Here is a 55,551-nt window from a genome sequence, read left to right on the forward strand (position 1 = left end):
GTCTTCGTAGTTCTCGAGTTCGTCGTGGACGAACGCTGGCGTCAAGAGATCCGGCTCGAGTGTAACGATGAGTTCCCGCGTTTTCGAATCAGCGATGAGTGCAGAGATGACGACGTTGGCGTCAATGACCAGCTTCATTCGTCGAATCTACGTCGATTCTTCTTCGACGCGCTCGCGTCCACGTTCGTTGATCGTATCGGCGATTTCCTGAACGTCGCGCTCGGTGAGTTCGCTCTCGCTGGTGAGTTCGTCCATCAGTTCGAGCGTCTCGATTTTCTCCTGGATGGCCTGTCGTGTGACCTCACTCCAGTTGATCTCCGGGTGCCGTTCCATTCGCTCTTTGAGGTCATCATCCACGTTGACGGTGATACTGGGCATACAGGAATCTATGTGAACACAGAATATTGTGTATTTCGGTGTATCCTGTGTTACGTGTGCTCATCGAAGATGTTGCACTCGCGGCGAGACGGTCGCCGAAACCTGGCGCCGAACGTCGTCTTGCCGATACGCTGTCACTCGCCTCCGTCGGACGCCGTGGGGTGTCCGTGACGAGGGTGTCCGATGCTCGAGCATAGCGACGGCCGGCCTGGAAACTGAACGCTCTACCGATAGTACCACCAAAAGCTCCGTCCACATGATGACTGGTACTGTTTCGTCGTCTACCGGCCGCATGATCGATCTGGACTACCGATCCTCGTGACAAGATGGTTCATACGGTTTACTGTAAATCGTTACCGCCGAAACCGCGACCGGTCTGGGGTGTCAGCGGTAAAACGTTACAGCAATCCGTATCACTCGAGCGATCTTCCGCTGCTCCGCTGGTACGCCGGCGGCGATCATCGCGAGACTGAACAGGCAAAAATCTCGACAGACTTGGTTTTCTGGCTTACTTTCTTACAAACCTACTAGTTAGATACGTGGTGTATATTCACCTATGACACTTCTATCGAGATTGGTATCAAAATGGAAGCAAATTATCCAAAGACTCCCGAAGAAATGTACGACGACCTCGCTGCTATTGAGGAAGGGGGCAGCATCTACACCCTTCAACGAACAGAACCGTTCACGATCGAGTATGTCGAACGGATTTTTCGAACAAGCAAAAGCGACGCTGATCAACGGAAGGACAAGACAATCGTCTATCTCTCAACAAAACGCGGAAAGGACTACCGGATGATGATTGATTGCGATAGTGATCGCTGTGCTATGGAACATGTACGTGATGGATCATGGGAGACGTTTTCGCGTGCACTCTCTGGATTTCGATACCGGTCACCAAACCATCCTGAGAACGGTCAAAACTGGAAATACGACGGAGCGTAGTTTCAGCACTAATCAGTATCGACGACCTCGGTGTCGATATCTGCGGTCATTGCTCGAGTCAGGACCGCGCGCTCGAGGACGCGACGGGCCGAGCGAACGAGCGTGCGGACGCCTTCGCAAGCGAACGCAACGGCGTTCGATCGGTTGCAGTCGTAGAACGTCGCGGCTTTCTCGATGGCGTCGTATCGCCACTCGTCGCCCTCGTCGGGTTGGATTCGAATCGATCCAGGCGTCTGGTTTTGGACCATGCTCGCGGACACGAGCCACAGAACCCTTTCCCTTCCTATTGTTGCTCCCACAGTGCTTCGATTCGTTCCTCGATGCGATCGAGGACGAGACGGCTCACGTCTCGATGGTCACCTGGCCACTGCTCGTTTTTCGCGTCATTGCGACTCGCAGCCGGCGACGGATGGAAGTGATCTCTCGAATTGTGCGCGTTTGGATGGCGATCCCATCGACACTTCCACTCCCTATCTTGTCGTTTTTCCTGATAGTGGATGTTGAAATCGTCGTTTCGGTACCACCGGATCTCGAGACGAGCGGACACCTCGCCCGGGTAGTATTCGTCGGACAGGTCGACACGAAGGTGTAGCTTCCCAGTCGTGACGATTTCTGCCGATTGAAACATACGGCTGCCGAGAAATTGGGATCGAAGTCGCTCTAACACCGATCGGTCGATCGGCGCAGGGCTCCGACCGTCGTTCACCGGTCCCATGTCAGCTGTGGGACGGAGCCGTTGAACTGGCGGCCTTTCTCCGAGCGCGTTCGTGATGACGACGCTCCTCAATAGCGGTGGCCCAATCACTGAGTTCGACATACACATCGTCGATCCGCGCCGCGTCGAACTCGAGGACGTCGACCTTGGCCGGTGAATTGACGCCGTATTCGTCTCGATACACCTCAATTCGGTCGGTCAGCTCTGAGACGCGAGCCTGTAACTCGTCGACGGTATTCTCCCGCGCCAACTCGTTGACTCGTCGCCACTCGAAGTAGTCATCGTTGCGCTCGTACCTGACTGGTCGCCCCTCATGCCGAATAACGATGCCGAGGTCCGCGTAGAACGACAAGTGGGTCCGTGCCGACTCCGCTGAGCAGTCTGCTTGTTCGGCGATCTCAGCGGCCGTCATCGGCTCTCGAGCGTGCAACACCGTCCCGTATACGCGCTGCTTCGTGTCCTCATCCTCGAACGGTCTGTCGAATGGGGGTGGGCCCTCGCGGCGTGTGTTGTCTGTCATACTTCCATCGACGGGAGTAGCCCATATATTCCTTCCCCCACTCAAAATATATTCTCTAACTCCTTGCTTATCACGCAAATCTGTGTCTGGCCGTTCCAAGGAACTCACAGGCTAAGAGAGGATTTTACGAAGCCATTGTAGATTGATCATCTCACTTCTCGAGATTCCGGACGACGACAGCGACCCGCGTCTAACAGCTGGATGAACTCCGCACATGATTCGGGGGCCAATCACCACGCAAAATCAGAAAATGAGGGATACAAGCCCTGTACCGTACAGACGCATTGGCTCAGAATCGTGCAGTTACTGGATGGGGCCTGACGGATTCGTAACTACGCCGACGGCTCGCTGTGCTCGCCGTCGTCTAGTTCGAATCGTCAGCGATCCATTCCGCGAGCCTCGCGAATTGCTCGGCTCGCTCCATGGGCCCTGACGGATTCGAACCATCGACCACTCGGTATCCCACACAACCGCACTGGCGTGCGACCACGATATGAGCCGAGCGCTCTTACCAGACTGAGCTAAGGGCCCTCGTCTCGAGAGAACCACGGGCTGAAGTTAACCCTTACTCTCTGTCTCGAGTCCAGAGACGTCAGTACACCTACGCGATCCCCGTCGGTCCTCGTGCGTCAAACAGTATATGGGGCAGGCGACCGAACCAGGGGGTAATGGCGGATCGTCGTCGACTCGAGCGATTCCTGCGGTCGAAGCTTCAGGAGGCAGGCGAGGAGTACGAACAGCTACGCGAGTCGACCGACGAACAGTTATCGGAGGCCCGGGAGGCGTATCAGGTGGCGAAACACGCCCGGAGCCTTCCGTCCGACGAGGAAGGACGGGCGAAGATCGTCTGTCGACGCTACGCCGAGCGGCGTGGGGCGAAACTCGACGAGCAGTACCGGCCTGCCTGTTACGAGGAGGGACATCCGGACTGCGAGGGCTGTGTAGAAGACGTTCGGTCGGGGCGAATCGAGACCTGGTAGTCGGTTACCGGGTACTCGAGTGGCCGCTCTCGCCGTTTTCGGGCCACAGCGCCCAGACGAGGATCGCGAGGATCATCGCGACGCCGAGTGTCACCGACTCGAGGACGGTGAGTTCGACGTTGACCCAGGCGAGTACCGTCCGGAGTTCGACGAGGATCGGGACGGTGAATGCGATGACGACGAGCAACGCCGCCTTGGAGATACGCATTACCGGATCACCCCCACGAGCGCCGACGTCGCGCCGTCGACCGTCTCGGTGGCGACGGTCTCGAGAGCGATCCCGACCGTCGTCACCGACTCGAGGGTGAGCGGGAACGGGATGACTTCGGGGCCAAAGAGGCCGCCGCGTTCGATGATACTCAGCAGCGGGAAGGTGTACGCGAAGATCACGAGGACGACGGCGATGGCCGTCCAGAGTTTCAGGTTGTCGAGGACGAGCGGGGCGTCCTCGGGCCCGGAGAGTGTCTCGGCGTACCCGTTGGCGGGGAGGGAGTCGCTTTTGCCGTTGAGTGCCGTGCCGATCACGTTCGCGAAGAACAGGACGAGCGAGAGCGTCAGCAACACGCCGCCGAGGGCAATCTGGGCGTCGAGTTCGGCGACGCTGCCGACGGCGGCCTCGAACTCGAAGCCCTCGTACTGTGGTTCGGCCGTTCGACGCGGGATACCGAGCAGGCCGCCGCGGTGCATTGCGTTGGACATGAACGTCATACCGATAAACCAGAGGACGACCTGTCCAAGCGCCACCGAGCGGTTCCACAGTGCCCTGCCGGTCACCTGTGGGAGGAACCAGTAGGTGACGGCCATGAACGTCAGTGCGACGGCGGTGCCGACGGTGAGGTGGAAGTGGCCGACGACCCAGAACGTGTTGTGGACGAGGTAGTTGATGTTCATGCCGGCGTTGATCATGCCCGAGAAGCCGGCGGCGGCGAACATGAGGCCGGCCAGCGCCATGCCGGTGAAGACGGGATCACGCCACGGGAGGGCTTTCAGCCAGCCGAAATAGCCCTCGCCGCCGCGCTGGCGGGCACCGTGTTCCATACTGGCGACGACGGTGAAGGCGGTTAGCAGGCTGGGTAGCAGGAGGAACATCGTGTTCGTCATCGCGATGAACTTGAACCCTTCAGCGATGCCGGGGTCGAGGTACTGGTGGTGGATTCCGGTCGGCACCGAGAGCACCAGAAACAGCACGAAGACGACGCGGGCGAGCGGGTCGCTGAACAGTTTCCCGCCCGAGATTTTGGGGAGCATGACGTACCACATCATGTACGCCGGCATCAGCCAGAAGTAGACGACCGGGTGGCCGAAGAACCAGAACAGCGTTCTGGTCAGCAGCGGATTGACGGTGTCGATCCAGCCGAGCGACCACGGTAACAGGAACGCGAGGATCGCCACGGCGACGCCCAGCGTCGCGATGTACCACATGAGCATCGTCGTCAACACCATGAACGTCGGCAGCGGGATCCGCTCGTCGGGGTTCTCGGTCTTCCAGGCCCACCACGAACGGAACCAGTCGGCGCCGGCCAGCCAGGTGCCGACGACGAACAGCACCAGTCCGAGGTAGAACATCGGATGCGCCTGTAGCGGGGCGTAAAACGTAAACAGAACCGATGCGCTAATGTCGGTCGCGTCGGTGAAGCCAGCCAGGATCGCGACGCCGGTCAGCGTTATTCCGACCGCCATCAGCGAGTACCAGCCCCAGCTAAATCGGATGTCTTCGAGGCCACGGTCGAGGCTGGTCGTTATCGCCCAGGTGAAGATCCCGACGAGGAAGAAGATCGTAAACGAGATCACGAGGAAGACGCCGTGGGCAGTGAGGACGGTGTAGTAGTCCACCGAGTCGATAAACCGGAGGAAGTCGGTCCGGTGAAGCGTCTGGATGATCCCGAACACACCACCCAGTGCCAGCGCGAGGAACGAACTGTAGAACGCGGCCCGGACGATCTTCGCTTCCGCGGGGAACTCGTCGATGTACGCGTTACTCATCGTCGTCACCTCTATCGTCGTCTTCGGCGTCTGGATCGACCACGCTCAGGGTCCCGGTCTCCTCGAACTCGTCGACGGTGATCGTCCAGTCGTGGTCGCCCTCGCCGAGGTCCGCGGCGTCGACGCCGATCGTCGTCTCCGACGTTTCGCCGCCGGCGACGACGAGTTCTTCCTCGAGCGTCTCGTCGCCGACCTCGAGGACGACCGTCGTCTCGAGATCGTCGAGCTGGCGGTTCCGAATTTCGACCGTGAACTCGGCCTCGTCGTCGGGTTCGACCTCGGTCGGTGTGTCCACCGAGTGGTCGACCAGGTCGAACTCCTCGGCGGGGACGACGTGGAGTTCGCCCTCCATGTCGTGGTGGCCAGGGCCACAGTACTCGTTGCAGACGACACCGTACTCGCCGACTTCGTCGAACTCGACGGTCATCTCGGCGATCTCGCCGGGGATGGCCATCGTGTTGACGTTGGTGCCGACGATGCTGAAGCTGTGGATGACGTCCCTGGCGGTGACGTAGAACGTCACCTGGCTATTTTCCGGGACTTCGATCGGGTCGGGCTGGTATCGAAACGTCTGGGCGACGACGTAGGCTTCGTACTCGTTTTCACCGACCTGTTCGACGCGCGGGTCGCCGAAGCGTTCGTCGTCGCTGAGTTCGGTTGGTTCGACCGTCGGCTGCTGGTCGCCGACCATCGCGATCCCGAGGCCGACCGAGCCGTAGGTGATCGTCGCGATGAACGTGACGATCAACAACATCGCCGCGACGAGCCACAGTTTCTCGTAGGTGTGAATGTTCATGCAAGTGTCACCACGGCCGTGCCGACGACCGTCGGATCGTTTCCGAGGAATTCGACGAAGTACATGAAAAACCAGAGCCCGATCAGGATGAGAAAGTAGAGCCCGATTAACGCGAGCGTCCCCACTGGATCGAACTCATCGTGTCCAATTTCGCGGATTCCCTCCGCGCGCGGTTCGGATACCGGCTCTTCGGTCGGTTGACTCATACCGTGGAGTTTGTAGGACCAGCGCTTAACCACTAAACCAATTCCCACTCTGTAGGAACGGGGGCAGTATTAACACGTTCCGACAGCTACCCTCGCGTATGGTACTCGAAGAAGCTTCTCCGCGTATATCGCTCCCGGTCGGGTTGCTCGCGCTCGTTCCGGTCGCGTGGTACGGACTCGGGAGTTCGCTGGTGGCGGCGGCCGTCTCCGCGGTCAACGTCGTGTTCATTCTCGGCTGTCTGTACGTCGCGTTCGGCCCCGTCGACGGCCACCACGAGCCGGAGCGGCGGTCGTCGGGGACGTCGTAGCGTCGATGGTCGCATGCCCTCGTGGCGGGTCACGGCTGATCGGCTGGCGAGAACGCTCGACAGATGAGGGAGGCGTACAGTCGACGGACGTCCGATCGGGAGCTGTACACCACCGACCGGGACGCCCTCGAGGATACTCACTCGACAGATGACAGACCCCAACGCCGGATCCAGCGACAGGTCGAGTGTGCCCCTCGCTCCCGACGGGGCCGAAGCCGACGACGCCGCGTCGCGTGATCCGGACGACGAGTGTACTCTCTGTTCGCTCCCGACGCCGTCGACTCCGATCACCGAACCCGACGTTTCCGGAACGTTCTGCTGTCGTGGCTGTCTCGAGGTCCACCGGACACTCGACGGTGTGGGGGACGACGGCGTCGAACGGAAGGTTCGCCAGCGACTCGAGGGGGCGTCCGACCCGGATGCGGAGTCGGACCCGGAGCAGTTCGACGGCGAGGAGGCGTTTCTGGCCGTCGAGGGGATGCACTGTTCGACCTGCGAGGCGTTTCTCGAGGCGACGGCGTCCTCGACGGCGGGTGTCCAGGCCGTCGAAGCGAGCTACGCGACCGAGACGGTTCGCGTCGCGTACGATCCCGATCGACTCGAGGCCGAGGACCTCCCCGAGATCGTCTCCGGCTACGGCTACACCGCCCGCGAACGCGGGACGGAGGCGGACGACTCGAGTCGCGATCAGGCGCTCGTGAAGTTCCTGATCGGTGGCGGCCTGTTCGGAATGATGGTGATGGTGTGGTATGCGGTCTTTCTGTATCCGACCTACTTCGGCTACGATCCGGTCGTCGACTTCGGCGGCTACGACGGCTACTATCTCGCGGTGAACATCTGGCTGATGACGTCGTTCGTCCTCTTCTATACGGGCTATCCCATCCTGCGGGGTGCGTTCGTCAGCCTGCGCGCCGGGATGCCGAACATGGATCTGCTCGTCGCCACCGCGGCCGTCGGCGCGTACGCCTACAGCACGCTCGCGATGTCGCTCGGGCGGACGGACCTCTACTTCGACGTGAGCGTCGCGATCATCCTCGTCGTCACGGCGGGAACGTACTACGAGGAGCGGATCAAGCGGCGGGCGGCAGGGCTGCTCTCCGATCTCACCGAACAGCGCGTCGACGAGGCCCGGCGGGTCGACGGCGAGACGGTCCCGATCGAGGCGGTCGAACCCGGCGATCGGCTCCTCGTACGGCCGGGCGAACGAATCCCGCTCGACGGCGAACTCCTCGAGGGCGAGGCCGCGGTCGACGAGTCGCTGGTCACCGGGGAGTCGCTGCCCGCCGAGAAGGGGCCCGGTGACCTCGTCCGCGGCGGCACGGTCGTCACCGACGCCCCCGTCGTCCTCGAGGTCGGCGCGGACGCCGAGAGCACCCTCGATCGGCTCGTCTCGATCATGTGGTCGATCCAGAGCTCGCGCCCGGGCGTCCAGCGGCTGGCCGACAAACTCGCGACGATCTTCGTCCCGCTCGTCCTCGTCCTCGCGACGGTCGCGACCGCGACGTTGCTCGCGACGGGCTCGAGCGTCTCGAGTGCCCTCCTGGTCGGGCTGACCGTGGTCATCGTCTCCTGTCCCTGCGCGCTCGGCCTCGCGACGCCGCTTTCGATCGCCGCCGGCGTCCAGGCCGCAGCGAAACGGGGGATCGTCGTCGTCGCAGAGACGCTTTTCGAGGACGCCCCTGACGTCGACGTCGTCGTCCTCGACAAGACCGGGACGCTGACGACGGGATCGATGAGCGTCGAGGAGGTCGTCGTCGAGACGCCGGACGGGTCGACCGGCGACGACTCGGCCGGGGAGGTGCTCGCTCGAGCGGGCGCGGTCGAGTCGCTCTCGGAGCACCCGATCGGGGCCGCGATCGCGACCGAAGCGGCGGCGGTGGCCGACGAAGCCGACGGAACCGACTCCACCGTCGAGGGGAAATTCGCCGGCGAACTTGCGGTCGACGTCGAGGGTTTCGAACGCGACCGTCGCGGCGTCAGCGGCGTGGTCGCCGGCGAACGCGTCGCCGTCGGTCATCCGGAGTGGTGTCACGAGCGCGGACTGACGGTTCCCGAAGAACTCGAGTCGCGGATCGTCGACGCCGACACTCGGGGAGACGTTCCGGTCGCCGTCGGCTGGGACGGCCGGGTCAGGGGCGTCATCGTCGTCGGCGACGCGCCGCGTGAGCGCTGGCTCGAGGCTGTCGACACGCTGGCCGACGGACGAGACGTCGTCGTGCTCACTGGCGACGAGGGGGCGTCGGCCGACCGCTTTCGGGCCGTCGATGGGATCGACCAGGTCTTCGCGGGCGTTCCACCCGAAGCCAAAGCCGAGACGGTGAGACGACTCCAGGCTCGCGGCACGGTGGCGATGGTCGGCGACGGGAGCAACGACGCACCGGCGCTGGCCGCCGCGGACGTCGGCATCGCGATGGGGAACGCGACGACGCTCGCGACGGACGCGGCAGACGCCGTGATTCTGGGCGACGACCTGACGGCGGTCGCCGAGACGTTCGACGTCGCGAGCGGGACGAACAGCAGGATCCGCCAGAACCTCGGCTGGGCGTTCGTCTACAACGCGGTCGCGATTCCACTCGCGATCGCCGGCCTGTTGAACCCGCTGTTCGCCGCCGTCGCGATGGCCGCGAGCAGTGCGTTAGTCGTCGCGAACTCGGCGCGATCGATTTGAACGCCTCTCCCTCGAGGCGGTCGCTCCGAACCCGAACTCGAGATTACGCTCGAGGCGGACGGCAGACGCTTATCCGCCAGTGCCGCTCGGTCATTTCGATCGGACTCGCCGGTCAGTCATTTCGATCGGACTCGCCGGTCCCACCGCTCTCGTCCCCACTCGTAACGACGCGTTCGAGCCGTTTCCGGCCGTCGTCGTCGTAGACGTACGTCTCGCCGTCGGCTTCGTCGCGCGTCCGCCGGTGGCTGCCGTCACAGAAGGGAAACGAATCGGAGAGGCCACACTGACAGACGGCGACGTTCCCCTTCTCGTCGTCGACGTCGTCCGAATCGAGCTTTCGCGGGCCGGTCGCCTCGAGTTCGACGAGTCTCGTCATGGGGGAAAGTCACTCCCGACGGACGGAAACGTTACGGTGTGGCGGCGAACGCGTGACGACGATCGGACTGAAGATTCGGTACGGCGACGAGGCGAACGGAAACTACTTGTCGGTCGTCACTAATCTCGAGTCAGATGCCAGGATGAGTCCGGACGCCATCGGGACGTCGACGGCGGTCGCGCTGGCGGTGGTCAAAACGCTCGTGCTGGTCGTCGGCAGCGTCATCACCTTCTTCGCGTACAGAGCCTATCAGCGTACCCGCCAGCGGGCGCTTGGCTATCTCGCGGGCGGGTTCGGACTCGTCACGCTCGGACTCGTCCTTGCCGGCATGCTCTACGAGATACTCAGCGTGCCGCTTCGACTGGGATTGCTGCTCGAGAGTCTGTTGATGCTCGCCGGCTTCCTCGTGATCGCCTACTCCCTGTACGCACCCTGATAACTGTGCGATCCGCGTAGACGTCTCGAAGCTCGATCAGTCCTCGCCGTGGGCTGGCCCGTCCGCGAGCGCGTCGGGCGACTCGCGTTCCGCTCGCGGTACCTCGAGAACGACGACGGTGCCTCGCGGATCGTTCTCCTCGAACCGAAGTCGACCGCCGGACTGGGTGACCGCCCAGTCGACCAGCCAGAGGCCGAGTCCGCTCGCGTGTCTGAGTTGGGTGATCTCGCGGTCTTCCTCGAGGAGTTCCCGTTCCTCGTCGGGAATGCCGGGCCCGTCGTCGGCGATCGACAGCCGAACGAACCCGTTCTCCGGTCGGTCACAGAGCGAGACGTCGACCGTGGATGTCGACTGGTCGCTGTGTTCGATCGCGTTTTCGAGAACCTGATAGATTGCCGCCCCGAAGGAGACGTCGGCGCGAGCGAAACACCGATCGGGGAGCGATCGGTCGACGTCGGCGTCGGGGAACTCCCGCTCGATCTGGGCGAGCGCGTTCTCGACCGCAACCGAAACGTCGGTCGGCTCGGCCGCCGACTCGCCGCGCTCGAGGGTCTGTTCGGCCGCACGGGTCTTCTCGGCCAGTTCCACGAGTTCGTCGGCTCGCTCCTGGATCGTCTCGGCGTACTGAGCGGTCTCAGCGGAGGCGGTTTCGGCGAGCATCTCGGCGCAGCCGCCGACGATGTTCATCCCGTTGCGCAGGTCGTGGCGCAACACGCGATTGAGGATTTCGACGCGCTTTCGCCGCCGTTTGCGTTCGGTGACGTCGGTGTAGACGCCGAACACCGTCTCGGACGTCCCGTCGGTCTCCACTGGGACGAGTCGCATCATGAAATCGCGCAATCCGTCGACGGAGCGTCGTTTGACTTCGTCCTCGATCACCTCACCGTGAGTACTGAGTCGATTGTACGTCCGGGCGTCGTCGGTCTGGCTCGGCGGGACGATGATGTCGTCGAGCGGTTCGCCGACGAGTTTCGACTCGTCGTAGCCGAAGATTCGTTCGAACGCCGGGTTGACCATCTGGATCGTCGGGTCGGCGTCGACGTCGTCGTGGCGGCCGACGACGACGGCGTCCGGGACGTTCTCGAACAGCGCGGCGAAGCGGTCCCGTTCGGTCCGGAGTCGCTGTTCGAAGTCGATGCGTTCGAGCGCGTCGCTGACGTGAGAGAGCAACAGTTCGGCGAGTTCCTGGTCTTCCTCCTCGAATGCCCCGCAGCGACTCGAGACGGTCTGAAACACGCCGCGGTCACCGATCGGGACGCTCAGTACCGATCGAAACTCGGGTCGGTGTGGTTGTGCGTCGTCGTCCGCCCGGAGGTCGTCGACGCGATACGTACGACCGTGGCGATACGTCTTTCCGGCAATCCCCTCGTCGATCGACATTAGCTTGAGTTCGTTGCCGTCGAACTCGGAGGACATCGCTTGCTTTACAAGCATTCCATCCCGGACGACGTCGACGACGCAGACGTCGAAGTTCAGGACGTCCTCTGCGGCCTCGACCGTCAGATCGTACACGTCCTGATGGGTGCGACAGTCGTCGAGATCCGAGGCGACGGCGTGGAGGGTTTCGATCTTCGCTTTCCGATCGACGAGTTCGCGTTCGCGGTCGGCTCGGTCGAGTGCCGCTTCGGCCGCCACGGCGAGGACGTGTACGAGGTGGATCGCCGAGACGTCGAGGCCGTCCGTAGTCGCGACGGCGAGGGTTCCGTGCTCTCCAAGCGGGTGAAACACCGCACTGTCGACCGATCGTTCGACGTGGTAGGGAAATTCGATGCTCGAGACGTCCTCGACGATCGCGGGCTCGCCGGCCGCAAAGACGTCCCAGATGACGTGATCGCCACGACCGACGCTCGGCATCTCCGTCGTTCGCTCCGCAAGTGCTACACTCGTCGCCGCCACCTCGAGCGTCTCGGTATCTTCTTCGTAGTACCGGACGCCGGTGAGGGGGCGATGGAGCACCCGCTCGGTCGCCTCGACGACGATCGACGCGATCTCCTCGGTCGACTCGGCCCGGAGGAGTTCCCGGGTCGTCTCGTGGAGAACCTCGAGTGCGTCCGCATGCGTCGGGTCGTCGAGGAAGTCAGACGACGATTCGGTCGTCGTGAGTACGTCGGCGACCCGTGCCTCGACGACCTCTCGTCCCTGTTCCCGTGGGACGTAGCCGTCGACTCCGGCTGCGAGGAGTTCTCCCGCGAGCGCTTCGGATCCATCGGCCGGGCAGACGACGACCGACACGTCCGGGTCGTGTGCGCTCACTTGCCGGCAGAACTCCACGCAATCGGCGTCGTGGAGGGTGGCGGCGGTTACGACGCAGTGTACGGGACCGCTCGTCAGCCGAGAGAGACACCGTTCGGCCGTTTCGACGATCTCGACCGTCGCGTCGAGACCGGCAAGCGCCCGCTGTATCGTCACCTCCGGATCGGGATCGACGTAGACGACGCGCGTTTCGGGCTCGTTCACGTGAAAGTCACTCGCTTCTATTCGTGGCGAAGAACTCCAGTGACATTACTGTTCGAGTCGCCTCGTCCCTCGAGGGGCCCCCACAGTCGGCCCGTCTCACGACAGGAGATCGGACTACGCCCCGCTCGCGCCGTCGAATCCGCGGAGAATTCCCTGGCCGTCGGTCGGACCGATATCGGGAAGCGTCGCGCGTTCGGGGTGGGGCATCAGGACGGCGACCGTCTCGCGTTCGCCCAGCACGCCGGCGACGTTGTTCTTCGATCCGTTGGGGTTTGCCTCCTCGGTCAGTTTGCCGTCGGCATCACAGTAGCGAAACAGAATCCGGTCGTCGGCCTCGAGCTCCTCGAGGCGGTCGTCTGCGATCTCGTAGCGGCCCTCGCCGTGGGCGATCGGCACCTCGATAACCTCGCCTTCCTCGTATGCGGCGGTCCAGGGCGTGTCGTCGCGTTCGACCCGCAGGTAGACGTGTTCACACTGGAAGCGCGCGCTCTCGTTCGTGGTGAACGCACCCTCGGTGAGACCGGACTCACAGCCGATCTGTGCGCCGTTGCAGACGCCGAGCACCGGAACGCCGTCGGCGGCGGCCTCGCGAACCTCCTCGAGGATCGGCGATCGGGCAGCCATCGCGCCGGCACGGAGGTAATCGCCGTAGGAGAACCCGCCGGGGAGGACGACACCCGTCGTGTCCTCGGGAAGCCCGTCCTCGTGCCAGACGATCTCGGCGTCGACCTCCAGGTGCTCGAGTGCGCGCTCGGCGTCACGGTCACAGTTCGAGCCGCCGAATCTGATGATTGCGACGGTCATCTACCGTTCGTCGACCTCCACGTCGTAGTCGTGGATGGTCGGGTTCGCCAGCAGTCGCTCGGCCATCTCGTCGGCGCGGTCGCGGGCGGCGTCGGCCGACTCGGCCTCGAGATCGATCTCGAAGCGGTCAGCCGACCGAAGTCCCCCGAGGTCGAATCCCAGCCGTTCGAGGGCCTGTTTGGTCGTCTCGGCCTCGGGGTCCAGCACGCCGTGTTTGAGTCGAACCGTCACCGTCGCGGTGTAGGCGGTCATCGTCTGATAACCCGTAACCGTGCTCAAAAACGCTTTCGCCTTTGCTCGGTGTTACACGATCGTGGATATCCCCCGCGGTGTACGTGAACGATATGTGAGAGCAATCCAACCAGAGCCGACTACGGGAGCAATCCGACCAGAGCCGACTACGGGAGCAATCCGACCAGAGCCGATCGCAGCCGGTAACCGAACGATCCGTTCTGGTAGCCGTTCCAGCGGCGCTGGCCGCCGGCCAACGTCACCGCATCGTACCCCTCGTCCTCGAGAATAGTCGTCGCTTTGCGGGCGACGATACCTGCCTTACAGACCGTGACGACGGTCGTATCGGCCGGGACGTCCGAGAGTGTTCGGCGAAACTCCGCTTCGTCACCGCGGCGAAGGTCGTGGTAGACGGGAACGTTGTGGCTGCCGTCGATGTGCTCGCGTTGATACGCCTCGCGCGGTCGAACGTCGAGAACGTACGGTGGCTCCTCACTCGAGAGTTCCGTCTCGAGTTGCTCCGGGCCGATCTTGCTCATATACCCCAATATCGAACACGAGAATAAAACGATGCGGATCTCGAGCGACAGAGACGGAGTTGATCTCGAGTTACAGTGCGACAGAGACGGGGTGGATCCCGGGTTAGAGAGCGACGGGGACGGGATGTGGGTCTCGGGTTATGGGGTGAGGCGGGTCGAATCGACGACGGACTCGACGCCAGGGTTCAGGCGGTCGGCTGCCCGGCGTGCGCCCGCGATATTGCCGGCGAGCGGCCCGACGGTGCCTGCGGTTAGCGCGCCGGAGGCGAAGAGCCGACTCGTCTCGCCGTCCGTGCGTCGCCAGGCGAGCGTCTCGTCGGATAGCACCGGCATGCCACGGAAGCCGCGTTCGAGTCCAAGCGCGTCGGCAACCCGGTCGACGAACGGATGGGAGAAGACGGGAGCGAAGCCGGTGGCGAGGACGACGCGGTCGGCGCTGCAACAGCCGCCATCCGCGAGTGCGAGACGAGTGCGACCGTCCACACGACGAGCGCTGCGAACGTCTCCGTGACGAACTCGAAGCGACTCTTCGTCCATCGCCGTCTCGAGGCGGTCGAACAGCGGTTGGGGAATCGTCGCGTCGTTTCTGGCCTCGCGGATCGTCTCGTATCGCGCCTGCGATCCTGGTGGGTGGCGATGGAGGTGACGCTCGATGTGATTCCAGTTGATCCAGCGCGGGTCGGCCTCGACGGTCGCCGTCTCGAGGGGACGTCTCGAGAGCATCGTCACTGACTCTCGGTCGGCGAGACAGGTCGCGAGCTGGGCGGCGGTAATCCCCCCGCCGACGACGATCGTCTCTGTCGCCCGTACGTCGGGGTCGAACTCGTCGTCCCAGACGTGGTCGATGCCGTCGACGCCGGCCGCCCAGGACGGCCGACGATAGCGACCGCCGTGACCGATCGCCAGCACGCAGGTCCGGGTCTCGAGCGCCTCGGTGACGCTTCCGTCCGCGTCGGCGAGTTCGAGTTCGAACGCCTCGCCGTCACGGTGGATCGACTCGACCGCGGCGCGGCGATGGAGCGACTCGAGGTCGTTGCCGTCGATTACGGCGTCGGCGTAGTCGAGAAACAGCGACAGCGACGGGCGACGCGGATAGCCGGGCGTCGGGAGCAGTTCGTCCTCGCGGTCACGAGCCTCGGCGAAGCTCTCGAGGCCGAACGGCTCGGTCCCGACGTGGTGGACGAACGTCGAGCGCAAGGCGTCCATCTCGCAGGCACGGGCTTTCTGCCGGAACGACGCGAGCAACCGATCGTGCGGATCGACGATCAGGAGATTCTCGCGCTCGAGGGCGGTGTCCTGGAGCAGCCGCTGTGTGAGGTACGTTCCGTGGATGCCGCCGCCGACGATGACACACTCGAGCATCGAGTCCACTACACCGATTATTATTGCACAGGTCGGGAGTATTAACTCCTGCCATCCGGTCCAGCACCGTTCACATTTTCTCCGTCTCGATCGGCCGTGAGACCGATGCCAGCCCATTTTGTGTTCGTTCACAAACACGTGTGTATGGCCGGAGACTGGTCCGGGACGGAGCTGTCGATGCCGGTTGCCGTCGTCGTCGTCGGATCCTCTTCGCGTTCGTCGGGCTCGCGGCGATCGACACGAGTCTCGCGATCATCGTCGCCATCTTCGCGTTCGTCTTCGGCGGGGAGCTACTCGGAAAGCTCGCCGCCGCGTTGCGTGGGCCGGAGGACGAGTCGGGTGACGCCGAGGCGGCGACGGACGAAGAGGCCGCCGCCGCGCTCGAGCGACTCCGCGCCCGGTACGCCGACGGCGAACTCTTCGACGCGGAGTTCGAACGACGCCTCGAGGTCCTCCTCGAGACGGAGACAGTCGCCGACGTCGAACGGTATCTCGCAAACGGAGAGCAAGACAGCACGGTCGAGCGCAGCAACATCGAGGGGGACGACCGCGAACTCGACGGTCGTCCGGATGAGATCGACGAGTGTCGTCCTCAGAACAGCGCCGTCCCGACCCAGGCGATCACGAGCGCAAAGCCGATCGCTGCGCCGGCCTGGCGGGCCAGCATCGTCGCGACGAACGTCCAGGAGACCTCTCGAGCGACCGTAATGGCGGTAACGAGACAGGGCAACAGGACGCCCGCGAGGTAGACCGCGACCAGCACCTCGACGGGCGAGAGCGCCGCGACGCCGGCCGTGTCGGCGGTCAACAGCGCGATACCGTCCTTGCGAATCGAGGCGAGAACGACCGGAAGCGCGGCCTCCGCCGGGAGCGCGAAGACGCCCATCGCCGGCTCGAGTGTGACGCCGAGTCGGTCCAGCGCGCCGGCGTACTCGAGGATGGCGGCGACGACACAGATCGCCGCGAAGACGGGCAGTGCGGTCCTGACGAAGCTCGCGAGCGACGTCCTGGCCTCGCGCCAGATCGCACGCGGGCGAGGCCACTCGAGGAACGTCCGGCGATCGACGGCCATCGTCGTCGTCCGCGCTTCCGGCGGGGCGATCAGCCGGACGTAGATCAGCGTCGTCGCGACGAGAATCGCCAGATAGGGGCCGACGAGCCAGGGCATGCCGACGGCGGCGAAGACGGCCAGCGTGGCGGGAAACTGGTAGGAACACGCCGAGCCAAAGGAGATCGCCGAGATCGTCGTACAGCGGGTACAATCCGAACAGCTCCGGGTGCTCGTCACCGCGGGGACGTTACAGCCAAAGCCCATCACGACGCGGACGAGATCCCGGCCGGTCAGCCCGACTCGACGCATGACCGGATGGAGCGCGGTCGTCACGCGGGTGACGAGACCGCTGGCCTTGTACGCGCCCATAAAGAGCGCGAAGATGAGCATCGTCGGCAGCGCCCAGACGAACAGGAACGGCCCCATCGAGAGCAGGCCGTAGTCGCCGCCCAAGATTGCGGCGAGGGGACCGGGAAGCGTCGCCGCCCAGCCGACCGCCGGCTCGAGTGCGCCGCCGACGAGGGGATCGAGTCGCCCTGCGACCGTATTGGCGAACCAGACGGCGACGAGCGCGGGCAACAGGAGGACGAGCCCACTCGCGATCGGACCGAGATAGGGGCGCTCGAACACCGTTTCGGGTGGTTCGATCTGCCAGCCGACGTGGGTCGCGGCTCCACCGGGAAGTTCCGCGCCGCCGCGGATCGCCTCGAGGACCGATCGGGCGTCGGTGGCACCGGTTTCTGTGGAGGTGCCACCAACGGGACTCGCATCGGAGCGTGCAACGCCGCCGTCGGCCGCGACCCGTGACAGGTTTCGCGCGTCGACCGGCACGACGGGAACCGCGAGATCGTCCTCGAGCCCCGCGATCACCTGTCGAGCGCCGTCGGTGTCCTCGACTTTGTCCCAGTAGGTGACGACGATCGATCCCGTCCGCCCCTGTACGAGCGGGAGCAGATCCGCGAGATCGCGGTCGACGTCGGTCGCCGGCACGACGAGGACGACCCGATCAGTTCGCTCGAGTTCGGCGAGCGTCTCGCGGGTCGTCTCGGTGTCGGCCTCGAGCGTGATCCCTGGCGTGTCCACGATCTCCAGGCCGTCGGCTCGGTACACCTCACTCGAGACGGTCGACCCGCCGACGTTCTCGTCGGTCGCCGTCGCCCCCGTGAGCGCGGCCGCGAGCGCTGTCTTGCCGACGCTCTCCTTTCCGACGAGGACGACCCGCTCGTCGTCACGGTCGTGCTCTCGAGTTCCACCAGAGATTTCGCCAGAGATTTCGCCAGCATTCGTTTCGTCGGGATCTCCGCCGTCGCTCATCTCGACAATACTCCCTCCGTCACGCCCTCGCTCGAGTCATCGCTCGTTGGTCTCATCTCGAGCGAGAACTTGGAGCGCCCATTATTAAAAATAGTGTTTTAGATAATAACTTCTATTACGGAGGAGGTATATTTGTTAAACGATGGACGACAACTCGATTCCCGTGACGGTTCTGTCCGGAACGCTCGGTGCGGGAAAGACGACCGTACTCAACCACGTGCTTCGCGAGAGCGACCGCGATCTGGCGGTGCTCGTCAACGACATGGGCGAGGTCAACGTCGACGCGGACCAGGTCGCCGAGTCCTCCGACATCGCTGACGAGGACGAGGAGTTGATCGAACTCTCGAACGGCTGTATCTGCTGTGAACTGCGTGGGGACTTACTCGACGCCATCGGCGAACTCACCGCTTCCGAGCGGGAGTTCGACGCCGTCGTCGTCGAGTCGACCGGCGTCGCCGAACCGCTTCCGGTCGCCCAGACGCTCACCCTTGGATTCGACCAGTCGGATCTCGATCCCACCGAATTCTACGAGGAGACCGGCATCGAACCGCTTTCGGGCTGTCACCTCGATACGACCGTCACCGTCGTCGACGCCCACCAGTTCCAGACGGCGATGGAGTCCGACGAAATCTTGGACGACGACGGAACGAAAAAACACCTTGGCAACCTGCTCGTCGAACAGGTCGAGTTCTGCGACGTCCTCTTGTGCAACAAGTGTGACCTCGTCGACGAGGAGACGTTCGAGACGATCGAGTCGACGCTCGAGGCGCTCCAGCCGCGTGCGGAGATCGTCCGAACCGAACACGGCCGAATCGACCCCGAGGAGATCGTCGAGACCGGTCGGTTCGACTTCGAGGAGGCGAGCCAGTCCGCCGGCTGGATCCAGGAGCTACAGGAACCCCACCAGTCCGCCGAGGAAGAACACGGAATCACCTCGTTCGTCTTCGAGGCGCGACGGCCGTTTCACCCGGAGCGCTTCGCCGACCTGCTCGACGAGTTCCCGGACGAAGTCGTCAGAGCGAAAGGCCACTTCTGGCTCGCGAACCGCGATGCGGAGGCGCTGTCGGTCAACATCGCCGGCCAGTCGGTTCGAATCGCTCCCGCCGGCCAGTGGGTCGACTCGCTCCCCGCTGACGAGCGGGAGGAACAGCTGGCAGAGAACCCGGAGATCGAGGAGTTCTGGCACGATCAGTGGGGCGATCGGAGCATCCAACTCGTTCTCATCGGGACGGAGATGGACCACGAGTCGGTCCGCTCGGCCCTCGCCGAGTGTCTGCTCACCGACGACGAACTCGAGGACGATCACTCGGCCTACGAGGATCGGTTCCCGACGTTCGAGCCGGAAGAAGACGAGGACATCGAGGAGACGACGGAGCCGGAGGGACACGACCACGATCACGGAGATACACAGGAGGAAATCGGCATTGCGGACTGAGCGGGGTGACCGTCGTGGCCGACCATGAATCCGACGCGGAACAGACACCGTCGAACGACTTCCCGTCGGCGAACCGCGACGTCTCGCCGTGTTACCAGGCGTACGTCGACCGCCGCGAGAACGGGGTCGACGTCTGTACGATATACAACGCGTTCGACGCCGAATCCGTGACCGAAGAACGGATCACCGCCATCGGCGACGCGTTCGTCTCCCGGGAGGACGCCAGGTGATCGACGGCGGCGACCTCGTCCGACGAACCCCAAACCGGCGTCCGTCGACCGACACGCCGAACTCGAGTCATCCAGACGCGTGGAACCGTTCACCAACCACACCGACCGACGAAACCCAGACACAACACTCCAATGTCGACATACTTTCGAACCGCGATGAAGTCGAACGTCACACACGATCACCGCCGAGCGGCAGTCGATCGTCTGATCGAACGCGGCGAACGCCAAAATTTGGCGATCATCGTCGAAACTGCCGGGCTCCGCGGCGAGTTCCGCCGCCAGGCGCTTGAGGGACTCGCCGCCTGCCGAGCGACCGACGAACTCGAGGCGCTCGCCGAGGAAACGTCGCTCGATCGGTCGCTTCGCCGACGGGCGGACGAACTCACGTAGGGCCCGTCGCCTACGTGCGTCAGGGTGCTTTCGTGACGACGATCGATCCCGAGCCGTGGACGGTAACGGTGTAGCCCTCGAGACGGAACGAGACGGTTCCCGCGTTTCGGTTCGTGCCGGCGTTCGTCGGCTCGAAGATCGCCTCGAGGCCATCCGGATCGATCCGATCGTAAAGCCGTTCCATCTCGGCTGGATTCCTGCCGGAGAGCGCCGCGACCGTCGAGACGATCGTCCGGGAGAGCGACTCGCTGGCGTCCCAGTCGTGGGAGACGAGTGCAGTCTCCGCGTCGGGGTCGATCCGGTGTCCGCCGTGGTCGTCCGTGGTTGCTGTCATGGTGCTCACCTAGGGGGTGTTGACTGTCACTGCTCGTGACTGAAACGCCTACCACAGACGAGAGCATAAAACCCTGTCAGACATATTTCACTCGATTGTACGACAAAACAAAGGAGCGAGTCTCACGTGTCGCGAATCGATCCCGGGTAGACGTCATACGTCCGACGAGGACCGGCCCACCGATCAGCAATCGCAGTAGTCGGGCTCACAGCAGTCGAGATCCTCGAGGAACATCTCCTTCTCACGGTACTCCGAGAGCGGGTCGACGTCGGCGCCCAGTCGCTCGCCGATCGTCTCGGCGACGACGGCAAAGCGCTGGCGGAACTTGTAGATGAAACAGAACTGTTGGCCATTGTGTGCGACCTGTGGACCGACGAGGAACAATCCGGGGGTAGCGGTCGGCTCGTCGCGGTCGCTGAGTTCGGGGAACTCGCCGTCGAACGCGAACAGGTCCTCGACGAGCGTCAGGCTCCCTCCGAAGCCGGTCGCCAGGACCGGCGGCGTTCGCGAGCGAACCCGTTCGCCGTCGGCGGTGAACACGTCGTATCCCTCGTCGACGTCGGCGGTGTCGTCGGCCTGCTCGTCCGTCGGGCGAACGCGTTCGATCCGATCGACGCGCGCGCCGGGAACGAGCTCGATCGGCCGATCGTCGGCGAGCGCCGCCTCGAGACGCTCGTTCGTCCGTGGTGAGAGCACCTCCCTGGGGTCGGGACTGCGAAACTGCCAGGTCCCTTCCTCGTCGAGAACAGTCACCGAGAGGCCGGCCTCCGAGAGGCCGAGCGCGGCGTCGATGCCGCTTTCAACGCCGCCGATCACGGCCACGTCGTCCGACGAGGGCACGGCGACGCCGGCACCGTCGGCCGCCGTCGGAGGCGATTCCTCGCCTCGCGTCGACGCAGGATCCCGGTCGTCAGCCACGAGGTCGGCACCCACGTCGTCCGCGTAGCGCGCCCAGGAGTCGATCGAGGAGACGTGGACGGCGTGTGACGAACCGGGAATCGCTCCATCCGTGGGATACTGATACTGCCCCGCCGCCCAGATCACGTAACGGGCGCAAATCGGCCCGTCGCTCGTCTCGAGGGTGAATCCGGCGGAGCCCTCGACGTCCGCCGCTCGGTCGTCGGGAACGACCCGATCGACGTCGACCCCGGTCTCGATCGGCAGTTCGTGGTACTCCGCGATCGCCTCGAGGTAGTCGGCGTACTGGTCGCCGGTCGGGTGTTCACAGTCCAGTGCGAGGCCGGGTGAGGTATCCGGCGTGATCGCGTTCAGATCGCGCACGCCGAAGGCGTTGGCGGGAAACGACGGCGTCAGCAGTCGCATCTCGGCGGGCCACTGGCGAAACGACGCGCCGATCCGATCGCGCTCGAGAACGACGAACTCGACGTCGAGAGTCGAGAGTGCGACACCGGTTCCGATTCCGGCGGGTCCGGCGCCCACGATCGCGACATCGTGGTCGAACGATTGACTCATACCGAATCGATCGGCCCGCTCGAACTTAATAAGTGAGATGGTATAGTTAGCAATTCCTGGTATCCGGTCGAGCCATGGTAGCAATCACGCACGGTCGCGACGGAAAGCAGGGTTTTTAGCCGCCGACCGACTCAACACCGTACTGATGTATCGAAATTCGCTCGAGCGGAGGTGGCGCTGATGACGACCGATGTGACCGAAATCACGGTGATCGGAGACGACGACACCGGGCTCGTCGCCCGGGTGACGAGCCTCCTGTTCGAGCGCGGAGTCAACATCGAGGACCTCGATCAGGCGGTTCGCGACGGCCTCTTCCGGATGTACCTCGCCGTCGACACCTCGGAGATGGTCTGTACCGAGGAGACGCTCCGCGAGGATCTCCACGAACTCGGAACGGATCTCGGACTCGACGTCCAGGTTCGCTTCCCGGCAGACCGCGAGACCCAGCAGATCGCCGTCCTCGTCACGAAAGAGAGCCACTGTCTCGAGGCGCTGTTCGAGGCGTGGGCCAACGACGATCTGGGCGCTGACATCGGCGTCGTCATTGGGAACCACGACGACCTCCAGCCGCTTGCAGAACACTACGGCGTCCCGTTTCACGACATCGGCGACGAGAAGGGCCGACAGAACGAAGACGAGCTGCTCGAGTTGCTCGCCGAGTACGACGCCGATCTCATCGTCCTCGCACGCTACATGCGGATCCTCTCTCCGAACGTGGTCTTCCGGTACGAAGATCGGATCATCAACGTTCACCCATCCCTGTTGCCGGCGTTCCCCGGTGCTGAGGCATATCGCCAGGCCGTCGACGAGGGCGTCCGGGTCGCCGGCGTCACCGCCCACTACGTCACGACCGACTTAGATCAGGGGCCGATCATCACCCAGCGCGCGTTCGACGTCCCCGACGACGCCGACGTCGACACGTTGAAACACCGCGGTCAGCCCCTCGAGGCCAACGCCTTACTCGAGGCCGTTCGCCTGCACCTAAACGGTGACGTGTCGGTTCACCGGGGTCGAACAACGGTGCGGGAAAACGGCACGAACTACCAGCTCGGCCTCCCCGAGGAACTCGAAGACGTCACGCCCGATCGACCGGTCGACGGTATCGGCAGCGTGGTCGCCGACGAAAACTGACCGCCAGTGGTACGATCTCCGATACGTTTTCTCTCGACGGGACGTCCGACAGCCCCGTCGCCGCCACTCGTACGGATTCCTGTCCCGATCTCCCGCTCCAGGGAGCACAGGTATGGCGGCACTGGCGGACAGAAAACCGTATCACGACTCGGTTTCTCTGAGTGTGATTGTTTTCTAATGTCGGAATCTGGTGTATGTTCGAACACCTCTGTGGATTTTATCGAAACGTTCTTGTTCCATCGAACGAGATAGAGGAATATGGTGGCAAACTCGACGTCGCTCGAGAGAGGCGTTCCAAGCCAAGAGGTGACCGCGGCAGTCGACGAGGTGGACGGACGGCCACACCTCGTCATCGCCGACCTCACTCGAGACGATGCGTGGCTCGCCACGGTAAAGTCAGACGCTGTATCCGTCGACGACTGGCGGTAGTCACGTCTATCGGTTCAGTCGAACTCCTGTGTCATTGAGCGTCAGTGCATACCTGATTGCACAGCGACCGATCAGGGTGGAATTGTTCCTCTAGCGTGTCGGTACACCAGCCCGGATCGATACGCGTCGACACTCGGTTCACTATGCTCGCGACAGAATGAATGGGATCGCCCGGATTTGAACCGGGGTCACGGGCACCCAAGGCCCGAAGTATACCAAGCTAACCCACGATCCCGTACTCCACCATTTCGGGCGCACATCATAAAGGGTTTCGTTCCGTCCCCGACCCCATCTCGGTGCTCGATGATACTTACTCCCAGTTCCACTCGTCGGCGTCGTCCGACCGTCGTCTCTCGAGCCGTTCGTCTCCGGTGTCCTCTAACTGGCGGTCTCCGCCCTCCTCGAGCGGTTACGCGTCGGTCGTCGAGTCGGTTTCCGTCGAACCCGACTCCGATCGCTCGTCGTCGCGTCTCTCCTCGAACGCCGCGGCGACCACTGCGTCGGTCGCTTCCGGTAACTCCCGGTCCGACTCCCGTTCCGACGACGGGACTGGCTCGTCGGTTCGATCGTCATCGAACGCAGCGGCGACTGCAGCGTCGGTTGCCTCGACGAACTTGTCGGCCTCCGGCTGTGACTCCGTCGCGGTTTCGGTCAAAAACGAACGCTCTTCGGCGATCCGTTCGAGCGGTCCGTCGTCCTCGGGTCCATCGGTGGTCACCGCCTCGTCGAAAATCCCCTCGAGAGTCGAGGCAACCTGTGACTCCTGGCTCGTAGGATCGAAGTGAAAGTGAGCGTAGACATCCGTCTCCGCAAGTCGGCTCGTCAGTGCCTGCGCGAACTGGTACGTTTCGCTCGGCGAGGCGTACTCGAGTACGCCGTCTATGGAGTCGAAACAGATCGCGATCTGTCTGCCGGAGTCGGACCATCGAGCACAGCACCGGAGTATGGCCGTTCCGATCGCCGAGAGGTCGCCTGGATCCGCGATCGACTGCTGACCACCCGACGTCCCGCGGTCGTCGGTCTCCGCGTGTCGCTCACCGATCACGATCGATTCCACCGGTCCGTCGACCGCCACTCGAGTCGGCGGCTCCGCTCGAGCCTCGCCGGTCGATACCGTGAGCAACGCGTCGATCGAACCTCGGTGATACAGATCCGCACACGACCCCAACCCGTGGGACTCGCCGTCGACCAACAGCACGTTCGCGGGCGGATCGGCGGCGTCGGGTGAGGTCGGGTTCATCGGATGTTCCACTCGAGGCGTGGGCTGCGGTTGTGCTCGTGATAAGTGAACTCTCGACCTTCACCGTTGTGGCCGAACGGACAGACCCATCGCCTCCTTCACATGAAATCGAGAACTGGGTGGTGACCAGGCCAATAGGTATTGAATCATAATAAGGCGCTCGAACGTACTGTTTCACGGCCTGCTTGACGTTATCGCGGACACACGGTAGCGCGATTTGATCCCACTCGTCGAACCCACTGAGGCTTTCTGGCTCGACGATTTTGCCAGGACGTTCGTGCGATTTTGGCAAGGATCGTACACTGCCGTACGATCGATCGCTTCGAACACAGATCACCAGTTGACGTCAACCTCTTCTCACAAGTCTCACGGGAATCAACCAAGAACCAGGCTTAAATTAGTACTAATACCACACCTCGTTGGAGAGTATACGTATGTCCAAAGAATATTTGGTGCCAACATTATACACAGATATTATTTGGTTTTGGTACCCTTATATGGGAGCCAAAACCTATATATAGTGACCATATTACCAAATCACATGGGGCGTTTCAGTAGCCGAAGGCGAATCAAGACTGGGATCCGACAGGCCGACACAATACTCAATGGGGGGTTTCTCCCCTCTTCTGCGACGCTTCTCAGGGGCTCACCCGGAACAGGAAAAACGATTTTCGGCCTTCATTTTCTTGCAGCGGGCGTACGTTCTGAGGATCAGGGACTTTATATCAATCTCGGTGAACCAACCGCATACCTTCGCGACACCGCCGAGAGTTTCGGACTGAATATCGACCCAGTCGACTTTCTCACTCTTTCACCGACCGGAGAAGAGTTTCGCGCCGACCAGACATACGACCTCTTCCGATCGGGCGAGACAGAAAACCCATCGCTCGTCGAGAAGATCCGTGACGAAGTAGAAACACTGGCTCCAGACCGGGTCGTCATCGATCCGATCACTGAACTCAGATATCTGACGATGGACGAACACCAATTCCGGACGCAGGTGCTTGCGCTTCTCGATTTTCTCAAAGGGCAGGGGGCGACGGTCCTGCTAACGTCACAGGCTGCCGACTCCGTTCCCGACGACGATCTCCAGTTTCTCGTCGATACCGTCGTCAACCTCGACCGTGATCGGAGTCGGCGAACGCTCGACGTCTCGAAGTTCCGCGGATCCTCGGCACAGCGCGGGCCTCACACGGTAACGATTACTGACGACGGAATGTGCGTGTGGCCCCGTCTGATTCCCGACGATCACGAACGTGAGTTCAGTTCGGAGAAACTCTCCTCGGGCGTCCCGGAACTCGACTCGCTTCTCCGTGGTGGGATCACGACCGGAACGGTCACGTTTTTGAGTGGGCCGACCGGTGTCGGGAAGACGACCACCGGCCTCCAGTTTATGAAAGAAGCTGCGGGCCGTGGTCAGCGATCCGTGCTCTACAGCTTCGAGGAAAACCGTTCGACTATGCTTGAGCGTGGGGAAGCGGTCAATATTCCGCTTACATCGATGATCGAACGGGGCACACTCCGTATCGAGGAGATCAGCCCTGACCAACTCACGATCGACGAATTTACCCACCGCCTTCGCCAGGAGGTCGAAGACCGAGGATCGGAGATCATCATGATCGACGGCGTCAGCGGATACGAACGAGCACTTCGAGGAACGGGAGGCGACGCGACACAACACCTGATCAAGATCGGACGATACCTTCGGAACATGGGCGTGACCGGCGTCGTCACGAACGAGGTTCATCAGATCACCGGCGAGTTCCGGGCCACGGAACAGCAGATGAGCCACCTTGCCGACAATATCGTCGTTCTCCGCCACGTCGAATACAGAGGGGAGCTCCGAAAGGTGATCGGCGTCCTCAAGATGCGAACGAGTGACTACGAAAACTGGCTCCGGGAGCTACAGATTACTGAACACGGGCTGACAGTCGGCGAACCGATGTCTGACCTTCGTGGTATCCTGACCGGCACACCCAGCTGGACGGATGACGAGTGAGCACCGCGAATCGGGGGGATCTCCCTCGGAAACAGTGAGGAGAACCCGCGTCATGCCCGCGATCTCGAATCCCGGTAACCGACGAGTTCTTCTCGAGTGGGTGCGCGCCCAGGACGAGTACGAGGCTGTTTCCGGGGGACAGGATCGTCTCCGTGACGCCGAGTACGATATCTGTGTTCTCGACGAGCGTACCCTCCGACAGAACGTGACTGTCGTCCGTGACCGTCGGCGTGCTGAAACCGGTGCGTTGCCAGTGTTGCTGGTCAGTTCCGCCTCGGACTTCCCCTCGGTCGAAGCCTGGGCCCACCACACGATGGACCAGAACCTCTGGGAGTTCGTCGATGAAGTCGTCACGACACCGATCGAGCACGTCGAGCTTCGAAGTCGACTCGAGAACCTCCGTCGGATCAGGGATCAATCGATTGCGGTGGCCCAGAAGACCGAGCAACTCCTGCTTTTGAATCGGATTACCCGCCACGACATCCGAAACGAGATGAACGTCATCATCGGCTGGGCAGGACAGCTCGAAGACCACGTCGACGAGGCCGGCCAGGAGATCTGTGAGCGAGTACTCGACAGCAGTCACAACGTCGTGGACTTGACGCGGGCCGTTCGAGAGTTCGTCGAGATCCTCGAGATGGACGACGACCCGGAACTGAAGCCGATCCCCCTCGAGAATGCACTGGCCGACGAAATCGTGAAACGGCGCTCGCTGTTCGAAGACGCGGAGTTCGTCGTCGATGGTGAGATACCTCCCGTACAGATTCAGGCCAACGAACTGCTCTCCTCAGTGTTCCGGAACCTGTTAAACAATTCCGTCCAGCACAACAACTCGAGGACGCCCCGCGTTACAGTCACGGTCACGAGACGGACGGCGAGTGTCGTCGTCACGATCGCCGACAACGGACCCGGCATTCCGTCAGACCGTCGGGATGCGGTGCTCGGTCGTACTGAGGACGGACTCGACCATCCGAGCGCTGGCGTCGGGCTCTACCTCGTCGATACGCTCGTCGAGCAGTACGGGGGTAACGTTCGAATCACTGACTCCAACGACGGCGGTGCCGCCGTTGTCGTCACACTCCCGACGGACTCCCAGGTGGGTGACCGATGACGACGGACGATTCGAACGCGAACGACGACTACGACCCCCGATCGTCTTCGTCAGTCGAATCCACGAGAATCTATCCGCTCGTCGCCGAGGACGGAAACCGCCGTGTCCTAAAGGAGTGGCTGTCAGGGCACGACTCCTATTGGGTAGTCGATGCCGGAGAGGGCCTCGAGACGGCCGAGTGTGACCTCTGTATCGTCGACCACGGCGGGATACGACAACACGCGGACGAGCTCAAACGGGTCAAATGCGAGGCTGAACCGGTGCTCTTTCCTGTCCTCCTCCTGTTGCCCGAACGTCAATCCGGGGTCATTGAGACCGACCGGGGGGAGATTGCCGACAACGTCTTCGGGACCACGATCGACGAGATCGTATCGCTCCCGATTCGACAGGCCGAACTTGAATGGCGGATCAAGGCACTACTTCGCCTTCGCGACCAGTCCCTACAGTTACAACAACGGACCGAGCAACTCCGGCGGTTCAAGGAGGCCGTCGAGGCGTCGGGTCATGCCGTCTACATTACCGACCCAGATGGCACGATCGAGTACGTCAATCCTGCCTTCGAGGAGTTGACGGGCTACGAGCGCGAGGAGGCGATCGGTCAGACGCCGAATCTTCTGAACTCCGGGGAGATGCCTTCTGACTACTTCACGGAGCTGTGGGAAACGGTACTCTCGGAGGAAGTCTGGGAAGAGGAGATCGTCGACCGACGAAAAGACGGAGAGCTCTACACCGCCCATCAAACGATATCACCGATCACGGACGACGGGACGGTCCAGGCACTCGTCGCAATTCAAGCAGATATCACTGAGCTAATAGAGTTACATCGACAGCTTCGGGTGGTCGATCAGATCCTGCGGCACAATCTTCGAAACAATCTGACGGTGATTCGTGGCCAGGCGGAACAGATCCGGTCTCAGACGACGGGAGAAGTGGCTGACGCTGCCGAGGATATCAGTATCTTGTCCGATAATCTCCTAACCACGAGTCAGAAGTCCCGGGCGATCACTGACGTCTTGAGTGAGCAGCCAGATATTCGGCGGATCGATATCGTGGATACTGTCACGCGATCCGCTGGCTCGGTCACTGCCGGCGTCCCGGATGTACAGGTCGACGTGGACGTTCCCACCCAAGCGATCGTCTCGGCGACGACGAATGTCCACAAGGCGATTGAAGAACTGATCGAAAATGCGATCGTTCACAACGATGCCGAGACACCTGCCGTCTCACTTTCGGTTACAGTAGAAACCGAACTCGTCGAGATCCGCGTCACCGACAACGGAAACGGCATCCCAGAGATGGATCGTGCCGTGTTAGAGAGTGGCGACGCAATCGACGACCTCTATCATGGGGGCGGCCTCGGTCTCTGGTTGGTCTACTGGATCATCAAGCGGTCCGGAGGTTCGATTGCTGTCGAAGGGAGAGATACAGGAGGCACCACGGTCAGAGTCGTGTTACCAACGGTCAACTAACCTGGAGCCGTTCTGCGAAGGAACAATAAATGATCTCACAACTCTCGGTACCATCGTCTGATACGGTTTCCTGTCAGTTAGTGCCGACGCAACCGCGGTCCTGGCGGCGGGTGCGCCGGGACACTGTTACGGTAATAAATATGATGTGTAGTGGCTGAAATTTCTCTACGTCCGACTCTATCTGGGTGATGTCTCGATCCGTCGCTCGGCTTTCGGCTACAGGTCGTCGTCGCGAAGCTCGATATCGGCGACGAGGTCGTAGGGGTGGGCGTCTTTCCGGATACCGTCGATGAGCGTGAAGGCTTCCCCAGGCTCTAAGAAGTGCTCCGTGACGACGCGTCCGAGCGGCGTCGGCTCGAAGCCGTCGATGAACTCGTACTGTAACAGCTTGCCGACTGCGTGTTTCGTCGGTACCTCGCCGAGCATCCGATCGTTGAGCGCCTTCGCCGACTTGCCGGCGACGGCGACGTTCGCGAGCGTCTCCTCGACGGCGCTTCCCTCGTCGTAGTGGGTCATCACCGACTCCATCTCGCCTTTGAGCAAGGTAAACGCAATCTCGTCTTCGGTCCCCTCCATCGAGTTGTGGTACGAACAGTCGGGTTCGACGAGGACGTAGACTGTCCCTTCGTCGTGATAGTCCGGACGACCCGCACGGCCGAGCATCTGGGAGAACTCCTGGACGGAGAGCCACTCGATGCCCATCGCCAGCGAGTCGAAGATCACCTGGGAGGCTGGAAAGTCGACCCCGGCTGCGAGCGCAGCCGTCGTGACGACTGCTGCGAGGTCCTGTTCGCCGAACTGGCGTTCGACCGACTTCCGGCGTTTGTAGTCGAGTCCCGCGTGGTACGGTGCTGATGAGTACTCGAGTTTCCTGCTGATCTCGTGACACCGCCTGCGGGAGTTCGTGAAGATGATCGTCTGGCCGCGATACCCTTTCGACGATTCGGTGTCGAACTCCCGTTTGACGAGTTTGTTCTCGACGCGTACCTTCTCCTGGCCGTCGGCGAACGTGACGTGTCGTTCGATCGGGACGGGTCGCTCCTCGAACTCGATGAGTTTCGCCTCGAGCGCTTTCGCCAGCTGTTCGGGGTTGCCGACGGTCGCCGAGAGGTAGATCCACTGGGCACCCTGGTACTCCTCACGTCGTTTGGCTCGCTGCTCAGTCGTGTACTTGAGCCGCGAGATCAGCCCGTCGAGGCGGTGGCCGCGTTCGTCCTCTTTTAACGTGTGAACCTCGTCGATGACGACGGTCCCGATGTCCCCCATCTCCTTGCCCGTCCGCAGGGCGTGATCGATCCCCTCGTAGGTGCCGACGATGACGTCCGCGTTCGGATCGAACCGGTTGCCGTCGTCGTTGATCCGGCTCGCACCCACCCGGATGGTGACGTCGACGAGGTGGCCGTACTCCTCCTGGAAGTCCTCGTACTTCTGGTTCGCGAGCGCAACGAGCGGGACGAGAAAGAGCATCGTCCCCTCTCCGTCGAGAACCCGGTCGATACCGGTCATCTCGCCGACCAGCGTCTTCCCGGTCGCCGTCGCCGACACCACGAGCTGGTCGTCGCCGTCGACCAGTCCGTTCTCGACGGCGAGGCTCTGGACCGGGAGCAAGGTCTCGAAGCGGTCCTCGAGCAGTCCCTGGAGATCGGGGTGGAGATCCAGCGAGTCGACGCGAACGGGATCGACCTCGTCGGTCGTCGCCGAGATCGTATCGAACTTCGTGAGATCCGGATCGAGCCGCCCCTCGAGCAGGTTGACGATCCGCTGGAGGTCCTGGACCTCGATCATGAGTTCCTCGAGGCGCTCTTTGGCGTCGCCGGTCACCGTTCCCGCCCCGGAGTAGGTGAGCTGGCGCTCGAGTTCCTCGCGCGCGCAGTCGCGACAGATCCAGTCCCGATCGTCCTTGACCGCCGTGTCGGTCGTGATCGGGGAGTATCGCCCCGCGGAGGCGCAGTACCGGCAGGTCCTGACGGCCTTCGCCTTGTCCGCGAGCTGGTAGCCCTCGAGCATCTCGATCAGTTCCTCGCGCTTCTCGGGGGAGGTCTGCTCGGAGATTCGGATCCGCTTGGCTCGGCGGGCCAGTTCGACGAACTCGTCGGGCTGGCGGGGTTCCTCGCTCGAGCCCTGTTTGAGCCGGAACTTGGCCGGCCGGGGGCCGGCGGACGTCTCGGAGAGGCCGAGTTTCGCCCGGAACAGCCGCTCGCCGCCGCGCTGGACGACGACCAGGAACTCGTCGCCCGTCTCGTGACAGAAGATCGTTTCGACCTGCTGGACCTGCTTCGACACGGACGCACCTAACGGGGATGGATACTTGAGCGGTTCGGACCTGGACGCCGCTTCCAACGTTTTAGCCCAGATTCGTGGGGACGAACACTGTTGTATGATCGGCAATCGTCGCGAGGATCGTACTGACTCTCGAGTGACGGCTTACGCCCGAACCGCTGGCCCGCTACTCCGGCACGACTGTCGGACAGGTCCCGACGCGACGGTGTAGAGCGATGGCGGTCCGTATCAGATGTCGACGATTCCGTCGTCCGTCTCTCCGTTCTCGTGGTTGCCGTCACTCTCGTTATCCCCCACCTCGTCGCCGTTCGGTACGCGTTCACCGTCCTCCCCGCTGTCGACCGTCTCGTCGTCGACGCCCTCGGTGACGTTTTCCATCAGCGATCGGACGTTGTCTTCCTCTCGAGGCGCGACCTGCTGGGGGTAGACGCCGATCGTCACGACCCAGTCTTCGGCCGTCTCGACCGCCTCGCTGACGTGGACGTTGACGTCGACGGGTACCCCGCCGAAGGCCGCTCGAGCGCTGAATCGCGACTCCGTCGTCTCCTGGTCGAGGATCTCGACGTCGTCGTCCCGCTCGTGCTCGACGTTCTCGAGGTCGTCGTAGTTTCCCTCGATCAACTCGACGAGTTCGCGTGTGGACATCTCTCGAACTGGATTGAACTCCCGACCGGCGACGTCGACCTGCGGGGTCGTCAGAACGGTAAAGACGGCGCTGCGTTGCTCACCGAGTGGCTCTACACCGATCGCTTTCTCGTGTTCGACCAGATAGTTGCGGGCGACGACCGTCTCGCTGTAGACGGAGACCTCTACCTCTTCTTCGACCGCGACCTCCTCGATTCCTGTCTGTTCGTATCCGGTCTCCGCTCGAGTCGCCGGCGCGACACCGGCCGGCGTCGCTTCGTGTTCGGCCAACCCGGCCGCGCCGAGACAGCCCGCGACCGCTGTGAGACCGAACGTTCCGCAACTCGCCAGGAGGTGCCGTCGTTTCATCCTGGTGGCAATGGCGAATTCGGACCCAAGAGTGTACCGATACGGCGAATCGACACCAAATTCATGACACGTGCTGGTGACACGTCGGTCGGGTTGGGGACGACGCTGCCACCTCGCCGCCAGCAGTCCGCAACGCCCACGTCGTGAGCGATCGGACGGGACCGGTCACTCGAGCAGTTCGATCTCGTCGTCGCCGTTCGGAACGGCACAGAGGAACGCACCCAGCTCGTCGCCGTCGTTTCGATACCAGTGGACGGTGTCGGCGGGAATCAACAGAGAGTCGCCCGCCGTTACCTCGTACACCTCCTCGTCGATGCCGACCGTGTACCTCCCCTCGAGGACGTACTGTTCGTGTTCGACGGCGTTCGTGTGCTCGGGCACCTCCCCACCCGGCTCGAGGACGAACCGACGGATCGCGAAGTTCGGTGCGTCGTCGCTCTCGTCGATCAGGACGCCCTTTCGCATGCCGTCGGCGGCGTCGACTGCCTCGTACTCGATTTCGTCTGCCGAACGAACCAGTGGCTCGGTCATACGAGAGTCTGTGACCGATAGCATCCTAAATCTCCCGACGGCGCTGTCGCTTGCGGGCGTAAAATACTGCAGTCAAGTGCCGATACCGTTACGAATCCGCCTTACAGGCGCTCGACGTTCGTCGCGCGCGGGCCTTTGGGGGCCTGCTCGATGTCGAACTCGAGTTCCTGTCCTTCTTCCAGGTCCGGGCCGCCGATGTCTTCCATGTGGAAGAACACGTCGTCGTCCGCGTCCTCAGTCTCGATGAATCCGTAGCCGCCAGTGTCGTTGAAGAAATCAACGGTTCCTTTCGCCATTGCCTTTGAAGAGAATCCCTACACACGTATAAACACTCCGACTCTCGATGATCAGACGTCTTCGGCCGTCTCGAGGCGTCGAACGGCGATCGAGACGACGTAGACGAGCATGAACGCGGCGAACCCGACGACGAGTCCGATCAGCTCTCTGGTCCCGACGCCGCTCGAGCCTATCGCCCAGAGTCCGACCACTCCAACGACGAAGACGGCGAGCGTGAATACGCCGATCGCGTAGTAGAACCCGACGTCCGACTCGAGGAGCGAGCGCATCGTCATGTCGTCACTTTCGGCGCCGACGGTAAAACGATACCGAGTGCATCCGTCGTCCGACCGGTGGCGGTCGATTTCCGCGAGTGCTGTCGGTGTGAGTCCGGGGTGAGACCAGAGGCTCGGAGTGGTGTCAGTACAGCAGACTGTGCGTCGCCGTCTCGTACCGGTCGGGGATCAGGTCGGCGATCACGTCGGGATCCGTCTCGCCGTTGACGTTGACGAGATAGGTCCGTCCGTCCTCGTTGCCGTAGATCCCCTGGAAGTCGTAGACGAAGCCGTAGACGTCGACGTCCTCGGGGACGTCCTCGGACTCTCGGAGGAACGTCGCCTGATAGTCGACGTTGTACTCGACGAGCTGGTTGATCACCGTCTCCCGGTCTGCGTCCGCGTCGACGAGATTGCTCTCGAGGGCTTCCTCGACGACCGGCACGAGCAGGTCGATCCACTTGTCGACGCCCCGTGGGCCAGGCTCGTCGGCACCTGTCGCGACGTCGTAGGCGGCCGTCACCGCTCCACAGCCGGTGTGACCGACGATCGCCGCGACCTCGGTTCCTGCGTGGTGGATCGGGTACAGGACGCCCCCGTCGACGATCCGCTCGCCCCCGTCGTCGTCCCAGACCTGGTTGCCGATGTTACTCGGCGTAAAGACCGTTCCGGGATCTTCGACCCCCCACATCCGCTCCTGTGGGACCCGCGAGTCCGAACAACAGACCGAGACCACCTCGGGATGTTGGCCGGACTTGACCGCCGAGAAGTGTTCGGACGGAAGACCATCGATGTGCACCTCGTTCCCCCCGAGCAGTTGCTCTAGCACCTCGTCGTCGTGTTCGTGATCGTCTCCATCAACCATACCGTAACGAGCACGGAGGGCGAACAAAATAGTTTCTTTTCGTACAGATGTGGGGCCGAACGCTCATACGGTCTGCTGTCCAGCAGTATCGCCGCATCCGGGATCCGTTCTCCGGTGAGCGGTACACAGGGATAGCAATCCGTATCAGACGAAATCGGGGGTAAACGGGTACGTCCACGTTTCGCCGCCGTACGCTTTGACAGCGGCGATCGCACAGACGGCGACGTTGACGAACGGAAGGACGATCAAGAAGGGAATCCCGATCAGGATGGCCGAGAGAAGCGTCGCCGCGATCATGCCGACCGTGTAGACGATCTGCCAGTTCAACGCGTTGCGGGCGTTTTCGTCCACGAACGGATCGTCGGCGACGACGAGAACGATCGCCGGGCCGACGACCCACGTCACGATCGCGAGGAGGTGTGCGGCCGCGGCCAGGAGTTCGTCGTCGTTCGTACCGTCTATCTCGCCGCCGCTCGTGTCGTATTCGCTCTGGTCTGGATCGTATTCGACGTCGTGATCGGGACCGTATCCGCTCTCACTGCCAGTTTCGTATTCACTCGCCCTGCTGGTTCTGAACTCTTTTGCTCTCCTGTCAGCACCTCTCTCGACCGGCGCACGGTCGTCGTCTCGGCTCTCCGTCAGCTCCGCGCCACACTCCGAACAGAAGTTCGCGTCGGAATCGACGTCCGCTCTGCAGCGCCAACAGTCGTCACCGATCATACTCGTCCGGTCGTTCGCGAGCGGGAAAGTACTATGCCACCCTCACGCGTCGCGCCCATCCTCAGTCGTCGTCTCGCACCGCCACGGGCTTCTCGAGAGAGCAGCGGTCGGAACGGGTCGCTGGGACACGACCGAACGCGGCTCGGAGTGCGGTCCAAGCGCTTAACCTCGCCGAGCGAGTAGCCGGGTACATGCAGCACGTGAAGATTCCGCAGGACCGAATCGGTGTTCTCATCGGCGAGGGCGGCGAGACGATGCGCGAAATCGAGGCGGAAGCCGAAGTTCGACTGGACATCGACTCCGAAAACGGCTCGGTTGCGGTCGACGCCGTCGGCGACCCCGTTCGCGGCCTCAAAGGCCCGGAGATCGTTCGAGCGATCGGGCGCGGATTCCCGCCCGAGGACGCGCTCCGACTGCTCGAGGACGATATGATGCTGTTCGACGTCGTCGATATCGACGCCGCCTCGAGAAACAAAAACGACATGAAACGGCAGAAAGGTCGCCTCATCGGCGAATCGGGGCGGACCCGCGAACTGATGGAGGAACTCTCCGGCGCATCGGTCGTCATCTACGGCTCGACGCTCGGCATCATCGGCGCGCCCGAACAGGTCGACACCGTCCGTACCGCCGCGGAGATGCTCTTAGACGGTGCACCACACGGTTCGGTCTACTCGTTCCTCGAGGAACGACACAACGAGATGAAACACCAGGGGTTGGAGTACCACCGGTTTCCCGGCTCAGAGGAAGCCTAATCGGCTCGGTCTCCTATTCGATCCGTGATCGGTCGGGACGAGACCTCTCACGCTCGACATCCCCTCGGTTACAATATAAATGACGGCGGATGACCTCAGCAGGATCTGCCAGGTAATACCCGCGTAGGGGCATTCGCCTCGTACGCACTCAAAAGGTTTATATAGAATAACAATCAATCTTTCCCTGACTATGGCACAACAGCAGATGGGCAATCAGCCCCTTATCGTTCTCTCGGAGGACAGCCAGCGGACGTCCGGCAAAGACGCACAATCGATGAACGTCCAGGCCGGCAAGGCCGTCGCCGAGTCCGTACGAACCACACTCGGCCCGAAGGGCATGGACAAGATGCTCGTCGACTCGACGGGCAACGTCATCGTCACCAACGACGGTGTGACTCTCCTCTCCGAGATGGAGATCGACCACCCGGCGGCCGACATGATCGTCGAAGTCGCCGAGACTCAGGAAGACGAGGTCGGCGACGGCACCACCAGCGCCGTCGTCGTCTCTGGTGAATTGCTCAGCCAGGCCGAGGAACTCTTAGAGCAGGACATTCACGCGACCACGCTCGCACAAGGATATCGCCAGGCCGCCGAGGAGGCCACCGACGTTCTCGAGGAGATCGCCATCGACGTCGACGAAGACGACGACGAGATCCTCCACCAGATCGCCGCGACAGCGATGACCGGCAAAGGCGCAGAGAGCGCTCGTGACCTGCTTTCCGAACTCGTCGTCGACGCCATCCAGTCCGTCGCTGACGAGGACGGCATCGACACGGACAACATCAAAGTCGAGAAGGTCGTCGGCGGTTCGATCGAGAACTCCGAACTCGTCGAAGGTGTCATCGTCGACAAAGAGCGCGTCTCCGAGAACATGCCGTACTTCGCGGAGGACGCGTCGGTCGCGATCATCGACGGCGACTTAGAGATCAAAGAGACCGAGATCGACGCCGAGGTCAACGTCACCGACCCCGACCAGCTCGAGCAGTTCTTAGAACAGGAGGAGGCCCAACTGCGCGAGATGGCCGAGACGCTCGCCGATGTCGGCGCGGACGTCGTCTTCGTCGACGGCGGCATCGACGACATGGCCCAACACTACCTCGCTCAGGAGGAGATCATTGCCGTCCGTCGCGTCAAATCCAGCGACCAGAACCAGCTGGCCCGCGCGACCGGTGCCCGGCCCGTCTCCTCGGTCGACGACATCAGCGAGGACGACCTCGGCTTCGCCGGCAACGTCGCCCAGCAGGACATCGCTGGCGACCAGCGCATCTTCGTCGAGGACGTCGAGGACGCCAAGGCCGTCACCCTCATCCTGCGGGGCGGCACCGAACACGTCATCGACGAGATCGACCGCGCCATCGAGGACTCCCTCGGTGTGGTGCGAACGACCGTCGAGGACGGCAAGGTGCTCGCCGGCGGCGGCGCACCCGAAGTCGAACTCTCGCTGGCTCTGCGTGACTACGCCGACTCCGTCGGCGGCCGCGAACAGCTCGCCGTCGAAGCCTTCGCCGACGCCCTCGAGGTCATCCCGCGTACGCTGGCCGAGAACGCCGGACTCGACCCCATCGACTCCCTCGTCGAACTCCGTGCCGACCACGACGGCGGCAACGAGGCTGCCGGTCTCGATGCCTTTACCGGCGACACGATCGACATGGGCGAGGAAGGCGTCTACGAACCGCTGCGCGTGAAGACCCAGGCGATCGAGTCCGCCACCGAAGCGGCTGTCATGCTGCTTCGCATCGACGACGTCATCGCCGCCGGCGACCTCGCGGTCGCTGACGACGACGATGACGAGGAGATGCCCGGCGGCCCAGGCGGCGGTATGGGCGGCGGCATGGGCGGCATGGGCGGTGGCATGGGCGGCATGATGTAAGCGAGGTTCGGAACGAGCGAAGCGAGTGAGAACCTCGTAAAGGCGAGCGGGGAACGTAGTGACCCGCGAGCCAGAACTAAAGTTTGCTCTGCGGGCGCGGCGAAGCCGCGCCCTCGGCAAAATTTAGTACAAAAGCCTCCTCGCTCCCCTCCGGGTCGCTCGTCGGCCCGAGCGCGAAGCGCTCGGAGAACAGCGTCACTCGGGTTCTCCGAACCGCTCGCTCGCTGACAGTGGACTTGGTGATACCTCACCCGTCCTCTCCGACCGGCAGCCACTCGGGCTGCTCTCGTGGAGGGTGGAAGCGCCGCTCGAACCACCGCACAGCCGCGTTCAGTCGGCCCATTCTCTATCTCTCCGTTTCGTCGTCGCTCCCGAACCTGTTTTCGCCACCGGATCGATTACGCTGCATCTCGGCGGTGCCTTCGCGACACATACTCACGGAACGTTCACGTGTGTGTCACGCCGAAGCCGTGTCGTGACGGACGACGCTGACACCAAACGTGACGTCGCGAGGGCCTTCGGAGACGCTGCGGACGGTTACCGGGACGGGGCCGTGCTCAAGGAAGGCGCGGGCCTCGAGCAACTCGTCGACTGGTGTGCGGACGCGACGCGGGCGCTCGACGTGGCGACCGGTGGCGGCCACGTCGCGGGTGGGTTCTCCGCTCGTGGCGTCCCGCGGGTCGTGGCGGCGGATCTCTCGCTCGAGATGGTCGAAACGGCGACGACCGAGTACGCGGACGCCACACTCGAGGGCGCCCTCACCGACGCCGAACGCCTGCCCTTCGCCGCGGACGCGTTCGACGCGGTCGCGTGTCGGTTCGCCGCCCACCACTTTCCCGATCCCGAGGCGTTCCTCGCGGAGGTCAAGCGCGTGCTCGCGCCCGGCGGGGTGTTCGCGCTCGAGGACCTGTGTGTCCCCGACGAGTCGAAACTGGCGGCGTCCGTCAACCGGATCGAACGGCTCCGCGATCCGGGCCACGTCGAGACCTACGCCGCGTCGCAGTGGCGCGAGTGGCTCGAGGACGCAGGGCTGACGGTCGAAGAGGGTTGGGAGACGAGCCGGAAACTGGACGTTTCCGCTTGGCTCGATCGAATGGACGTCCCCGCGGACCGTCGCCGGAAGATCAGGTCGCTGCTGTCGGACGCTCCCGGCGACCTCGAGGACGTACTCGAGTTTCGCTACGAATCCGACGGCGAGCAACGACTGACATCGTACCGGACCCCGGTCGTCCTGTACCGGGCGACGATCTGATCTCTCTGCGATCGAATCTCGAGTGCGACCCACGGTTCGATCTGCGATTCTGGTGGCGCTTCACTACGAACTAAGTAGGTTCCCGCAAAATTCGCCACTATGAACACGCTACTTCTGGACAGCGACGACGTCGACGACTGTGCCCGACTCGCGGACATCGTCGACGCGGTCGAGGAGGCGTTCGGAGCGTTCGAGCGCGGCGATACCCAGATGCCGGTCAAATCCTACATCGAGCTTCCGCGCTACGACGGCGACTTCCGGTCGATGCCGGCGTATCTCGACACCGGCGGGTGGGATGCCGCCGGCATCAAATGGGTCAACGTCCATCTGAACAACCCCACGGAGCACGACCTCCCCACCGTACTGGGAACGATGATCTACTCTGATCCCGAGACCGCCTTCCCGCTGTCGATCATGGACGGAACGACGTTGACGATGAAACGAACCGGGGCGGCCGCCGCCGTCGCCACCGACTATCTCGCGGTCGAGGGCGCCTCGAGTCTGGGTCTCGTCGGCGCGGGCGTCCAGTCGTACACCCAACTCGAGGCCATCGCCGAGATTCGACCGATCGAGGAGGTCGTCGTCACGGACGCAGACGACGAACGCGTCGAGCGGTTCGTCGACACCTACGCCGAGGAGTTCGACGTCCGGGAGGGGTCGATCTCCGACGCCGGTCACTGCGACATCCTCTCGACGGTGACGCCCGTCGAGGAGCCAATCGTCGGCCCCGACGACGTCGGGGAGCACACGCACGTGAACGCGATCGGTGCCGACGCCGCCGGAAAACACGAGCTCGCCGATGCGTTGCTCGAGTCCGCGACGATCGTCATCGACGACTACGAGCAGTGTACCCACTCCGGCGAGATCAACGTCCCGTACGCCGAGGGGGTACTCACCGACGACGACATCGACGCCGAGATCGGAGAACTGGTCGTCGGGGCAAAATCGGGCCGAACGCCGGAGACGGGCGTCACCGTCTTCGACTCGACCGGGCTGGCGATTCAGGACGTCGCCGCGGCACGGGTCGTCTACGAGCGCGCACGCGAGGCGGACGCCGGACTCGAGTTCGATCTCGTCGGCGTCGGTGACTCGGTCTCGTAGGCGGACGCCGGAAGCCTGCACTCCGAAGAAGGAGACTCTGCCTTATCGCCTCATACGGATTGCTGGGGGCTCTCGAGTACCATCACGTACCGCGTCAGCGAGCGGTGGACCCGCCGCTCGAACGTCGACTCGAGTTCCCAGCCCGCGTCTCGAGCCGCCTCGGCCCACGATCGGTCGGCAACGACGACGGCACGCGGAGCGACCCGGCGAGCTTCGGCGAGCGCGCCGGATACCAGATCCTCGAGGCGGTGGCGTTCGATCTTCGACTGGCGGCCGTAGGGTGCGTCGAAGACGACGCCGTCGACCGCGTCGTCGGGGAGTGGGAGCCGCGTGGCGTCGCCACGGGCGACGTGCCAGCCGCCGCGTGTCACGCCAGTCGGTGACGGAGCGTCCGCCTCGAGGAAGTGGTTCAGGTTCTCTTGGGACCCAGCGACCATCTTCCGCTGGGCGTCGGTTCCGATCACGTCGGCCCCGACGAGGCCCGCCTCGACGAGTACGCCACCGGTTCCACACATCGGGTCCAGAATCGTGTTCCCGGCTCGCGCGCCCGCCACGTTCGCGACAGCTCGCGCGAGCAGTGGGTCCATGCTCCCGGGCTGGAAGAAGGGTTTGTCCGTCGGCGCGCGGCTCCCGAAGTCTCGGACGCTCTCGGCCACGAGCCAGCCGAGCGCGCAGACGGAGAGGCGTTCGTCCTCATAGGGATTATCGTAGCCAACCACCGGTTTCGAATCCTCTCTTTCGGCACTGTCTCTCGGTTCTTCACTGGGAAACGATGAACTCCTACGATAATCCCTATCAGTGTCCCCGTTTCCGTCGTCCGTCGGCGGGTCCGACTGCTCGAGTCGCCCCGCCGAGAAGACGGCACGCAAGAGGTGATCCGGTGCCTCGAGGTCGACCGAGAAGCCGCGGTCGACGAGCACCTGACCGAGCTCGCGCTCGGCGTGTGCGGTGTCGATCCCGGTCGAACCGTGAACGTCCGTCGCCCGTACGGCGACGGTCCCCTCGCGATCGATCGAGGCCGCCTCGAGTAACGCCTGCGCGCTCTCGAGGTCGGCGTCGGTCCGTCCGACGAGTTCGCTCGCCCGGTGGGTGTACGCCAGCCCGCGGACGCGTTCGGGGACGACACCGCGCGCGACGGCGAGGGCGGGCGCGATCGGACGAACGCCGGTCGCCGCACTCGCCGCCTCGCAGGCCGCAAATTCGTCGTCCTCGCCGCCGAGTTCGAGGAGATACACGTTCGACCGTCGTCCCGGCCCGGCCATGAGCCTACCGCTTCTCGAGCGACCGATCGAACGGAGCGAGGTGACACCGAGGCGAGTAAAACCGGCGGGAGATAGCTCGAACACCCGAAGAGCAAAATAAACCGGATATATCAGGTACCGGTACTAACCTTTATAAACCTTAAATACGTCTTTTTAAGCGACTTATGACGGATCCGAAGGACACCATCAACATCGAAAACGTGGTGGCGTCGACCGGCATCGGCCAGGAACTCGACCTCCAGAGCGTCGCGATGGACTTAGAGGGGGCCGACTACGACCCCGAACAGTTCCCCGGCCTCGTGTACCGCACCCAGAACCCCAAATCCGCCGCGCTCATCTTCCGCTCGGGGAAGATCGTCTGCACCGGCGCGAAGAGCACCGACGACGTCCACGAGAGCCTGCGTATCGTCTTCGACAAGCTCCGTGAACTCCAGATCCAGGTCAACGAGGACCCCGAAATCGTCGTCCAGAACATCGTCACCTCCGCCGACCTCGGACGCAACCTCAACCTGAACGCGATCGCCATCGGACTGGGATTAGAGAACATCGAGTACGAACCCGAGCAGTTCCCGGGTCTCGTCTACCGACTCGACGAACCGGAGGTCGTCGCGCTCCTGTTCGGCTCGGGCAAACTCGTCATCACTGGCGGGAAAAAACCCGAAGACGCCGAACACGCCGTCGACAAGATCGTCTCCCGACTCGAGGATCTCGGCTTGCTCGAGTAACCGCCGATCGGTTCGCCGACCGACACTCGAGTGTCGACATCGGCTCCCAGCGTCTCGCCGGTCGTGATCGGCTCGACACCACCACGATCGCTCTCTCGGACGCGTCTACGGATTCTCTTCTCGGTTCACAGATACTCGGTCAGACCGTTCGGTTCACGGACGGGTGGTTCGACGATCGCGATCTGGCCGTTCGGAAACACATGAAGGCCGACCGATTCGCTGGGGGGGCGTTGACGGGCGTCCGAGACGTAGTCGGTGGCTATGGAACCGCTGTTTCTCGTCATCGGTATCGTGGTCCTCGTCGCGGTCGTCGTGGACCTGCTCTGGACGACGCTGTGGGTCGACGGCGGCTCCGGTCCGCTCTCGTCCCGCCTGACGACGGCCGTCTGGCGCGGGCTCCGTCGTGTCAGCGACGACAACCCGCGGGTGCTCAGCCTCGCGGGCCCGCTTATCCTCGTGTTCACGCTCGCGATGTGGATCGGACTGCTGTGGATCGGGTGGACGCTGCTGTTCGCCGGCGGCTCCGTCGCACTCGTCAGCGCCCACACCGGCGATCCAGCCGACTGGACCGGCCGGTTCTACTACGTCGCCTACACGATGTTCACGAACGGCAACGGCGACTACACGCCGACGAGCGGGACCTGGGAGATCGCCAGCGCGTTCACGACGGCGACGGGAATGGCGTTCGTCACGCTCGCCGTCTCCTACGTGCTCGCCGTGCTCGGTGCCGTCTCCGAGAAGCGCTCGTTTGCCAGCGACGTGACGGGACTCGGGACGCGAAGCGAGGCGTTCGTTCGGACGAGTTGGGACGACCGACGGGACGCCGACGACGCGTCTGCAGCGTTCGACGGCCTCGGGTTGTCCCTCGAGTCGCTCTCCGCGGATCTCTCGTTGCTGGCGGACCAACACAAGTCCTACCCGATCTTGCACTACTACCACAGCGAGCAGGGGAAACGCGCCTCCGCGGTCGCCGTCCCCATCCTGGACGAAGCGCTGACTATCTACCGCTACGGCGTCCCAGACGATGGAAAACCGAATCCGATGCTGATCGAGGACGCGCGCTCGAGCGCACAGAGCTACCTCGAGACCCTCGACACGGCGTTCATCGAACCCGCCGACGAGGTGCCACCCGACCCGGATCTCGATCGACTGCGCAAAGCGGGGGTTCCGACGGTCGCAGACGAGGAGTTCGAGGAGGCCCTCGAGGAACTCAGTGAGCGCCGCCGAAAACTCCTCGGCGTCGTCCGCGCCGACGCCTGGAACTGGCCGCCGCTCGACGAAGGGAAGTGAGCAACAGGCCGTCACCAACGTGGCTACTCGACCAACCGCTCGATCTCGGTCACCAAAATGTCGCTCGCACCCGCCTTCTTGACCTCGGTGATCGTCTCGAAGACATCTCGTTCGTCGACGACGGCGTGGACGGCGACCTTTCCGCCACCGTTGGCGACGTCCATCACCGTCGGCCCGCCCATGCCAGGGATGACGTCCCGAACCGCCTCGAGTCGCTCCTCGGGGACGTTCATCATCAGGTAGCGCTTGCCCTCGGCCTGTTTGACCGACGAGAGCGCCGTCCGAACCTCCCTGACTTTCGGATCGTCGACGACGTCCGCGCGACCGAAGAGGCGAACGGAACTCGAGAGCACCTCGTCGACGACCGCCAGCCGGTTCATCTTCAGCGTCGTGCCGGTGCTCGTGATGTCGACGATGGCGTCGGCCATCTCGACGTGGGGCGTGAGTTCAGTCGCGCCAGTTACCTCGACGATGTCGGGGGAGACGCCCGTGTCGGCGAAGAAATCCGCGGTCACGTTGGGAAACTCCGTGGCGACCGTTTTGCCTGCCAGGTCCGCAACGCCCTCGATGTTCCCGTCTTCCGGCGCGGCGAGGACGAGCCGACAGCGGCCGAACTCGAGGTCCAGTAACTCCTCGACGTCGTCGACGCGAGCCTCGTGAACCTGATCGAGACCCGTAATACCGAGGTCGGCCGCGCCGTCGGCGACGTACTCGGGAATGTCCGCCGCGCGGGCGAACAGCACGGAGACATCGGGATCGACGGTATCGGCGTACAGCTTCCGGTCGGCACCGTTCTCGAGATGCAGCCCCGCCCGCTCGAGAAGGTCGATCGTCGGCTCGTGCAGGCGGCCCTTGTTGGGAACGGCGATTCGCATTTATCGCCCGTTCGTCGTCGGCAGGGAACTGTCTTTTCATCCGGGCGAGCGCTCGGTGCAGGGCTCGTTCGTGCGCGGGACTCGTGATCGACGAGCGAGTCGGACTGATGCCCTCCTCACGGCTGCCGGGATTTCGGTGAGTGCTCGGTGAGTTCCCCGTTCTCGAGTTCGTCTCACGTCGAGAGCTCCGCCCGGCGCAACAGCTGTGCGTTTACCGCCACGATCACCGTACTCGCAGACATGAGAACCGCGCCGACGGCCGGCGAGAGCAGGATGCCGATCGGCGCGAGGACGCCGGCCGCAAGCGGCAGGGCGAAGACGTTGTAGCCGGCCGCCCAGGCGATGTTCTCGGCCATCTTTCGGTAGCTCTTCGCGCTCAGTCGGACGAGCAGAGCGACGTCTCGAGGATCATTCTCGACGAGCACCACGTCCGCCGACTCGACGGCGACGTCCGTTCCCGAGCCGATCGCGATCCCCACGTCCGATCGAGTGAGCGCAGGCGCGTCGTTGACGCCGTCGCCGACCATTCCGACGAGGTGGCCACGCTCTTGTAACTCGAGGATCTTCTCGTCTTTGTCCTCCGGGAGCACCTCGGCGAAGACCGTATCGATCTCGAGTTCGTCCGCGACGGCGTGAGCCACGTCGACATCGTCGCCGGTGAGCATCGCTACGTCGACGCCCATTCCGTGGAGCGCGTCGATCGCCTCGAAACTCTCCTCGCGGATCACGTCCGCGAGCGCGATCGCACCGACGACCGTCTCGTCACGAAGCACGTAGACGACGCCATCGCCGCGATCGCCGGCCTCGGACGCGAAGCGCTCGAGCGCCGGATCGGGATCGATCTCGAGGTGGCGCAACAGGTTCGGTCCGCCGACTTCGACGTCTCGCTGTTTGTGCCCTCGATCGCACAGAACTACACGATGGACCGCCACGGTGCCGCCGACCTCGCCGAGGACCTCGAACCAGACCTCGTGGTCCCGATCCACTACAACACGTTCCCGGAACTCGAGGCCGACTCGAAGGCGTTCGCCGGCGACGTGGCGAGTCGCGGGATTCCGGTCGTCCTGGACGAGCGGTTCAGGTGAGAGCCATCGGTATCGATCGAATACGCGGTTGATACACCGGTTGTACAAGCAAACAAAACCCCTGTGCGAGAGCTGATTCAGGTGCTTGCTCGACGAGCGGAGAAGTGGGACGAATCGCGTTACAGCGGTAGCGAGGCGAAAGCCCATCGGCTTTAGCCGTCTGGAGGATGTCAGGTGGCGTGCGGTTCCGACGGTGATTCGATTTCGTCGAACAGGTCGGTCACACGTCTTTCGATCTCGTCGCGGATTCGACCGACTTCAGCAGCCGATTTTCCGTCCGGATCCTCGAGGTTCCAGTCCCGGTTCTCGCCTGCCCACCCTGCCGGACAGACATCGTCGGCCGAACAGCCCATCGTGATGACGTACTCGCTCGCCTGGATCTCCTCGAACGTGATTTCACGGGGTGTCCGGTCCGACAGATCGATGCCGACTGCGTCCATCGCCCGGACGACCTCGTCGTGGACGTGGTCGGCGGGGCGGGTTCCACCAGTGACGAGGGTTATCTCGTCCGATAACTCCCGTTCTGTCAGTTCACGCTGGGCGAACGCGTACGCCATCTGCGAGCGACCAGCATTCTGAACGCAGACGAAGGCTATCTGGATCCTGCCCGAGGATTCGGTCATTCGTTCCCACGTCGTTCGGTTTCTTCCGGCGACTCGCTCGTTTCGGCACGGACCGTCAGTACGGGGACAGACGCCGTTCTAACGACCTCGTCGGTAACGCTCCCGACGACGGCCCGCTGGAATCCGCCACGGCCGTGCGTACCCATCACGATCATATCGAGGCCATTGTCGTCGGCGTAGTCGATGATCTCCTCGGCGGGATCGCCGGTGGCCGTTGTACTGACATACTCGACGTCGCAGTCCGTCACAGTCGTTACGACCCGGTCGACGTGGTCGTCAGCTTGCTCAGCGAGCCGGTCTGCGGACAGGCTGTCGTCATCCGCCAGCAGCGAGTCGAATCCACTCGCGATCCCTTCGTCCACCACCGAGAAACAGTGGACGGTCGCATCCAGCTGCTCGGCGAGGCCGCCCCCGTGGGCAGCGGCTGCCTCGGACGGTTCACTGCCGTCGGTCGGGAGCAGGATCGAGTCGACCGAGCCCTCGCCGTCGTCGATCGCTGCCCGATTGAGCGTGAGTACGGGAACCGTCGCAGTTCGGACCACCTTATCCGCCACGCTTCCGGCGACGGCACGCGCGACGCCCCCGCGACCCGACGTTCCCAGTGTGATCGCGTCAAGTCCCTGCTCGTCGGCGTAGTCGACGATCTCCTTGGCCGGGATCCCGTCGCGAACCACTGCCGTCGCATCGAGGCCACGTTCGTCAGCGTCCGCGCGAAGGGACGCTGCGCGGCTGTCGGCTCGTTCGCGAAGCCGGGCACGAATTGACGCCGAATCGCCGGAGTAGCCCGCTCCCGTCGCGAGGGAGCTGTCTGCAACCGAGAGGACGTGGACGCTGGCCTCGAGTTGTGCTGCAAGGTCGAAACCGCGTCGCGCAGCGGCTTCAGCCGGATCGCTTCCATCGGTCGGTATGAGGAGTGTATCGAACGTCATAGGCTATCAGTCGTCGTCCGTTTTCGACGGTGTTACATCATCTCCCGTAGGATTCGTGCTCTCGAGTTGTCCGGTCTCGTAGCCACCCCAGTCGAATTTCTCCTGGAAGTAGATGGCGACGTAGACCAGCCCGAGCAGGACGGGCACCTCGATCAGCGGCCCGATAACGGTCGCAAAGGCAACACCGGAGCCCACGCCGAAGACGGCGACGGCGACCGCGATCGCGAGTTCGAAGTTGTTCGAGGCGGCGGTAAAGCCGATGGCCGTCGTCGTCGAGTAATCGGCACCGATGCCACGCCCCATCCCGAAGCTGACGAGGAACATCACGACGAAGTAAATCGTCAGCGGGATCGCCAGCCACACCACGTCGAGGGGCTGTGCGAGGATGTTGTCACCCTGCGTGGCGAACATCACGATGACGGTAAACAGCAGTGCGATCAGCGTCAGCGGACTGATCTTGGGCACGAACGTCTCTTCGTACCACTCTTCACCCTTCGAGCGAACGCCACCCAGACGGGTCACGATACCGCCGGCAAACGGAATCCCGAGGAAGATCGCGATTGCCCAGAACACCTGTCCGACGGTGATGTCGAAGGCACCGATCCCGGCAACCATCGCCTCGAGCCCCAGAATCGGCGGCAAGAAGAGCGCGAAAAACCAGATGTAGACACCGTAGGTGATGATCTGGAAGACGCTGTTGAACGCGACCAGCCCGGCGGCGTACTCGCTCGAGCCGTCGGCGAGGTCGTTCCAGACCAACACCATGGCGATACAGCGGGCCATGCCGATGAAGATCAACCCGAGGAAGTACTCGGGACGGGCTGGAAAGGCGGGCACGATACCGCTGAAGAAGATCACCGCGAGCGCGAACATCAGCGTCGGCCCGATGAGCCAGTTTTGAACGAGGCTCAACGAGAGGACACGCCACTGGCTGAACACGCGGGGAAGCTGGCGGTAGTTGACCTTCGCCAGCGGCGGGTACATCATCGCGATGAGTCCGATCTCGACGAGATGATACTCCTGGATCGGGTCGACGACGCCGGGGGCGACGTAGCCGAGTCCGACACCGATGCCCATCGCGAGGAAGATCCAGACGGTCAGATACTTATCGAGGAAATCCATCGACCGCGGGTCGCCACAGTCCGGACAGTCACAGTCCGGCCCGTGGTCGTGTTCGAGGTCACTCATCGATGCTGACGCTCCCTTCGAGAACCGTGACGAGCGCGACAGCCTGGTTGGTCGCCCGATACTTCTTCCAGCGCCCATCCTTCCAGCCCTCGACGAGACCGGCGTCGACGAGCGCCGAGAGAGCATGACTGAGACCGCTTTCCGTGACATCGACGACGGCGTTCAGTTCACAGACGCAGAGCTCATCTTCGGCCGCGACGAGAACGCGCACGAGGGTATAGCGCGTCTCGTTGGACAGCGCCGAGAGCACCTCGAGTTCGGCCTGGGCTCGTTCCGTCCCGAGGCCAGCCTCGAGCGTACTGAGTTCGTCGAGGCGGCGCTCGACGTCCTCGTTGCGACACTCCTCGAGTTCGTCGTCGAGATACCGCTGTAATCGTTCGGTCGCTTGTGCCATCAGCCCTTACTTGACCATTCTCTCAATTAACTGTTGCGTAGTACTCTTGCCAAGATAGAAGTACACATTCACAATTGGGTCAAAATGGATGGGGAGTTCGCGTATACGGTTAGCCAGAGTGTTGGTGCGAATTCCCGAATGGAGATTCAGTTGAACCGTAGCTAAATTGGAGGGTAGGGGTTGTGACCACGTTCTAAGAACAAACATACAACCGACATCGATTATTCGACCACTGTCAGTCGATCCCGTACCCAGACGAACGGCCGAAGCGGTGTGAAGACGTAGTCGTCGTGGGGATCCCACCCGATGAACGCCAGGCTATTTGAAACGACCGAGACGCTCGAGGCGGCCATCGCGATCCCGGCGAGTGCAGGATTCAAGAGCCCGATCGACGCGATCGGGAGCAACGTCGCGTTGTAGGCGAACGCCCAGAAGAGATTCTGGCGGACCTTCGAGATCGTGGCGTCGGCGATCCGCATCGCTTTCAGCACGTCCGCGGGATCGTCGCGCATCAGCGTGACGTCGGCGCTCTCGATGGCGACGTCGGTGCCCGAGCCGATGGCGATACCGACGTGTGCCGAGGTCAACGCCGGCGCGTCGTTGACGCCGTCGCCGACCATGATGGCCCGACGTCCATCGGACTGAATCGACTCGATCTCGTCGGCTTTGTCCTCGGGTAGGACCTCCGCGTGGACGTTCTCTGGCTCGATCCCGAGGCGCTCGCCGACCGCGCGGCCGGTCCGCTCGTTGTCCCCGGTGAGCATCATCACCTCGAGTCCTCTCGCCTGTAGTTCGGCAACCGTCTCCTTGGCGCTCTCGCGGACCGTATCGGCGTTAGCGATCACGCCCAGTAACTCGTACTCGCGATCCGCGTCGTCGCGCTCGAGTGCGACCAGCATCGCCGTCTTCCCCTCGTACTCGAGGCGTTCCATCGTCGCCTCGACGGGCGAGGGGTCGACGCCGTGTTCGCGCATGAGTTTCCGGTTACCTACCAACACCTCGCCATGGGAGATCGTGGCGCGGATTCCGTGGCCGGGGACGTTCTCGAACGTCGTCGGCGTCTCGAGGTCGAGGCCGCGTTCCTCGGCACCCTCGACGATCGCCCGCGCGAGCGGGTGCTCGGAGCCCGACTCGGCGCTCGCGGCGACCGAAAGCAGCGTTCGTTTGTCGCGCTCGAGGCCCGTTTCCGGATCGACGGGCGACTCGAGGACGCCGCCATCGGCGTCGGAGGTAGACGAACGACCGACGGTGGCGGGGGTGGACGAACCGCCGTCCGCGACGGGGCCGCCGTTCGTCTCCGGGTCGCTCCCGCCGTCTGTCTCGACGGCGTCGTCGACGGGAACGACGTCGGTCAGGCGCATATCGCCGTGGGTCAGCGTCCCCGTCTTGTCGAAGACGACGACGTCGATGCCGCGGGCCTTCTCGAGGACGTCCGCGCCCTTGTAGAGGACGCCGTTTTTCGCGCTGATCGTCGAACCGACCATCGTCGCCATCGGCGTCGCCAGTCCGAGCGCACAGGGACAGGCGATCAAGATTGCCGAGGCCAGGACGACGATCGAGAACTCGAGGAGTGGAATGCCGACGCCAGTAGCGGGGACGGCGACCTCCGGCCCGCCGCCGACGGGCTCGAGCAGCGGGATCCACGAGCCGAGCGTCGAGGAGACGGCGTACAGTTCGGTCGGGAACGCCGCCCACAGAAGCGACCAGACGACGGCGTTGACGATCACCGCGGGGACGAAGTAGGCGCTCACCCGGTCGACCAGCCGCTGGACGTCGGGCTGGCGGGCCTGGGCCTCCTTGACCCGTTCGACGATCTGCTGGATCGCTGTCTCCTCGCCGACGTTGGTCGCCTCGACGAGCAAGACGCCGTTCTCGTTGATCGTCGAGCCGACGACCTCGTCGCCCTCGCGTTTCTCGACCGGCACCGACTCGCCCGTGACCATCGACTCGTCGACCGCGCTTTCGCCGTCGACGACGACGCCGTCGGTCGGAATCTGCTCACCTGGCCGAACCTTCATCACGTCGCCGGGTTCGACTTCCTCGAGTGGGACGACGACCTCCTCACCATCTCGAACGAGGGTGGCCTCGTCGGCTTGCATCTCGAGCAGTTCCCGGAGCGCGGCGCTCGCGCGGGCTTTCGATCGGGCCTCGAGCCAGACGCCGAGGTAGATGAACCAGAGGATAAAGGCGACGGCCTCGAAGTAGAGCCCGCCACTGATCACGCCGAAGATGACTGCCGTACTGTAGAGGTAGCCGGCGCTGGTGCCGACCGCGACGAGCGTATCCATGTTCGCCTGCCGGTTGTTGACGAGCGCGGTGTACGCGCCGCTGACGAAGTGCCAGCCGAGCGTCGCCATCAACGCCGTCGCGAAGACGAACTCGACCCAGTCGAACCAGCCGGGAAGGAACGCGAAGTCGTAGAGCCACTCGGTTCCCATCTGGGCCATGACGAGGACGAACGGGGACGCCAGGAGACCGCCGACGATCGTCCACGTGCGTTTCGTTCGGAGTTCCCGCTCGACGGCGCTCTCGCGTTCCTCGGTCAGTTCCCTGCCCGCCTCATCGACGGCGCGATCCGGTTCGTAGCCGGCCTCCTCGATCGCGTCGTAGATCGTCGGGAGCGACACGTCGTCGGGATTGAACGCAACGGTTCCCTCGTCGGTCGCGTAGTTGGCCGACACCGAGACGACGCCAGGGATTCCCTCGAGGGCCTCCTCGACCGTCCCCGAACACGTCGCACACGACATCCCAGCGATTTCGATCGTCGCCGTCGACCGGTCGGGTTCGTAGCCCGCGTCCTCGACTGCCGCGTAGATTTCGGCGAGCGAAACCGCTTCGGGGTCGTACTCGACGGTTGCCTCGTCCGTCGCGAAGTTGACGTCGGCGGAGTCGACTCCCTCGAGAGCCGAGACGGCGTCCTCGACCGTCCCCGAACACGTCGCACACGACATCCCCGAGATAGACAGGCTAGATTTCACGATGTGGTCACCTCGTTCCAGAGTAGGGGATCCACGTTCAAGCGGTTTGCCGTTAACGATACGAGGGTTTTACCCCCTCACTAATTTAGATACCAAAGTCGATCCGAGCCCCACCCTCGGAGAGAGTGGTTCGAGGCAGTTTGCCGTACCGGTGGACGGCTGCGACCGCAGGCCGGGTCGAAGCCACCTGCCGGGTCGAAGCCACCTGCCGGGTCGAAATCACCTGCCGACCCACGGACCCGCCCGTCGACGTGACGTCGGTAGTCGACAGCCTCGGCGTTACAACAGCCCGTCCTCGGCCGCGAGCAACAGTGCCGACATCGTCGAGTCGTTCGCCGGCTGTTCGCGAGCGCGCTCGAGCGCCCGCGAGACCGGAACCGTCCGCACCTCGAGGAACTCGTTCGAGTCGAGTTCGCGCCGGCCGAGTTCGAGCCCCTCGGCGTAGACGACGGCCCGGTCGTGCCGGAGGACGCCGGTCGCGACGGCGTACTCCTGAAGCAACGCCGTACTCGAGGGGCGAAAGCCGGTCTCCTCCTCGAGTTCGCGCGCCGCCGCGGTCGTGTAGGACTCGCCGTCTTCGACGATTCCCGCGGGTAACTCGAGGTGGGTCTCGCGGATCGTCGGCCGATACTGCTCGACGAAGAGGAGGTGATCCTCGTCCGTGGCGTCGTCACCGGCCGCTTCACTGGTTCCGTCGCCACCGATCGCCCCAGTGGTTCCGTCGCTACCGGTCGTCCCGCCAGCTCGGTCGTCACCGTCGACCGCCTCGAGCAGACTGCCGTCGACTCGGGCCACGACGACGACCGCGGGCGGCAACTCGGCCCAGTAGTATCGCTTCTCGCTTCCGTCGGGTTGCTCGAGGCGGTCGTAGCCGGCGTCGTACCAGGGCGTCTCGTACTCGGTGACCTCCTCGATCAGCGTCCAGTCGTCGGAGCTCGTCATTGGCGGAGAGTCGCCGCTCGGACGGATAAGCGGTGGTGGTTTCTCCGGAGTCGTCGCCGAGGGTCCTCGGAGACGAACGGATGCCGTCTCGGGAGACGAACAGGGAACGGCGAACGGGGATCAACTGGATTCGAACGCGAGGTCGTCGCGTTCGACTACCTCGCCGAACAGCCACTCGGCGTGTTCTAGGGCGTACTCCTTGTGCTCGTCCTCGATACTGCCGATACAGTCCTCGGCGAGCAGCGGCCGAAAGTCCCGAAGCCCCGCGCTCCCGCCCGTGTGGAGGACACAGACGTTCGCGAGCGTTCCACAGAGCACGAGGTCGTCGATGCCGCGCGCGTTCAACCACGCCTCGAGTTCCGTCGCGTAGAAGGCGTCGTAGGTGTGTTTCTCGACGACGTGATCCGCCCGCTCCGAGGGCAGTTCGTCGACGATCTCGGCGTCCCACGATCCCTCGAGGACGTGTTCGCCCCACTGGTCGAACTCGTCGTAGTAGTGGGCGTCCTCGAACTGCTCGGGCGGGTGGACGTCCCGGGTGTAGAGCACCGACGCTCCGGCGTCGCTCGCCCGCTCGACCAAATCAGCGATCGGTTCGATCACCGCCTCGCTGCCGGGCGCGTACAGCGAGCCGTCCGGGTGACAGAAGCCGTTTTGCATGTCGACGACCACCACCGCCGTGCGCGCTGGCTCGAGTCTCATACGTGGACGTTCGAACGGGACCGTAAAAACGTTCGCGACGGCATCGACGCCGCGAACGCCTCGCCCCGGCCGCGGCGAAGGGCCGCCGATCGGTCGACCGGCGTCCTTTTTGTCGTCGGTTCCGTACCGACGGCTAGCAGCCGCGATGAACTCGAGTCGAACGCGGACCGTCGCCGTCCTCGCCGCCGCGCTCGTCCTCCTCGCGATCGTCGGGGGCGGTGTGTTTTTCGGGGTCGTCCTCGAGGAACGGCCGGCAGGCGACGACCGCCCCGCTGAGCCCGCAACCGAGTCGACCATCGGCTACGTCGAGGGCTACTGGTACGACGACGAACTGCCCGTCGACGACCGCGAGGACGCTGCACTCGCCGAGGACGAACTCGAGGCGGTGATCTACCGATCGATGGCCCGCGTCGAGGTGATTCGCGAGCTCACGTTCGAAGACGACGTCGACGTGGACGTCGTCTCGCGCGAGGAGTATCGAGCCGAACACGGCGACGTCTTCGGGAACGTCTCCGAGGACGAACTGATCCAGCGCAACGTCAACTACGAGGCGCTGTTCGTCGTCGACCGGGCGACCGACGCCGAAGACGAGTACGACTCGCTGTACGGCGGCGCGGTCAACGGCTACTACGATCCCACCACCGGCGAGGTCGTCGTCGTCTCCGACAATCCGGACGAACCGGAGACCGACGAGATCACCCTCGGCCACGAGTTGCTTCACGCACTGCAAGACCAGCGGTTCGGGCTCGGCGGATTCGACCGATCGACGATCGACGACACGGCCGCGTCGAACGGGCTGGTCGAGGGCGACGCCGTCTGGGTCGAAACCGAGTACGAACAGCGCTGTGAGACCGAGTGGAACTGCGTGATTCCCGACGACGAACCGGGCGGCGTCTCGGATATCAACTGGGGGCTGTACCTGATCCTCTTCCAGCCCTACGACGACGGCCCCGACTACGTCGACTACCTGCTGGCACAGGACGACGGCTGGGCGGCCGTCGACGCCGCCTACGACGATCCGCCCGCGAGCAGTTCCGAAGTCATCCGGCCAGGGGACGAGCGTACGCCCGTCGACATCGCCCTCGAGGATCGCTCGAGCGACGACTGGGAGCCACTCGAAGTCGGCGGCGAGGTTGCAAACGAGACCGTCGGCGAGGTCGGAATGGTCTCGATGTTCGCTGCCGGCGCGTTCGACTCGTCGGAGCCGACGGTACTCGAACGCGGCGACGTCGTGACCGACGGCGGCTACGAGTACGACCATCGGTACACCGACGGCTGGGCCGGCGACGAACTCGTCGTCTACGTCGCCGCCGACGCCCCCGAATCGACCGATCCGATGGAGTCGGTGGAGTACACCGGCTACGTCTGGCAAAGCGAGTGGCAGACGGCCGGAGACGCCGAGGAGTTCCTCGAGGCGTACCTCGAACTCCTCTCGGGCTACGGCGCCGAACCGGTCGACGACCGGGCGAACGCCTACGAGATCGACGACGACTACCCCGGCGCGTACGCCGTCGACCGAGACGGCGAGACCGTGACGATCGTCCGCGCCCCGTCGGTCGACGACCTCGAGGAGATCGACGGGGGCGCAACAGCCACCGACGGAGCCGGAGCCGACGTCGGGGGACCGACCGCCGACGGGAGCGCCGACGCGACCGGAATCACCGCGAGCGCCGACGGCGACGACAGCGATCCGATCGCGGCGGCCGTCGAGACCGGCCTCGGCTCGATCGTCACCGTCGCGGTCGTCGTGATCGGAACCGCGATCGCGATCGTCGTCGTTCGTGGTCGAACGGCCGCCTCTCGCGCCCAGCGACGGGTCGAAAGGTAGATTTTTTGTTCCGGGCGGGAAATCGACGCTATGTCACAGCCGTTCGGAACCGTCTCCGCCGACGCGATTCTCGAGGGAGCCGCGACCGACGCCTACTTCGAGCGCACCCGAGCGACGCTCGAGCACGCCGGGAAGAATCCCCGCGTGGTCGCCGAGGTGACCGCAGACCAGTTCCCGACCGGATCGTTCGACGTCTTCACCGGCGTCGAAGACGTCGCGACGCTGTTCGAGGGCCGCGACGTCGACGTCGACGCGCTCCCCGACGGGCAGCTGTTCGACGGCGGGCCGGTGATGCGGATCGAAGGCTCGTATCTGGAGTTCGCGGAACTCGAGACCTCCCTGCTGGGATTTCTGTCACAGCCAAGCGGCTTCGCCACGGCGGCGCTCAAGGCGCGTCTGGCTGCACCCGACTCGCTCGTGCTGTCGTTCGGTGCTCGCCACGTCCACCCGTCGATCGCCGCGTCGGTCGAACGCGCCGCGTTACTGGCCGGCCTCGACGGCTTCTCGC

At 63.5% G+C, this 55,551-nt stretch carries 54 protein-coding genes, 2 tRNA genes and 3 pseudogenes (2 of these 59 running past the window's edge); 22 read left to right on the forward strand and 37 right to left on the reverse strand.

The features are described from left to right. Together GRS80_RS17975 and GRS80_RS17980 are read right to left on the reverse strand one after the other, a co-directional pair. A protein-coding gene (locus GRS80_RS17975; RefSeq protein WP_160048745.1) for a PIN domain-containing protein crosses the window boundary here: on the reverse strand, positions 1–138 show its start. Its footprint begins 279 nt before the window's first position; 138 of the gene's 417 nt are visible here — the first part of the coding sequence; it begins with the start codon at positions 136–138; its stop codon lies beyond the left edge, outside the window. Between the two features lie 9 nt (positions 139–147). Then, entirely contained in the window at positions 148–378 is a 231-nt protein-coding gene (locus GRS80_RS17980) for a hypothetical protein (protein WP_160048746.1), read from the reverse strand. A gap of 183 nt (positions 379–561) precedes the next feature. On the opposite strand from GRS80_RS17980, the pseudogene GRS80_RS20880 reads away from it, so the two are divergent. Further along, a pseudogene (locus tag GRS80_RS20880) lies at positions 562–909 on the forward strand (hypothetical protein); the annotation flags it as partial. A 422-nt stretch (positions 910–1,331) separates the two neighbouring features. Here the strand turns inward: GRS80_RS20880 and GRS80_RS17985 are convergent. The 3 genes from GRS80_RS17985 to GRS80_RS18000 all read right to left on the reverse strand — a co-directional run bounded on the left by GRS80_RS17985 (position 1,332) and on the right by GRS80_RS18000 (position 3,089). Further along, positions 1,332–1,571, reverse strand: coding sequence for a hypothetical protein (locus GRS80_RS17985; RefSeq protein WP_160048747.1), 240 nt, complete (start codon positions 1,569–1,571; stop codon positions 1,332–1,334). Between the two features lie 468 nt (positions 1,572–2,039). After that, positions 2,040–2,558 carry a transcriptional regulator gene (locus GRS80_RS17995; protein ID WP_160049074.1) on the reverse strand — a complete coding sequence of 173 codons (519 nt, stop codon included), beginning with the start codon at positions 2,556–2,558 and terminating at the stop codon, positions 2,040–2,042. 423 nt (positions 2,559–2,981) lie between these two features. Then, positions 2,982–3,089: transfer RNA gene (locus tag GRS80_RS18000), tRNA-Ile, on the reverse strand. A gap of 137 nt (positions 3,090–3,226) precedes the next feature. Between GRS80_RS18000 and GRS80_RS18005 the strand changes: the two genes are divergently transcribed. After that, positions 3,227–3,538 (forward strand): hypothetical protein, encoded by a 312-nt coding sequence (locus GRS80_RS18005; protein ID WP_149079751.1) that lies wholly within the window; start codon positions 3,227–3,229, stop codon positions 3,536–3,538. A 4-nt stretch (positions 3,539–3,542) separates the two neighbouring features. On the opposite strand, the gene GRS80_RS18010 is transcribed toward GRS80_RS18005, so the two are convergent. Genes GRS80_RS18010 through GRS80_RS18025 form a run of 4 tightly spaced genes read right to left on the reverse strand, consistent with a single transcriptional unit; the run spans position 3,543 to position 6,523 of the window. After that, positions 3,543–3,746 (reverse strand): CbaC protein, encoded by a 204-nt coding sequence (locus GRS80_RS18010; protein WP_149079750.1) that lies wholly within the window; start codon positions 3,744–3,746, stop codon positions 3,543–3,545. Beyond that, positions 3,746–5,521 carry a b(o/a)3-type cytochrome-c oxidase subunit 1 gene (locus GRS80_RS18015; RefSeq protein ID WP_160048749.1) on the reverse strand — a complete coding sequence of 592 codons (1,776 nt, stop codon included), beginning with the start codon at positions 5,519–5,521 and terminating at the stop codon, positions 3,746–3,748. The genes GRS80_RS18010 and GRS80_RS18015 overlap by 1 nt, the downstream gene beginning before the upstream one ends. Further along, the gene (locus GRS80_RS18020) at positions 5,514–6,317 is read right to left on the reverse strand and encodes a cytochrome c oxidase subunit II (RefSeq protein WP_160048750.1); all 804 of its coding nucleotides are present in this window, start codon (positions 6,315–6,317) and stop codon (positions 5,514–5,516) included. Before GRS80_RS18020 ends, GRS80_RS18015 begins: the two co-directional genes overlap by 8 nt. Next, positions 6,314–6,523 (reverse strand): hypothetical protein, encoded by a 210-nt coding sequence (locus tag GRS80_RS18025; RefSeq protein ID WP_160048751.1) that lies wholly within the window; start codon positions 6,521–6,523, stop codon positions 6,314–6,316. Before GRS80_RS18025 ends, GRS80_RS18020 begins: the two co-directional genes overlap by 4 nt. 98 nt (positions 6,524–6,621) lie before the next feature. Between GRS80_RS18025 and GRS80_RS18030 the strand changes: the two genes are divergently transcribed. Further along, positions 6,622–6,831, forward strand: coding sequence for a cytochrome-ba3 oxidase subunit (locus GRS80_RS18030; RefSeq protein WP_160048752.1), 210 nt, complete (start codon positions 6,622–6,624; stop codon positions 6,829–6,831). A 148-nt stretch (positions 6,832–6,979) separates the two neighbouring features. Then, positions 6,980–9,499: a cation-translocating P-type ATPase gene (locus GRS80_RS18035; protein WP_160048753.1), complete on the forward strand. Its 2,520-nt coding sequence runs from the start codon at positions 6,980–6,982 to the stop codon at positions 9,497–9,499. Between the two features lie 112 nt (positions 9,500–9,611). Here GRS80_RS18035 and GRS80_RS18040 read toward each other — a convergent pair whose 3' ends face one another. Then, the gene (locus GRS80_RS18040; protein ID WP_160048754.1) at positions 9,612–9,875 is read right to left on the reverse strand and encodes a CDGSH iron-sulfur domain-containing protein; all 264 of its coding nucleotides are present in this window, start codon (positions 9,873–9,875) and stop codon (positions 9,612–9,614) included. Positions 9,876–10,017: 142 nt separating this feature from the next. Here GRS80_RS18040 and GRS80_RS18045 point away from each other — a divergent pair, with 142 nt between their 5' ends. Then, on the forward strand, positions 10,018–10,311 hold the full coding sequence (locus GRS80_RS18045) for a hypothetical protein (RefSeq protein WP_160049075.1): 294 nt from the start codon (positions 10,018–10,020) through the stop codon (positions 10,309–10,311). 36 nt (positions 10,312–10,347) lie between these two features. On the opposite strand, the gene GRS80_RS18050 is transcribed toward GRS80_RS18045, so the two are convergent. The 6 genes from GRS80_RS18050 to GRS80_RS18080 all read right to left on the reverse strand — a co-directional run bounded on the left by GRS80_RS18050 (position 10,348) and on the right by GRS80_RS18080 (position 18,069). Beyond that, positions 10,348–12,768: a GAF domain-containing protein gene (locus GRS80_RS18050; protein WP_343161644.1), complete on the reverse strand. Its 2,421-nt coding sequence runs from the start codon at positions 12,766–12,768 to the stop codon at positions 10,348–10,350. Positions 12,769–12,882: 114 nt separating this feature from the next. Continuing rightward, positions 12,883–13,572 carry a phosphoribosylformylglycinamidine synthase I gene (gene purQ / locus GRS80_RS18055; RefSeq protein ID WP_160048755.1) on the reverse strand — a complete coding sequence of 230 codons (690 nt, stop codon included), beginning with the start codon at positions 13,570–13,572 and terminating at the stop codon, positions 12,883–12,885. Next, positions 13,573–13,824 (reverse strand): phosphoribosylformylglycinamidine synthase subunit PurS, encoded by a 252-nt coding sequence (purS, locus tag GRS80_RS18060; protein ID WP_160048756.1) that lies wholly within the window; start codon positions 13,822–13,824, stop codon positions 13,573–13,575. It abuts the gene before it with no gap. A 146-nt stretch (positions 13,825–13,970) separates the two neighbouring features. Further along, on the reverse strand, positions 13,971–14,342 hold the full coding sequence (locus GRS80_RS18065) for a rhodanese-like domain-containing protein (RefSeq protein WP_160048757.1): 372 nt from the start codon (positions 14,340–14,342) through the stop codon (positions 13,971–13,973). Positions 14,343–14,480: 138 nt separating this feature from the next. Then, the gene (locus GRS80_RS18070) at positions 14,481–15,704 is read right to left on the reverse strand and encodes an FAD/NAD(P)-binding protein (RefSeq protein WP_160048758.1); all 1,224 of its coding nucleotides are present in this window, start codon (positions 15,702–15,704) and stop codon (positions 14,481–14,483) included. Between the two features lie 592 nt (positions 15,705–16,296). Then, entirely contained in the window at positions 16,297–18,069 is a 1,773-nt protein-coding gene (locus tag GRS80_RS18080) for a nucleoside recognition domain-containing protein (RefSeq protein WP_160048759.1), read from the reverse strand. Between the two features lie 142 nt (positions 18,070–18,211). Here GRS80_RS18080 and GRS80_RS18085 point away from each other — a divergent pair, with 142 nt between their 5' ends. The 3 genes from GRS80_RS18085 (at position 18,212) to GRS80_RS18095 (ending at position 20,124) form a co-directional block, all read left to right on the forward strand. Next, positions 18,212–19,504, forward strand: a complete 1,293-nt coding sequence (locus tag GRS80_RS18085; protein ID WP_160048760.1) for a GTP-binding protein — start codon at positions 18,212–18,214, stop codon at positions 19,502–19,504. Between the two features lie 5 nt (positions 19,505–19,509). Continuing rightward, entirely contained in the window at positions 19,510–19,734 is a 225-nt protein-coding gene (locus GRS80_RS18090) for a hypothetical protein (protein WP_235019781.1), read from the forward strand. Between the two features lie 132 nt (positions 19,735–19,866). After that, a complete protein-coding gene (locus GRS80_RS18095; protein ID WP_160048761.1) occupies positions 19,867–20,124 on the forward strand; it encodes a hypothetical protein in 258 nt (85 codons plus the stop codon). 19 nt (positions 20,125–20,143) lie between these two features. On the opposite strand, the gene GRS80_RS18100 is transcribed toward GRS80_RS18095, so the two are convergent. Next, positions 20,144–20,458: a HalOD1 output domain-containing protein gene (locus GRS80_RS18100; protein WP_160048762.1), complete on the reverse strand. Its 315-nt coding sequence runs from the start codon at positions 20,456–20,458 to the stop codon at positions 20,144–20,146. A gap of 183 nt (positions 20,459–20,641) precedes the next feature. Continuing rightward, entirely contained in the window at positions 20,642–21,931 is a 1,290-nt protein-coding gene (locus GRS80_RS18105) for an NAD(P)/FAD-dependent oxidoreductase (protein WP_160048763.1), read from the reverse strand. 180 nt (positions 21,932–22,111) lie between these two features. Between GRS80_RS18105 and GRS80_RS18110 the strand changes: the two genes are divergently transcribed. After that, positions 22,112–23,062, forward strand: a complete 951-nt coding sequence (locus GRS80_RS18110; RefSeq protein ID WP_160048764.1) for a formyltetrahydrofolate deformylase — start codon at positions 22,112–22,114, stop codon at positions 23,060–23,062. 258 nt (positions 23,063–23,320) lie between these two features. Beyond that, positions 23,321–23,491, forward strand: coding sequence for a hypothetical protein (locus GRS80_RS20525; RefSeq protein WP_200840422.1), 171 nt, complete (start codon positions 23,321–23,323; stop codon positions 23,489–23,491). Between the two features lie 162 nt (positions 23,492–23,653). On the opposite strand, the gene GRS80_RS18115 is transcribed toward GRS80_RS20525, so the two are convergent. After that, positions 23,654–23,726: transfer RNA gene (locus GRS80_RS18115), tRNA-Pro, on the reverse strand. Between the two features lie 174 nt (positions 23,727–23,900). Next, a complete protein-coding gene (locus GRS80_RS18120) occupies positions 23,901–24,731 on the reverse strand; it encodes a hypothetical protein (RefSeq protein WP_160048765.1) in 831 nt (276 codons plus the stop codon). Between the two features lie 541 nt (positions 24,732–25,272). On the opposite strand from GRS80_RS18120, the gene GRS80_RS18125 reads away from it, so the two are divergent. The 3 genes from GRS80_RS18125 to GRS80_RS18135 are packed head-to-tail and all read left to right on the forward strand — an operon-like array spanning position 25,273 to position 29,310. After that, the gene (locus GRS80_RS18125; RefSeq protein WP_160048766.1) at positions 25,273–26,730 is read left to right on the forward strand and encodes an ATPase domain-containing protein; all 1,458 of its coding nucleotides are present in this window, start codon (positions 25,273–25,275) and stop codon (positions 26,728–26,730) included. A 52-nt stretch (positions 26,731–26,782) separates the two neighbouring features. Continuing rightward, positions 26,783–27,841, forward strand: a complete 1,059-nt coding sequence (locus tag GRS80_RS18130) for a HAMP domain-containing sensor histidine kinase (RefSeq protein WP_160048767.1) — start codon at positions 26,783–26,785, stop codon at positions 27,839–27,841. After that, positions 27,838–29,310: a HAMP domain-containing sensor histidine kinase gene (locus tag GRS80_RS18135; protein WP_160048768.1), complete on the forward strand. Its 1,473-nt coding sequence runs from the start codon at positions 27,838–27,840 to the stop codon at positions 29,308–29,310. Before GRS80_RS18130 ends, GRS80_RS18135 begins: the two co-directional genes overlap by 4 nt. A gap of 216 nt (positions 29,311–29,526) precedes the next feature. On the opposite strand, the gene GRS80_RS18140 is transcribed toward GRS80_RS18135, so the two are convergent. The 7 genes from GRS80_RS18140 to GRS80_RS18170 all read right to left on the reverse strand — a co-directional run bounded on the left by GRS80_RS18140 (position 29,527) and on the right by GRS80_RS18170 (position 35,250). Next, complete coding sequence (locus tag GRS80_RS18140; RefSeq protein ID WP_343161645.1) at positions 29,527–31,593, reverse strand: DEAD/DEAH box helicase; 2,067 nt, start codon at positions 31,591–31,593, stop codon at positions 29,527–29,529. 225 nt (positions 31,594–31,818) lie between these two features. Next, positions 31,819–32,583, reverse strand: a complete 765-nt coding sequence (locus GRS80_RS18145) for a DUF6517 family protein (protein ID WP_160048770.1) — start codon at positions 32,581–32,583, stop codon at positions 31,819–31,821. A 165-nt stretch (positions 32,584–32,748) separates the two neighbouring features. Then, positions 32,749–33,114: a cupin domain-containing protein gene (locus GRS80_RS18150; RefSeq protein WP_160048771.1), complete on the reverse strand. Its 366-nt coding sequence runs from the start codon at positions 33,112–33,114 to the stop codon at positions 32,749–32,751. 101 nt (positions 33,115–33,215) lie between these two features. Then, positions 33,216–33,410, reverse strand: coding sequence for a cold-shock protein (locus tag GRS80_RS18155; protein WP_005554588.1), 195 nt, complete (start codon positions 33,408–33,410; stop codon positions 33,216–33,218). A gap of 51 nt (positions 33,411–33,461) precedes the next feature. Next, positions 33,462–33,680, reverse strand: a complete 219-nt coding sequence (locus tag GRS80_RS18160) for a hypothetical protein (RefSeq protein WP_160049078.1) — start codon at positions 33,678–33,680, stop codon at positions 33,462–33,464. A gap of 130 nt (positions 33,681–33,810) precedes the next feature. Then, positions 33,811–34,530: a carbonic anhydrase gene (locus tag GRS80_RS18165; RefSeq protein ID WP_160048772.1), complete on the reverse strand. Its 720-nt coding sequence runs from the start codon at positions 34,528–34,530 to the stop codon at positions 33,811–33,813. 144 nt (positions 34,531–34,674) lie between these two features. Next, positions 34,675–35,250 carry a DUF4870 domain-containing protein gene (locus GRS80_RS18170; protein WP_160048773.1) on the reverse strand — a complete coding sequence of 192 codons (576 nt, stop codon included), beginning with the start codon at positions 35,248–35,250 and terminating at the stop codon, positions 34,675–34,677. A gap of 191 nt (positions 35,251–35,441) precedes the next feature. On the opposite strand from GRS80_RS18170, the gene GRS80_RS18175 reads away from it, so the two are divergent. From GRS80_RS18175 to GRS80_RS18190, 4 genes are all read left to right on the forward strand, one after another. Then, positions 35,442–36,002, forward strand: a complete 561-nt coding sequence (locus GRS80_RS18175) for a KH domain-containing protein (protein WP_160048774.1) — start codon at positions 35,442–35,444, stop codon at positions 36,000–36,002. 205 nt (positions 36,003–36,207) lie between these two features. After that, positions 36,208–37,872: a thermosome subunit alpha gene (gene thsA / locus GRS80_RS18180; RefSeq protein WP_160049079.1), complete on the forward strand. Its 1,665-nt coding sequence runs from the start codon at positions 36,208–36,210 to the stop codon at positions 37,870–37,872. 475 nt (positions 37,873–38,347) lie between these two features. Further along, the gene (locus GRS80_RS18185; RefSeq protein ID WP_343161646.1) at positions 38,348–39,124 is read left to right on the forward strand and encodes a class I SAM-dependent methyltransferase; all 777 of its coding nucleotides are present in this window, start codon (positions 38,348–38,350) and stop codon (positions 39,122–39,124) included. A 99-nt stretch (positions 39,125–39,223) separates the two neighbouring features. Then, positions 39,224–40,225, forward strand: a complete 1,002-nt coding sequence (locus tag GRS80_RS18190) for an ornithine cyclodeaminase family protein (RefSeq protein WP_160048775.1) — start codon at positions 39,224–39,226, stop codon at positions 40,223–40,225. Positions 40,226–40,275: 50 nt separating this feature from the next. Here GRS80_RS18190 and GRS80_RS18195 read toward each other — a convergent pair whose 3' ends face one another. Next, positions 40,276–41,460 carry a methyltransferase domain-containing protein gene (locus GRS80_RS18195; RefSeq protein WP_343161647.1) on the reverse strand — a complete coding sequence of 395 codons (1,185 nt, stop codon included), beginning with the start codon at positions 41,458–41,460 and terminating at the stop codon, positions 40,276–40,278. Between the two features lie 191 nt (positions 41,461–41,651). On the opposite strand from GRS80_RS18195, the gene GRS80_RS18200 reads away from it, so the two are divergent. Beyond that, positions 41,652–42,212, forward strand: a complete 561-nt coding sequence (locus GRS80_RS18200) for a TATA-box-binding protein (RefSeq protein ID WP_006671604.1) — start codon at positions 41,652–41,654, stop codon at positions 42,210–42,212. 261 nt (positions 42,213–42,473) lie between these two features. Then, the gene (locus GRS80_RS18205; protein WP_160049081.1) at positions 42,474–43,502 is read left to right on the forward strand and encodes a potassium channel family protein; all 1,029 of its coding nucleotides are present in this window, start codon (positions 42,474–42,476) and stop codon (positions 43,500–43,502) included. 23 nt (positions 43,503–43,525) lie between these two features. Here the strand turns inward: GRS80_RS18205 and hisG are convergent, their stop codons facing one another. Both hisG and GRS80_RS18215 read right to left on the reverse strand, forming a co-directional pair. After that, positions 43,526–44,377, reverse strand: coding sequence for an ATP phosphoribosyltransferase (hisG, locus tag GRS80_RS18210; RefSeq protein WP_160048777.1), 852 nt, complete (start codon positions 44,375–44,377; stop codon positions 43,526–43,528). A gap of 173 nt (positions 44,378–44,550) precedes the next feature. Then, a pseudogene (locus tag GRS80_RS18215) lies at positions 44,551–45,258 on the reverse strand (HAD-IC family P-type ATPase); the annotation flags it as partial. On the opposite strand from GRS80_RS18215, the pseudogene GRS80_RS18220 reads away from it, so the two are divergent. Next, positions 45,256–45,462 (forward strand): annotated as a pseudogene (locus GRS80_RS18220) (MBL fold metallo-hydrolase); the annotation flags it as partial. The pseudogenes GRS80_RS18215 and GRS80_RS18220 sit on opposite strands and share 3 nt — an antisense overlap. A 170-nt stretch (positions 45,463–45,632) precedes the next feature. Here GRS80_RS18220 and GRS80_RS18225 read toward each other — a convergent pair. The 7 genes from GRS80_RS18225 to GRS80_RS18255 all read right to left on the reverse strand — a co-directional run bounded on the left by GRS80_RS18225 (position 45,633) and on the right by GRS80_RS18255 (position 53,215). Next, positions 45,633–46,085, reverse strand: a complete 453-nt coding sequence (locus GRS80_RS18225) for a low molecular weight phosphatase family protein (RefSeq protein WP_160048778.1) — start codon at positions 46,083–46,085, stop codon at positions 45,633–45,635. Further along, positions 46,082–47,014, reverse strand: coding sequence for a universal stress protein (locus tag GRS80_RS18230; RefSeq protein ID WP_160048779.1), 933 nt, complete (start codon positions 47,012–47,014; stop codon positions 46,082–46,084). Before GRS80_RS18230 ends, GRS80_RS18225 begins: the two co-directional genes overlap by 4 nt. A 6-nt stretch (positions 47,015–47,020) precedes the next feature. Continuing rightward, complete coding sequence (arsB, locus tag GRS80_RS18235; protein ID WP_160048780.1) at positions 47,021–48,202, reverse strand: ACR3 family arsenite efflux transporter; 1,182 nt, start codon at positions 48,200–48,202, stop codon at positions 47,021–47,023. Next, positions 48,195–48,596: a metalloregulator ArsR/SmtB family transcription factor gene (locus GRS80_RS18240; RefSeq protein ID WP_160048781.1), complete on the reverse strand. Its 402-nt coding sequence runs from the start codon at positions 48,594–48,596 to the stop codon at positions 48,195–48,197. Before GRS80_RS18240 ends, arsB begins: the two co-directional genes overlap by 8 nt. A 221-nt stretch (positions 48,597–48,817) precedes the next feature. Continuing rightward, complete coding sequence (locus GRS80_RS18245; protein ID WP_343161648.1) at positions 48,818–51,574, reverse strand: heavy metal translocating P-type ATPase; 2,757 nt, start codon at positions 51,572–51,574, stop codon at positions 48,818–48,820. Between the two features lie 279 nt (positions 51,575–51,853). Continuing rightward, positions 51,854–52,516 carry an NUDIX hydrolase gene (locus GRS80_RS18250; RefSeq protein WP_160048782.1) on the reverse strand — a complete coding sequence of 221 codons (663 nt, stop codon included), beginning with the start codon at positions 52,514–52,516 and terminating at the stop codon, positions 51,854–51,856. A gap of 120 nt (positions 52,517–52,636) precedes the next feature. Then, positions 52,637–53,215, reverse strand: coding sequence for an isochorismatase family cysteine hydrolase (locus GRS80_RS18255; protein WP_160048783.1), 579 nt, complete (start codon positions 53,213–53,215; stop codon positions 52,637–52,639). A 145-nt stretch (positions 53,216–53,360) separates the two neighbouring features. Here GRS80_RS18255 and GRS80_RS18260 point away from each other — a divergent pair, with 145 nt between their 5' ends. Both GRS80_RS18260 and GRS80_RS18265 read left to right on the forward strand, forming a co-directional pair. Continuing rightward, positions 53,361–55,043 carry an Hvo_1808 family surface protein gene (locus tag GRS80_RS18260; RefSeq protein ID WP_160048784.1) on the forward strand — a complete coding sequence of 561 codons (1,683 nt, stop codon included), beginning with the start codon at positions 53,361–53,363 and terminating at the stop codon, positions 55,041–55,043. 30 nt (positions 55,044–55,073) lie between these two features. Next, positions 55,074–55,551: the beginning of a nicotinate phosphoribosyltransferase gene (locus GRS80_RS18265; protein WP_160048785.1), read on the forward strand. It continues 755 nt past the right edge of the window; only the first 478 of its 1,233 coding nucleotides appear in the window; its start codon is at positions 55,074–55,076; its stop codon lies beyond the right edge, outside the window.

Source organism: Natrialba sp. INN-245 (genome assembly GCF_009807105.1).
In the GTDB taxonomy this organism is placed as follows: domain Archaea; phylum Halobacteriota; class Halobacteria; order Halobacteriales; family Natrialbaceae; genus Natrarchaeobius; species Natrarchaeobius swarupiae.

Excerpts from the sequence above, each read along its gene's own strand:
- GRS80_RS17980 (WP_160048746.1), bottom strand. The coding sequence starts at position 378 with ATGCCCAGTATCACCGTCAACGTGGATGATGACCTCAAAGAGCGAATG.
- GRS80_RS17985 (WP_160048747.1), bottom strand. The coding sequence starts at position 1,571 with ATGGTCCAAAACCAGACGCCTGGATCGATTCGAATCCAACCCGACGAG.
- GRS80_RS17995 (WP_160049074.1), bottom strand. The coding sequence starts at position 2,558 with ATGACAGACAACACACGCCGCGAGGGCCCACCCCCATTCGACAGACCG.
- GRS80_RS18005 (WP_149079751.1), top strand. The coding sequence starts at position 3,227 with ATGGCGGATCGTCGTCGACTCGAGCGATTCCTGCGGTCGAAGCTTCAG.
- GRS80_RS18010 (WP_149079750.1), bottom strand. The coding sequence starts at position 3,746 with ATGCGTATCTCCAAGGCGGCGTTGCTCGTCGTCATCGCATTCACCGTC.
- GRS80_RS18015 (WP_160048749.1), bottom strand. The coding sequence starts at position 5,521 with ATGAGTAACGCGTACATCGACGAGTTCCCCGCGGAAGCGAAGATCGTC.
- GRS80_RS18020 (WP_160048750.1), bottom strand. The coding sequence starts at position 6,317 with ATGAACATTCACACCTACGAGAAACTGTGGCTCGTCGCGGCGATGTTG.
- GRS80_RS18025 (WP_160048751.1), bottom strand. The coding sequence starts at position 6,523 with ATGAGTCAACCGACCGAAGAGCCGGTATCCGAACCGCGCGCGGAGGGA.
- GRS80_RS18030 (WP_160048752.1), top strand. The coding sequence starts at position 6,622 with ATGGTACTCGAAGAAGCTTCTCCGCGTATATCGCTCCCGGTCGGGTTG.
- GRS80_RS18035 (WP_160048753.1), top strand. The coding sequence starts at position 6,980 with ATGACAGACCCCAACGCCGGATCCAGCGACAGGTCGAGTGTGCCCCTC.
- GRS80_RS18040 (WP_160048754.1), bottom strand. The coding sequence starts at position 9,875 with ATGACGAGACTCGTCGAACTCGAGGCGACCGGCCCGCGAAAGCTCGAT.
- GRS80_RS18045 (WP_160049075.1), top strand. The coding sequence starts at position 10,018 with ATGAGTCCGGACGCCATCGGGACGTCGACGGCGGTCGCGCTGGCGGTG.
- purQ (WP_160048755.1), bottom strand. The coding sequence starts at position 13,572 with ATGACCGTCGCAATCATCAGATTCGGCGGCTCGAACTGTGACCGTGAC.
- purS (WP_160048756.1), bottom strand. The coding sequence starts at position 13,824 with ATGACCGCCTACACCGCGACGGTGACGGTTCGACTCAAACACGGCGTG.
- GRS80_RS18065 (WP_160048757.1), bottom strand. The coding sequence starts at position 14,342 with ATGAGCAAGATCGGCCCGGAGCAACTCGAGACGGAACTCTCGAGTGAG.
- GRS80_RS18070 (WP_160048758.1), bottom strand. The coding sequence starts at position 15,704 with ATGCTCGAGTGTGTCATCGTCGGCGGCGGCATCCACGGAACGTACCTC.
- GRS80_RS18080 (WP_160048759.1), bottom strand. The coding sequence starts at position 18,069 with ATGAGCGACGGCGGAGATCCCGACGAAACGAATGCTGGCGAAATCTCT.
- GRS80_RS18085 (WP_160048760.1), top strand. The coding sequence starts at position 18,212 with ATGGACGACAACTCGATTCCCGTGACGGTTCTGTCCGGAACGCTCGGT.
- GRS80_RS18095 (WP_160048761.1), top strand. The coding sequence starts at position 19,867 with ATGTCGACATACTTTCGAACCGCGATGAAGTCGAACGTCACACACGAT.
- GRS80_RS18100 (WP_160048762.1), bottom strand. The coding sequence starts at position 20,458 with ATGACAGCAACCACGGACGACCACGGCGGACACCGGATCGACCCCGAC.
- GRS80_RS18105 (WP_160048763.1), bottom strand. The coding sequence starts at position 21,931 with ATGAGTCAATCGTTCGACCACGATGTCGCGATCGTGGGCGCCGGACCC.
- GRS80_RS18110 (WP_160048764.1), top strand. The coding sequence starts at position 22,112 with ATGACGACCGATGTGACCGAAATCACGGTGATCGGAGACGACGACACC.
- GRS80_RS20525 (WP_200840422.1), top strand. The coding sequence starts at position 23,321 with ATGGTGGCAAACTCGACGTCGCTCGAGAGAGGCGTTCCAAGCCAAGAG.
- GRS80_RS18120 (WP_160048765.1), bottom strand. The coding sequence starts at position 24,731 with ATGAACCCGACCTCACCCGACGCCGCCGATCCGCCCGCGAACGTGCTG.
- GRS80_RS18125 (WP_160048766.1), top strand. The coding sequence starts at position 25,273 with ATGGGGCGTTTCAGTAGCCGAAGGCGAATCAAGACTGGGATCCGACAG.
- GRS80_RS18130 (WP_160048767.1), top strand. The coding sequence starts at position 26,783 with ATGCCCGCGATCTCGAATCCCGGTAACCGACGAGTTCTTCTCGAGTGG.
- GRS80_RS18135 (WP_160048768.1), top strand. The coding sequence starts at position 27,838 with ATGACGACGGACGATTCGAACGCGAACGACGACTACGACCCCCGATCG.
- GRS80_RS18145 (WP_160048770.1), bottom strand. The coding sequence starts at position 32,583 with ATGAAACGACGGCACCTCCTGGCGAGTTGCGGAACGTTCGGTCTCACA.
- GRS80_RS18150 (WP_160048771.1), bottom strand. The coding sequence starts at position 33,114 with ATGACCGAGCCACTGGTTCGTTCGGCAGACGAAATCGAGTACGAGGCA.
- GRS80_RS18155 (WP_005554588.1), bottom strand. The coding sequence starts at position 33,410 with ATGGCGAAAGGAACCGTTGATTTCTTCAACGACACTGGCGGCTACGGA.
- GRS80_RS18160 (WP_160049078.1), bottom strand. The coding sequence starts at position 33,680 with ATGCGCTCGCTCCTCGAGTCGGACGTCGGGTTCTACTACGCGATCGGC.
- GRS80_RS18165 (WP_160048772.1), bottom strand. The coding sequence starts at position 34,530 with ATGGTTGATGGAGACGATCACGAACACGACGACGAGGTGCTAGAGCAA.
- GRS80_RS18170 (WP_160048773.1), bottom strand. The coding sequence starts at position 35,250 with ATGATCGGTGACGACTGTTGGCGCTGCAGAGCGGACGTCGATTCCGAC.
- GRS80_RS18175 (WP_160048774.1), top strand. The coding sequence starts at position 35,442 with ATGCAGCACGTGAAGATTCCGCAGGACCGAATCGGTGTTCTCATCGGC.
- thsA (WP_160049079.1), top strand. The coding sequence starts at position 36,208 with ATGGGCAATCAGCCCCTTATCGTTCTCTCGGAGGACAGCCAGCGGACG.
- GRS80_RS18190 (WP_160048775.1), top strand. The coding sequence starts at position 39,224 with ATGAACACGCTACTTCTGGACAGCGACGACGTCGACGACTGTGCCCGA.
- GRS80_RS18200 (WP_006671604.1), top strand. The coding sequence starts at position 41,652 with ATGACGGATCCGAAGGACACCATCAACATCGAAAACGTGGTGGCGTCG.
- GRS80_RS18205 (WP_160049081.1), top strand. The coding sequence starts at position 42,474 with ATGGAACCGCTGTTTCTCGTCATCGGTATCGTGGTCCTCGTCGCGGTC.
- hisG (WP_160048777.1), bottom strand. The coding sequence starts at position 44,377 with ATGCGAATCGCCGTTCCCAACAAGGGCCGCCTGCACGAGCCGACGATC.
- GRS80_RS18225 (WP_160048778.1), bottom strand. The coding sequence starts at position 46,085 with ATGACCGAATCCTCGGGCAGGATCCAGATAGCCTTCGTCTGCGTTCAG.
- GRS80_RS18230 (WP_160048779.1), bottom strand. The coding sequence starts at position 47,014 with ATGACGTTCGATACACTCCTCATACCGACCGATGGAAGCGATCCGGCT.
- arsB (WP_160048780.1), bottom strand. The coding sequence starts at position 48,202 with ATGAGTGACCTCGAACACGACCACGGGCCGGACTGTGACTGTCCGGAC.
- GRS80_RS18240 (WP_160048781.1), bottom strand. The coding sequence starts at position 48,596 with ATGGCACAAGCGACCGAACGATTACAGCGGTATCTCGACGACGAACTC.
- GRS80_RS18250 (WP_160048782.1), bottom strand. The coding sequence starts at position 52,516 with ATGACGAGCTCCGACGACTGGACGCTGATCGAGGAGGTCACCGAGTAC.
- GRS80_RS18255 (WP_160048783.1), bottom strand. The coding sequence starts at position 53,215 with ATGAGACTCGAGCCAGCGCGCACGGCGGTGGTGGTCGTCGACATGCAA.
- GRS80_RS18260 (WP_160048784.1), top strand. The coding sequence starts at position 53,361 with ATGAACTCGAGTCGAACGCGGACCGTCGCCGTCCTCGCCGCCGCGCTC.